General features: G+C 57.4%; 59 protein-coding genes and 2 tRNA genes (1 of these 61 running past the window's edge). 39 read left to right on the forward strand and 22 right to left on the reverse strand.

From position 1 onward, the window contains the following. Nucleotides 1-139: 139 nt before the first annotated feature. Nucleotides 140-229, reverse strand: a tRNA-Ser gene (locus HWW83_RS19385). 364 nt (nucleotides 230-593) lie between these two features. Next, nucleotides 594-683, reverse strand: a tRNA-Ser gene (locus tag HWW83_RS19390). 446 nt (nucleotides 684-1,129) lie between these two features. Here HWW83_RS19390 and HWW83_RS19395 point away from each other — a divergent pair. The 6 genes from HWW83_RS19395 to HWW83_RS19420 all read left to right on the forward strand — a co-directional run bounded on the left by HWW83_RS19395 (nucleotide 1,130) and on the right by HWW83_RS19420 (nucleotide 8,019). Continuing rightward, nucleotides 1,130-2,596 (forward strand): peptide MFS transporter, encoded by a 1,467-nt coding sequence (locus tag HWW83_RS19395; RefSeq protein ID WP_047026284.1) that lies wholly within the window; start codon nucleotides 1,130-1,132, stop codon nucleotides 2,594-2,596. Nucleotides 2,597-2,723: 127 nt separating this feature from the next. Beyond that, nucleotides 2,724-3,665: a glyoxylate/hydroxypyruvate reductase GhrA gene (gene ghrA / locus HWW83_RS19400; protein WP_046686868.1), complete on the forward strand. Its 942-nt coding sequence runs from the start codon at nucleotides 2,724-2,726 to the stop codon at nucleotides 3,663-3,665. Between the two features lie 90 nt (nucleotides 3,666-3,755). Next, nucleotides 3,756-4,493, forward strand: coding sequence for a phosphatase (locus HWW83_RS19405; RefSeq protein WP_033642709.1), 738 nt, complete (start codon nucleotides 3,756-3,758; stop codon nucleotides 4,491-4,493). A 42-nt stretch (nucleotides 4,494-4,535) separates the two neighbouring features. Then, nucleotides 4,536-5,114 carry a TorD/DmsD family molecular chaperone gene (locus HWW83_RS19410; protein ID WP_033642710.1) on the forward strand — a complete coding sequence of 193 codons (579 nt, stop codon included), beginning with the start codon at nucleotides 4,536-4,538 and terminating at the stop codon, nucleotides 5,112-5,114. 149 nt (nucleotides 5,115-5,263) lie between these two features. Next, nucleotides 5,264-5,917 carry a tellurite resistance TerB family protein gene (locus tag HWW83_RS19415; RefSeq protein WP_033642711.1) on the forward strand — a complete coding sequence of 218 codons (654 nt, stop codon included), beginning with the start codon at nucleotides 5,264-5,266 and terminating at the stop codon, nucleotides 5,915-5,917. Nucleotides 5,918-5,985: 68 nt separating this feature from the next. Next, nucleotides 5,986-8,019: a S9 family peptidase gene (locus HWW83_RS19420; protein WP_089191551.1), complete on the forward strand. Its 2,034-nt coding sequence runs from the start codon at nucleotides 5,986-5,988 to the stop codon at nucleotides 8,017-8,019. Nucleotides 8,020-8,054: 35 nt separating this feature from the next. Here the strand turns inward: HWW83_RS19420 and exoX are convergent, their stop codons facing one another. Both exoX and HWW83_RS19430 read right to left on the reverse strand, forming a co-directional pair. Further along, on the reverse strand, nucleotides 8,055-8,723 hold the full coding sequence (gene exoX / locus HWW83_RS19425; protein ID WP_033644251.1) for an exodeoxyribonuclease X: 669 nt from the start codon (nucleotides 8,721-8,723) through the stop codon (nucleotides 8,055-8,057). A gap of 26 nt (nucleotides 8,724-8,749) precedes the next feature. Further along, complete coding sequence (locus HWW83_RS19430; RefSeq protein ID WP_164120296.1) at nucleotides 8,750-9,496, reverse strand: carbon-nitrogen hydrolase family protein; 747 nt, start codon at nucleotides 9,494-9,496, stop codon at nucleotides 8,750-8,752. A gap of 369 nt (nucleotides 9,497-9,865) precedes the next feature. Here HWW83_RS19430 and dksA point away from each other — a divergent pair, with 369 nt between their 5' ends. Together dksA and pip are read left to right on the forward strand one after the other, a co-directional pair. Next, a complete protein-coding gene (gene dksA / locus HWW83_RS19435; protein WP_049203468.1) occupies nucleotides 9,866-10,291 on the forward strand; it encodes an RNA polymerase-binding protein DksA in 426 nt (141 codons plus the stop codon). A 194-nt stretch (nucleotides 10,292-10,485) separates the two neighbouring features. After that, nucleotides 10,486-11,439 (forward strand): prolyl aminopeptidase, encoded by a 954-nt coding sequence (pip, locus tag HWW83_RS19440; protein ID WP_033644252.1) that lies wholly within the window; start codon nucleotides 10,486-10,488, stop codon nucleotides 11,437-11,439. Nucleotides 11,440-11,469: 30 nt separating this feature from the next. On the opposite strand, the gene HWW83_RS19445 is transcribed toward pip, so the two are convergent. Beyond that, nucleotides 11,470-11,700, reverse strand: a complete 231-nt coding sequence (locus HWW83_RS19445; RefSeq protein WP_033642715.1) for a DNA polymerase III subunit theta — start codon at nucleotides 11,698-11,700, stop codon at nucleotides 11,470-11,472. Nucleotides 11,701-12,040: 340 nt separating this feature from the next. Here HWW83_RS19445 and ftnA point away from each other — a divergent pair, with 340 nt between their 5' ends. The 5 genes from ftnA to HWW83_RS19470 all read left to right on the forward strand — a co-directional run bounded on the left by ftnA (nucleotide 12,041) and on the right by HWW83_RS19470 (nucleotide 15,459). Beyond that, entirely contained in the window at nucleotides 12,041-12,559 is a 519-nt protein-coding gene (gene ftnA / locus HWW83_RS19450) for a non-heme ferritin (protein ID WP_033642716.1), read from the forward strand. Between the two features lie 293 nt (nucleotides 12,560-12,852). Beyond that, entirely contained in the window at nucleotides 12,853-13,269 is a 417-nt protein-coding gene (yobA, locus tag HWW83_RS19455; protein WP_046686875.1) for a CopC domain-containing protein YobA, read from the forward strand. A gap of 2 nt (nucleotides 13,270-13,271) precedes the next feature. Next, nucleotides 13,272-14,153, forward strand: a complete 882-nt coding sequence (gene copD / locus HWW83_RS19460) for a copper homeostasis membrane protein CopD (protein ID WP_164120395.1) — start codon at nucleotides 13,272-13,274, stop codon at nucleotides 14,151-14,153. A gap of 69 nt (nucleotides 14,154-14,222) precedes the next feature. Further along, nucleotides 14,223-14,564, forward strand: a complete 342-nt coding sequence (locus HWW83_RS19465) for a YebY family protein (protein ID WP_016928154.1) — start codon at nucleotides 14,223-14,225, stop codon at nucleotides 14,562-14,564. Between the two features lie 490 nt (nucleotides 14,565-15,054). Continuing rightward, the gene (locus tag HWW83_RS19470; protein ID WP_046686877.1) at nucleotides 15,055-15,459 is read left to right on the forward strand and encodes a hypothetical protein; all 405 of its coding nucleotides are present in this window, start codon (nucleotides 15,055-15,057) and stop codon (nucleotides 15,457-15,459) included. Here HWW83_RS19470 and HWW83_RS19475 read toward each other — a convergent pair. Both HWW83_RS19475 and HWW83_RS19480 read right to left on the reverse strand, forming a co-directional pair. Continuing rightward, nucleotides 15,456-15,674, reverse strand: coding sequence for a hypothetical protein (locus tag HWW83_RS19475; protein WP_004940942.1), 219 nt, complete (start codon nucleotides 15,672-15,674; stop codon nucleotides 15,456-15,458). The genes HWW83_RS19470 and HWW83_RS19475 overlap by 4 nt on opposite strands. Before the next feature lie 74 nt (nucleotides 15,675-15,748). Then, nucleotides 15,749-16,093, reverse strand: a complete 345-nt coding sequence (locus tag HWW83_RS19480; RefSeq protein WP_033642719.1) for a hypothetical protein — start codon at nucleotides 16,091-16,093, stop codon at nucleotides 15,749-15,751. A gap of 248 nt (nucleotides 16,094-16,341) precedes the next feature. On the opposite strand from HWW83_RS19480, the gene HWW83_RS19485 reads away from it, so the two are divergent. Further along, on the forward strand, nucleotides 16,342-16,692 hold the full coding sequence (locus HWW83_RS19485; protein WP_004940949.1) for a DUF4377 domain-containing protein: 351 nt from the start codon (nucleotides 16,342-16,344) through the stop codon (nucleotides 16,690-16,692). 50 nt (nucleotides 16,693-16,742) lie between these two features. On the opposite strand, the gene HWW83_RS19490 is transcribed toward HWW83_RS19485, so the two are convergent. Together HWW83_RS19490 and HWW83_RS19495 are read right to left on the reverse strand one after the other, a co-directional pair. Then, entirely contained in the window at nucleotides 16,743-17,045 is a 303-nt protein-coding gene (locus tag HWW83_RS19490; protein ID WP_016928136.1) for a hypothetical protein, read from the reverse strand. After that, complete coding sequence (locus tag HWW83_RS19495) at nucleotides 17,045-17,821, reverse strand: DUF4225 domain-containing protein (protein WP_157993238.1); 777 nt, start codon at nucleotides 17,819-17,821, stop codon at nucleotides 17,045-17,047. Before HWW83_RS19495 ends, HWW83_RS19490 begins: the two co-directional genes overlap by 1 nt. Before the next feature lie 276 nt (nucleotides 17,822-18,097). Between HWW83_RS19495 and fabV the strand changes: the two genes are divergently transcribed. The 6 genes from fabV to HWW83_RS19525 all read left to right on the forward strand — a co-directional run bounded on the left by fabV (nucleotide 18,098) and on the right by HWW83_RS19525 (nucleotide 22,034). Further along, complete coding sequence (fabV, locus tag HWW83_RS19500; protein ID WP_033642722.1) at nucleotides 18,098-19,297, forward strand: enoyl-ACP reductase FabV; 1,200 nt, start codon at nucleotides 18,098-18,100, stop codon at nucleotides 19,295-19,297. A 157-nt stretch (nucleotides 19,298-19,454) separates the two neighbouring features. Then, on the forward strand, nucleotides 19,455-20,018 hold the full coding sequence (locus HWW83_RS19505; protein ID WP_033642723.1) for a DUF2975 domain-containing protein: 564 nt from the start codon (nucleotides 19,455-19,457) through the stop codon (nucleotides 20,016-20,018). A 7-nt stretch (nucleotides 20,019-20,025) separates the two neighbouring features. Beyond that, nucleotides 20,026-20,241 (forward strand): helix-turn-helix domain-containing protein, encoded by a 216-nt coding sequence (locus HWW83_RS19510; RefSeq protein WP_025302459.1) that lies wholly within the window; start codon nucleotides 20,026-20,028, stop codon nucleotides 20,239-20,241. Between the two features lie 637 nt (nucleotides 20,242-20,878). Further along, entirely contained in the window at nucleotides 20,879-21,178 is a 300-nt protein-coding gene (locus tag HWW83_RS19515; RefSeq protein ID WP_033642724.1) for a hypothetical protein, read from the forward strand. A gap of 61 nt (nucleotides 21,179-21,239) precedes the next feature. Continuing rightward, nucleotides 21,240-21,665 (forward strand): hypothetical protein, encoded by a 426-nt coding sequence (locus HWW83_RS19520; RefSeq protein WP_176589486.1) that lies wholly within the window; start codon nucleotides 21,240-21,242, stop codon nucleotides 21,663-21,665. Between the two features lie 33 nt (nucleotides 21,666-21,698). After that, entirely contained in the window at nucleotides 21,699-22,034 is a 336-nt protein-coding gene (locus HWW83_RS19525) for a hypothetical protein (protein ID WP_033652020.1), read from the forward strand. 37 nt (nucleotides 22,035-22,071) lie between these two features. Here the strand turns inward: HWW83_RS19525 and dcuR are convergent, their stop codons facing one another. The 3 genes from dcuR to HWW83_RS19540 all read right to left on the reverse strand — a co-directional run bounded on the left by dcuR (nucleotide 22,072) and on the right by HWW83_RS19540 (nucleotide 25,365). Further along, a complete protein-coding gene (gene dcuR, locus HWW83_RS19530) occupies nucleotides 22,072-22,791 on the reverse strand; it encodes a two-component system response regulator DcuR (RefSeq protein WP_176589487.1) in 720 nt (239 codons plus the stop codon). Then, nucleotides 22,784-24,397 (reverse strand): sensor histidine kinase, encoded by a 1,614-nt coding sequence (locus tag HWW83_RS19535; protein ID WP_033652021.1) that lies wholly within the window; start codon nucleotides 24,395-24,397, stop codon nucleotides 22,784-22,786. Before HWW83_RS19535 ends, dcuR begins: the two co-directional genes overlap by 8 nt. 125 nt (nucleotides 24,398-24,522) lie before the next feature. Then, nucleotides 24,523-25,365, reverse strand: a complete 843-nt coding sequence (locus HWW83_RS19540) for a class I fructose-bisphosphate aldolase (protein ID WP_033642729.1) — start codon at nucleotides 25,363-25,365, stop codon at nucleotides 24,523-24,525. Nucleotides 25,366-25,861: 496 nt separating this feature from the next. On the opposite strand from HWW83_RS19540, the gene HWW83_RS19545 reads away from it, so the two are divergent. From HWW83_RS19545 to HWW83_RS19565, 5 genes are all read left to right on the forward strand, one after another. Continuing rightward, the gene (locus HWW83_RS19545; protein ID WP_033652022.1) at nucleotides 25,862-26,791 is read left to right on the forward strand and encodes a sugar ABC transporter substrate-binding protein; all 930 of its coding nucleotides are present in this window, start codon (nucleotides 25,862-25,864) and stop codon (nucleotides 26,789-26,791) included. Between the two features lie 75 nt (nucleotides 26,792-26,866). Continuing rightward, a complete protein-coding gene (locus HWW83_RS19550; RefSeq protein WP_033642731.1) occupies nucleotides 26,867-28,351 on the forward strand; it encodes a sugar ABC transporter ATP-binding protein in 1,485 nt (494 codons plus the stop codon). 15 nt (nucleotides 28,352-28,366) lie between these two features. After that, complete coding sequence (locus HWW83_RS19555; protein WP_176589488.1) at nucleotides 28,367-29,407, forward strand: ABC transporter permease; 1,041 nt, start codon at nucleotides 28,367-28,369, stop codon at nucleotides 29,405-29,407. A gap of 65 nt (nucleotides 29,408-29,472) precedes the next feature. Beyond that, entirely contained in the window at nucleotides 29,473-30,393 is a 921-nt protein-coding gene (locus HWW83_RS19560; protein WP_176589489.1) for a sugar ABC transporter substrate-binding protein, read from the forward strand. 137 nt (nucleotides 30,394-30,530) lie between these two features. Further along, entirely contained in the window at nucleotides 30,531-31,295 is a 765-nt protein-coding gene (locus tag HWW83_RS19565) for an SDR family oxidoreductase (RefSeq protein WP_123061610.1), read from the forward strand. 46 nt (nucleotides 31,296-31,341) lie between these two features. Here the strand turns inward: HWW83_RS19565 and metQ are convergent, their stop codons facing one another. Then, nucleotides 31,342-32,157 (reverse strand): methionine ABC transporter substrate-binding lipoprotein MetQ, encoded by an 816-nt coding sequence (gene metQ, locus HWW83_RS19570; RefSeq protein ID WP_015377546.1) that lies wholly within the window; start codon nucleotides 32,155-32,157, stop codon nucleotides 31,342-31,344. A 236-nt stretch (nucleotides 32,158-32,393) separates the two neighbouring features. Here metQ and HWW83_RS19575 point away from each other — a divergent pair, with 236 nt between their 5' ends. From HWW83_RS19575 to HWW83_RS19595, 5 genes are all read left to right on the forward strand, one after another. Then, complete coding sequence (locus tag HWW83_RS19575; RefSeq protein WP_033642734.1) at nucleotides 32,394-32,912, forward strand: hypothetical protein; 519 nt, start codon at nucleotides 32,394-32,396, stop codon at nucleotides 32,910-32,912. Between the two features lie 147 nt (nucleotides 32,913-33,059). Next, nucleotides 33,060-33,485: a universal stress protein gene (locus HWW83_RS19580; RefSeq protein WP_176589490.1), complete on the forward strand. Its 426-nt coding sequence runs from the start codon at nucleotides 33,060-33,062 to the stop codon at nucleotides 33,483-33,485. Between the two features lie 110 nt (nucleotides 33,486-33,595). Next, nucleotides 33,596-33,910, forward strand: coding sequence for an ArsR/SmtB family transcription factor (locus tag HWW83_RS19585; RefSeq protein WP_033642736.1), 315 nt, complete (start codon nucleotides 33,596-33,598; stop codon nucleotides 33,908-33,910). After that, nucleotides 33,907-34,236, forward strand: a complete 330-nt coding sequence (locus HWW83_RS19590) for an SRPBCC family protein (protein ID WP_033652026.1) — start codon at nucleotides 33,907-33,909, stop codon at nucleotides 34,234-34,236. Before HWW83_RS19585 ends, HWW83_RS19590 begins: the two co-directional genes overlap by 4 nt. 45 nt (nucleotides 34,237-34,281) lie before the next feature. Continuing rightward, nucleotides 34,282-34,875: an ATP-dependent Clp protease proteolytic subunit gene (locus tag HWW83_RS19595; RefSeq protein WP_046686880.1), complete on the forward strand. Its 594-nt coding sequence runs from the start codon at nucleotides 34,282-34,284 to the stop codon at nucleotides 34,873-34,875. Nucleotides 34,876-34,918: 43 nt separating this feature from the next. Here the strand turns inward: HWW83_RS19595 and HWW83_RS19600 are convergent, their stop codons facing one another. Then, complete coding sequence (locus tag HWW83_RS19600) at nucleotides 34,919-35,335, reverse strand: hypothetical protein (protein ID WP_046686881.1); 417 nt, start codon at nucleotides 35,333-35,335, stop codon at nucleotides 34,919-34,921. 621 nt (nucleotides 35,336-35,956) lie between these two features. Here HWW83_RS19600 and HWW83_RS19605 point away from each other — a divergent pair. From HWW83_RS19605 to hutU, 7 genes are all read left to right on the forward strand, one after another. Beyond that, entirely contained in the window at nucleotides 35,957-37,033 is a 1,077-nt protein-coding gene (locus tag HWW83_RS19605; RefSeq protein WP_046686882.1) for an LLM class flavin-dependent oxidoreductase, read from the forward strand. A 45-nt stretch (nucleotides 37,034-37,078) separates the two neighbouring features. Continuing rightward, nucleotides 37,079-37,693, forward strand: a complete 615-nt coding sequence (locus HWW83_RS19610) for a cysteine hydrolase family protein (protein WP_046686883.1) — start codon at nucleotides 37,079-37,081, stop codon at nucleotides 37,691-37,693. Then, nucleotides 37,690-38,778, forward strand: a complete 1,089-nt coding sequence (trpD, locus tag HWW83_RS19615; protein ID WP_176589491.1) for an anthranilate phosphoribosyltransferase — start codon at nucleotides 37,690-37,692, stop codon at nucleotides 38,776-38,778. Before HWW83_RS19610 ends, trpD begins: the two co-directional genes overlap by 4 nt. Next, on the forward strand, nucleotides 38,738-39,958 hold the full coding sequence (trpF, locus tag HWW83_RS19620; protein ID WP_060659648.1) for a phosphoribosylanthranilate isomerase: 1,221 nt from the start codon (nucleotides 38,738-38,740) through the stop codon (nucleotides 39,956-39,958). Before trpD ends, trpF begins: the two co-directional genes overlap by 41 nt. Before the next feature lie 17 nt (nucleotides 39,959-39,975). Beyond that, the gene (locus HWW83_RS19625) at nucleotides 39,976-41,208 is read left to right on the forward strand and encodes an MFS transporter (protein ID WP_046686884.1); all 1,233 of its coding nucleotides are present in this window, start codon (nucleotides 39,976-39,978) and stop codon (nucleotides 41,206-41,208) included. A gap of 12 nt (nucleotides 41,209-41,220) precedes the next feature. Further along, the gene (locus tag HWW83_RS19630; RefSeq protein WP_089196943.1) at nucleotides 41,221-42,633 is read left to right on the forward strand and encodes a UbiD family decarboxylase; all 1,413 of its coding nucleotides are present in this window, start codon (nucleotides 41,221-41,223) and stop codon (nucleotides 42,631-42,633) included. A gap of 79 nt (nucleotides 42,634-42,712) precedes the next feature. Beyond that, complete coding sequence (hutU, locus tag HWW83_RS19635) at nucleotides 42,713-44,407, forward strand: urocanate hydratase (protein WP_176589492.1); 1,695 nt, start codon at nucleotides 42,713-42,715, stop codon at nucleotides 44,405-44,407. Between the two features lie 140 nt (nucleotides 44,408-44,547). Here hutU and HWW83_RS19640 read toward each other — a convergent pair whose 3' ends face one another. From HWW83_RS19640 to HWW83_RS19665, 6 genes are all read right to left on the reverse strand, one after another. After that, entirely contained in the window at nucleotides 44,548-45,420 is an 873-nt protein-coding gene (locus HWW83_RS19640) for a hypothetical protein (protein ID WP_176589493.1), read from the reverse strand. Between the two features lie 44 nt (nucleotides 45,421-45,464). Next, complete coding sequence (locus HWW83_RS19645) at nucleotides 45,465-46,217, reverse strand: fimbrial biogenesis chaperone (RefSeq protein WP_232096982.1); 753 nt, start codon at nucleotides 46,215-46,217, stop codon at nucleotides 45,465-45,467. Then, nucleotides 46,214-47,554: a fimbrial protein gene (locus HWW83_RS19650; protein ID WP_176589494.1), complete on the reverse strand. Its 1,341-nt coding sequence runs from the start codon at nucleotides 47,552-47,554 to the stop codon at nucleotides 46,214-46,216. Before HWW83_RS19650 ends, HWW83_RS19645 begins: the two co-directional genes overlap by 4 nt. A gap of 27 nt (nucleotides 47,555-47,581) precedes the next feature. Continuing rightward, nucleotides 47,582-50,113: a fimbria/pilus outer membrane usher protein gene (locus HWW83_RS19655; RefSeq protein ID WP_176589495.1), complete on the reverse strand. Its 2,532-nt coding sequence runs from the start codon at nucleotides 50,111-50,113 to the stop codon at nucleotides 47,582-47,584. 20 nt (nucleotides 50,114-50,133) lie between these two features. Then, nucleotides 50,134-50,856, reverse strand: coding sequence for a fimbrial biogenesis chaperone (locus tag HWW83_RS19660; protein ID WP_033642746.1), 723 nt, complete (start codon nucleotides 50,854-50,856; stop codon nucleotides 50,134-50,136). An 89-nt stretch (nucleotides 50,857-50,945) separates the two neighbouring features. After that, a complete protein-coding gene (locus HWW83_RS19665) occupies nucleotides 50,946-51,479 on the reverse strand; it encodes a fimbrial protein (protein ID WP_042784243.1) in 534 nt (177 codons plus the stop codon). 375 nt (nucleotides 51,480-51,854) lie between these two features. Between HWW83_RS19665 and HWW83_RS19670 the strand changes: the two genes are divergently transcribed. Continuing rightward, a complete protein-coding gene (locus tag HWW83_RS19670) occupies nucleotides 51,855-52,538 on the forward strand; it encodes a helix-turn-helix transcriptional regulator (RefSeq protein ID WP_226773005.1) in 684 nt (227 codons plus the stop codon). Between the two features lies 1 nt (nucleotide 52,539). Here the strand turns inward: HWW83_RS19670 and HWW83_RS19675 are convergent, their stop codons facing one another. Beyond that, nucleotides 52,540-53,040: a winged helix-turn-helix transcriptional regulator gene (locus HWW83_RS19675; RefSeq protein ID WP_069100075.1), complete on the reverse strand. Its 501-nt coding sequence runs from the start codon at nucleotides 53,038-53,040 to the stop codon at nucleotides 52,540-52,542. 155 nt (nucleotides 53,041-53,195) lie between these two features. On the opposite strand from HWW83_RS19675, the gene HWW83_RS19680 reads away from it, so the two are divergent. Continuing rightward, the gene (locus HWW83_RS19680; protein WP_176589496.1) at nucleotides 53,196-53,630 is read left to right on the forward strand and encodes a tautomerase family protein; all 435 of its coding nucleotides are present in this window, start codon (nucleotides 53,196-53,198) and stop codon (nucleotides 53,628-53,630) included. Nucleotides 53,631-53,825: 195 nt separating this feature from the next. Here the strand turns inward: HWW83_RS19680 and HWW83_RS19685 are convergent, their stop codons facing one another. Beyond that, nucleotides 53,826-55,490 carry the 3' portion of a DUF262 domain-containing protein gene (locus HWW83_RS19685; protein ID WP_176589497.1) on the reverse strand. 21 nt of this gene lie beyond the right edge of the window, so the window shows 1,665 of its 1,686 coding nt (coding positions 22-1,686); its start codon lies off the right edge, out of view; it ends in the stop codon at nucleotides 53,826-53,828.

Raw genomic sequence — 55,490 nt, forward strand, 5'->3', positions numbered from 1 at the left:
CGCTCACCCTGCGGGCCGCCGTTGGCGGTCCAAAACGCGAGCGTTTTGTCGAACCCTGTCGAGGATTCTCACCCTCCCGGTCGATGCGCTATGCAAACAAAAAAGCCTGAACTTTCGCTCAGGCTTTCTCGTTAGAATATGGCGGTGAGGGAGGGATTCGAACCCTCGATACACTTTCGCGTATACACACTTTCCAGGCGTGCTCCTTCAGCCACTCGGACACCTCACCATATTTTTTTGTTGCGAAATCATCGCTGCAACGGGGCGCTACTATAGGGAGTGGGGCCGATCCGGTCAAGAATAATTTCTGTGTTTTTGCTTGTCCGCTCAAGCCGTGTTCACTTTGTTGAAAACTGCGGCGAACTACACGTCAGAAGTCATGAAAGGGCGAGAAAATCAGAGAGACGGTTCGAGGAGAACCGAGAAAAAGGGGAACCTCGGCAGCGTAAGGCGGGAGGCGTTCGCGGCGGGCCGCCGTTGGCGGTCCAAAACGCGGGCGTTTTGTCGAACCCTGTCGAGGCTTCTCACCCCTCTCGGCGGTGCACCATGCAAAAAAAAAGCCTGGACGCGAATCCAGGCTTTCTCTTTGAAGTTGGCGGTGAGAGAGGGGTTCGAACCCTCGATACACTTTCGCGTATACACACTTTCCAGGCGTGCTCCTTCAGCCACTCAGACACCTCACCGTTTTGTTGCCGATAACGCCTTGCGCTGTCGACGGGCGCTAATGTAGGAGAATCTGATCTCAGCGTCAACCCTCTTATTTCATTCTCATGACTGTTTAGCCAAACTTGCAGCAATTTGCTGATTTACCGAACGATATCCTGACTCTCGGCCGCCGGCAGACAGGGCGGCAGCGAGCAAAATGCGTGAAAGCCGATTGTTTGACTTTTTTCTGTACAAATAGCTCAATATCTCGTCATTGAGGTTGGGTTGTTTGCTGTTATATGCATTAATACTGGATTATTAGTCAGATGTGTCGCTAAATGGAATCATGTCGGCGCGGCGTTTTTGGCAAGGAACATCACGTCGCCGCGCAGATTGCCGGGTGACAGGCCGGCGATACCGCAGACAGGGACAGACTCATTACATAATAATGCAGTAGAGGTTCGTTTTGACTCCTTCAGATGCCATGCCGGCGCCGCAAGCGCGCCATGCCATTCCCCCCGGCGCGGGGGCGCTGTTCTTCATCCAGATCTTCGCCACGCTGGGTTTCGCCGTGCTCTATTCCACGCTGGTGCTGTACGCCACCAAGCGATTGGGTTTCAACGAAAGCAGCGCCAATGCCATGATGGGCGTGTTCGGCGCCTTCAACTATGGCCTGCACATGTTCGGCGGCTATCTCGGCGGCCGTTTCCTCAGCAACCGCAACCTGTTCGTGCTCGGTATGGTGCTGCAGGTGTTCGGCTGCGCGCTGATTGCCGTCGCGGGCGTGTGGGGGTTGTACTGGGGGCTGGCGATGTTCCTGACCGGCAGCGGCCTCAACGTGACCTGCATCAATATGATGCTCACCCAGCGTTTCAAACCGGACGATGATCGGCGCGAATCGGCGTTCCTGTGGAATTACGCCGGCATGAACCTCGGATTCTTCGTTGGCTTTACCGTGGCCGGGTATTTCCAACTGACGGAAAATTATCGCGCGCTGTTCCTGTTCGCCACGCTGGGCAACGCGGCGGCGATCATCGTCGCCGTCTGTCGCTGGCGCATTCTGGCCGATCTCAATACGCCGCTCCACGACGCCAGCCGCAGCCAATACCGCTGGCGCATGCTGGTCGGGTTGGCGGTGCTGGTGGCGCTGGTGCCGATTATCCGCGTGATGCTGACCCATGCCGAGTTCAGCGGCCATTTCGTGATCGTGCTCGGCGCGCTGATCTTCCTGATGCTGTGCCTCGTGACGCTGCGCCACCATCCGCGCGATGAGCGCCGCAGAATGGCGGCCTATCTGATCCTGGCGCTGGGGTCGCTGGTGTTCTGGGCACTGTATCAGCTGGCGCCGATGGGGCTGATGCTGTTCTCCGAGCACAACATCAATCTGAACGTTTACGGCATTCAGGTGGCACCGCAGTGGATCCAGAACATCAACACGCTGGTGATCGTGGTGGGCGGCCCGCTGCTGGCCTGGTGGTTCAACCGCCTGCGCGCCCGCGGCTGCAACATCGACATTCCGCTGCAGTTCTCCGGATCGCTGTTCTGCATCGGGCTCGGCATGCTGGTGCTGCCGCTGGGCATCAGCATGGCGGGCGGCGACGGGCTGGTGGCATTCAAATGGATCGTCATCAGCTATGTGCTGCAAAGCGTCGGTGAATTGATGATCTCGCCGATCGGTTACGCGATGATCGGCAAGCTGGCGCCGCCGCGCTATCAGGGCGTGATGATGGGCTGCTGGATGATGGTGACCGGCGTCGCTTCGGTGTTGGCGGGCTACGTATCCGGCCTGATGCCGGAAAACAGCGGCAGCACGCCGCTGCAAACCAATCCCGGCTACAGCGAAATCTTCAGCGCGCTGGGTTGGGGGGCGACGGGCGTCGGCGTGGCGATGCTGATTTTAATTCCGCTGTTGCGGCGTCTTATCCGGCGCGACGGCGCGTCTGCCGCCTGATTTTGCGCACATGCACAACAGCCCCACTGGTCGGGGCTGTTTTTATTTTGGGCTTTAACGCTTGCATCCGGCGATGAATCGCGGAAGGCTGAAGGAAAACCAATAAAAACAAACGGGAGCCCGCAGTATGAACATCATCTATTACCATCCCTTATTTAACGCCCAGGAATGGCTGACCGGCATCAAGCAACGCCTGCCGCAGGCCGAGATCCGCGAATGGCAGCGCGGCGACGAGCGGCCGGCGGATTACGCGCTGGTATGGCGCCCGCCGCACGAGATGTTAGCCAACCGCCGCGATCTGAAAGCGGTGTTCGCCCTCGGCGCTGGCGTCGACGCCATTCTCGATCAGGAGCGCAAACACCCCGGCACGCTGCCCGCCGGCGTGCCGCTGCTGCGGCTGGAGGATACCGGCATGGCGCAGCAGATGCAGGAATATGCGCTGAGCTATGTGCTGCGCTATTTCCGCCGTTTCGACGAGTATCAGGCGTTGCAGCAGCGGCAGGAATGGCAGCCGCTCGATCCGCACTCGCTGGATGATTTCACCATCGGCATCCTAGGCGCCGGCGTGCTGGGGCAGAGCGTGGCGCGTAAGCTGACCGAGTTTGGCTTTAGCGTGCGCTGCTGGAGCCGCAGCGCCAAACAGATTGACGGCGTGCAAAGCTTCGCCGGGGAGGCGCAGCGCGCGGCCTTCCTCGACGGCGTCAAACTGCTGATCAACCTGCTGCCCAATACGCCGGAGACCGTTGGCATCCTCAACCGCGAGCTGTTCGCACAGTTGAGCGCGGGCGCCTACCTCATCAACATCGCGCGCGGCGCGCACCTGGTGGAAGCCGATCTGCTGGCGGCGTTGGAACAGGGGCAACTGGCCGCCGCCACGCTGGACGTGTTCGCCCGCGAGCCGCTGCCGCAGGATCACCCGTTCTGGCGTCATCCGCGTGTCACCATTACCCCGCATATTGCTGCCATCACGTTGCCGCAGCAGGCGATGGATCAGATCGCCGCCAACATTCGCGCGCTGGAGGCGGGGCATACCCCTGCCGGCGTGGTCGACAGGCAACGGGGGTACTGATCCTTCAGCCGCCGTTCGGTAACTGATAAGCTGACACCGTCATCGCGCCCGCCCGCACCGCTGCGGGCAGGCCCTCTGGAAGGAGAAACAATGTATCCCGTTGATTTGCATATGCACACCGTCGCCAGCACGCACGCTTACAGCACGCTGCACGATTACATCGCCGAAGCCCGGCAGAAGGGCATCCAGCTGTTCGCCATCACCGATCACGGCCCGGACATGGCCGATGCGCCGCACTACTGGCACTTTATGAACATGCACGTTTGGCCGCGCCGGGTGAACGGCGTGGGCATTTTGCGCGGTATCGAAGCCAACATCAAAAACCTGCAGGGCGATATCGACTGCACCGGCCCGATGCTGACGGCCACCGACGTGATCATCGCCGGTTTCCATGAGCCGGTGTTTGCGCCGCAGGATAAAGCGTCCAATACTGAAGCGATGATCGCCGCGATGGCGCAGGGGGATGTGCATATCATCAGCCATCCCGGCAACCCGCGTTATCCGATCGACATTCCCGCCGTCGCGGCGGCGGCGGCCAAATACGAGGTGGCGCTGGAGCTGAATAATTCGTCGTTCACCCACTCCCGCAAGGGCAGCGAGGCCAACTGTCGGGCGATCGCCGCCGCGGTGCGCGACGCCGGCGGCTGGCTGGCGCTGGGCTCGGATTCGCACGTCGCCTTTTCGCTGGGTAACTTTGAGCACTGCGAGCGCATTATCGAAGAGGTGGGCTTCCCGCAGGAGCGCATTCTCAACGTCAGCCCGCGCCGGCTGCTGGATTTTCTCGAGCGGCGCGGCAAGCCGGCGATTGCGGAATTGGCCGATTTGTGACATCGTCCCGGCAAAATTTTCCGTATTGAATAAGGCTTTATCATGAATGAGTTTTCGATTGTCTGCCGCGTGCTGGGTACGCTGTTCTACCGCCAGCCGCAGGATCCGCTGTTGGTGCCGCTGTTCGCGCTGATTAAAGAGGGCAAGCTGCAGCAGCACTGGCCGCTGGAGCAGGATGACCTGCTCAAGCGCCTGCAGCAGGGCGGCGACGTCAACCAACTGGCGACCGACTTCAATGCGATGTTCGTCGGCAGCGAATGCAGCGTGCCGCCGTTCCGCTCCGACTACGTTGAAGGCGCCAGCGAGGCTGAAGTGCGCGCCTTCCTACAGCAGCGCGGCATGCCGCTGGCTGAGGCGCCGGCCGACCATTTCGGCCAGCTGCTGCTGGCGGCGTCCTGGCTGGAAGATCAGTCGCAGGAAGATGAAGCGCAGGCGCAGATCGCGCTGTTCGACGAGTTCCTGCTGCCGTGGTGCGGCCGCTTCCTCGGCAAAGTGGAAGCGCACGCCACCACCGGTTTCTACCGCACGCTGGCGCTGATGACCCGCGATGCCCTCCAGGCGATGCGCGACGAGCTGGCCGAGTACGAGCAGGACGATGAAGCGGGCGACGAAGACGCGTAACGCCGCAGCCATCCAGGCGGGCCGCCCGGCCCGCTAAACACAGGTTTGCATCCCCCAGACGTAAATTGACAAAAGATCCCCTAATCTGGCGGTTTACCGTCGGTTCGGCCGCGCCTGCGCGCCGCGTTTTCTCACGCAAGGGGTAGATGATGAAAAGTAACTGGATGCAGCAGATTCAAACGTTGATCGGGCAGAAGGCCGGCGCGATGGGCGGGGCAGAAGGCATCGGCAAACTGCTGGCGCCCACGGCGCTGGGCGGCCTGGTCGGCGTGCTGTTGGCCAACAAATCTTCGCGCAAGCTGGTGGGTAAGTTCGGCAAGAATGCGCTGATTATCGGCGGCAGCGCGGCGGTGGGCGCGGTGCTGTGGAATAAGTACAAGCAGCGGGTGAAAGAGACCCATCAGGACGAACCGCAGTTCGGTTTGCAAACCACGCCGGTGGATCTGCGCGCCAAGCGTTTGGTGCAGGCGCTGGTGTTCGCCGCCAAGAGTGACGGCCATATCGATGCCGACGAGCAGCGCGCCATCGATCACAGCCTGGCGCAACTGCAGGTGGGGGAAGAGGCGCAGGGCTGGGTGCAGGAAGCGCTCGACCAGCCGCTCAACCCGGCGTTAATCGCCCGCAGCGTGCAAAACGAAGACGAGGCGCTGGAGGTTTATTACCTGAGTTGCCTGGTAATCGACGTCGATCACTTTATGGAGCGCGGCTATCTTGATGCGCTGGCGCAGGCGCTGAAGATCCCGGCGGACGTCAAACAGGGCATCGAGAGCGACGTCAACGAGAAAAAGCGCGAGCTGGCATAGCGCCGCTTGGCAAGCCGGGGGGAATCGTGTCACTCTTGCCGCAATCTATGTAAGCGGATGATTTAGCAATGATGACCCCACCGAAAGCGGAAAAACGGCCTTATCCCATCACTATCCACGGCGATACGCGCGTGGATGACTACTACTGGCTGCGCGACGATGAGCGCGCAGATCGTCAGGTGCTGGACTACCTGCAGGCGGAGAATGCCTACACCGATGCGATGTTGAAGCCGCAGCAGGCGCTGCGCGAAGCCCTGTACGAAGAGATGGTGGCGCGCATCCCGCAGCAGGAACATTCGGTGCCTTACGTGCGCCACGGCTATCGCTATCAGACGCGCTACGAGCCGGGCAACGAATACGCGATTTATGTGCGCCAGCCGCAGGCCGAGAGCGAGCAGTGGGATGTGCTTATCGACGGCAACCAACGCGCCGAGAACCACGAGTTTTACACCCTGGGCGGGCTGGACGTCAGCCCCGACAATCAGCGTCTGGGGGTGGCGGAGGATTTCCTGTCGCGCCGCCAGTATGACATTCGTTTCAAGAACCTGGCCGACGGTAGCTGGGCCGACGAAGTGCTGGAAAACACCTCCGGCAGCTTCGAGTGGGCCAACGATTCCTCGACGGTGTACTACGTGCGCAAGCACGCCAAGACGCTGTTGCCGTATCAGGTTTATCGCCACGTAGTCGGCAGCGATCCGCAGCAGGACGAGCTGATTTACGAAGAGCAGGACGATACCTTCTACGTCGGGCTGGAGAAGACCACCTCCGAGCGCTTTATTCTGATCCACCTGAGCAGCACCACCACCTCGGAGATCCTGTTGCTGGATGCCGATCGTGCGGACGCCAAACCGCAGCTGTTCGTGCCGCGCCGCAAGGATCACGAGTACGCCATCGATCACTATCACCAGCATTTCTATATCCGCTCCAATAAGGACGGCAAGAACTTCGGCCTGTACCAAAGCGAGCAGGCGGACGAAGCGCAGTGGCAGACGCTGATCGCCCCGCGCGCCGACGTGATGCTGGAGGGCTTCAGCCTGTTCCGCGATTGGCTGGTGGTGGAAGAGCGCAATGCCGGCCTGACGCTGCTGCGCCAAATCCACTGGCAAAGCGGCGAAGAGAAGCGCATCGCCTTCGACGATCCGACCTACACCACCTGGCTGGCGTATAACCCGGATCCGGAAACCGCGCTGCTGCGCTACGGCTATTCGTCGATGACCACCCCGACCACGCTGTACGAGCTGAACATGGACAGCGGCGAGCGGACGATGCTCAAACAGCAGGAAGTGAAGAATTTCACGCCGGAAAACTACCGCAGCGAGCGGGTGTGGGTGAAGGCGCGCGACGGCGTCGAGGTGCCGGTTTCGCTGGTGTATCGCCAGGACAGCTTCCAGCGCGGCGCCAACCCGCTGATGGTGTATGGCTACGGCTCTTACGGCAGCAGCATGGATCCAGCGTTCAGCGCCAGCCGCCTGAGCCTGCTGGATCGCGGTGTCGTGTTCGCGTTGGCGCACATTCGCGGCGGCGGCGAGCTGGGGCAACTGTGGTATGAAGACGGCAAGTTGTTCAACAAGCAGAACACCTTCAACGACTTTATCGACGTGACCGAAACGCTGGTCGCCCAGGGGTACGGTGATGGCAAGCGAGTGTTCGCGATGGGCGGCAGCGCGGGCGGCCTGCTGATGGGCGCGGTGATCAACCAGGCGCCGCAGCTGTTCCACGGCGTGGTGGCGCAGGTGCCGTTCGTCGACGTGGTGACCACCATGCTGGATGAGTCCATTCCGCTGACCACCGGCGAATACGACGAGTGGGGCAACCCGAACGAGCAGGCCTATTACGACTACATCAAGCAGTACAGCCCGTACGATCAGGTGAAAGCGCAGGAGTACCCGCATCTGCTGGTGACCACCGGCCTGCACGATTCGCAGGTGCAGTATTGGGAGCCGGCCAAGTGGGTGGCCAAGCTGCGCGAGCTGAAAACCGACGATCGGCAGCTGCTGCTGTATACCGACATGGATGCCGGCCACGGCGGCAAATCCGGCCGCTTCAAGGCCTATGAGGATATTGCGTTGGAGTACGCCTTCATTCTGGCGCTGGCGGAATAACGGCGTGCGGCGGGCGGCCTGAGCCGCCCGCTGTGTTAGCCAATCAGATAGTATTTCAGCGTGTGTTTCATGTCCGGGCTCAGATCGTCGATGGATTTCAGCATCCAGCGCAGATAGCCGGGGTCTTCCTGGGCGATGCGGTCGATCTCCTGCCCGCGATACTTGCCGAACTTGAACTTCTTCAGCAGCACCGGCTGTTCGGTGATCTGCACCATTTGCTCCGGCGTCCAGCCCGAATCCTTGATGATGCGTTGCAGCAGCGCGGCGGTGACGTAGCAGTCATACAGCGCGCGGTGCGGGTACAGCGTGGCGTCTGCCGGCAGCTGCACGTCCAGATTCAGCGCGTAGCGCAGATACTGGTTGCCGTACTTGATGTCCGGATACAGCGTGCGCGCCAGCTTGAGGGTGCAGATCCAGGCGCCGTTCATCTCCGGCAACACCCCGCGATCAAAGGCGGCGTTGTGCGCCACATAGTAGGGGCTGCCCTGATAGCGGCCGATCGCCACCGCAATGCGCGGTTTGCCTTCCACCATCTGTTCGGTGATGTGATGAATCGCCATCGCGTCGAGGCTGATGGGGCGGTCCGGGCTGATCAGGTCGCTCATCGGGTTGGTCAATTGGCCGTCGAGCAGATCGAGGGAGGCCACTTCCACCACGCCGCCGTCCAGCCCGCAGGTCTCGGTATCTATTACGCGTAACGTCATGCTTTCCTCCGCGTTGCCGTCAGGCTTCAGCTTAACCGGCACAGGCGGCCGTGCCAACCGTCGCGGGTCTTGCCGGCGATGACAAGACCAGGGGCGTCATCCGGTGCGGCAATCAAAAGCGCTCCCGTTTCATCCCAGATGGCGCTGCGGCCTGCCGGGATCCAGCCTCCGGTCAGCGCCGCATGGTTGGCCATCAGCGTGACCATGCCATAACGACGGGCATAGCCTGCCAGCGCGTCGCTGTCTTTCGCGTAACCGGCTTCAGATACCAGCACGCCGGCGGCATAAATCTGCGCACCCGCCAGCGCGGCGGCGCTTGCGTGGCCGGGTTGCGAGGTGTCGGCGCAGATAGCCAGCGCGATGCGTTGCCGATGTATTTCCAGCAGCGTGCCGCCATTACCGGGCAAGAACCGTTGTTGTTCCGCGCCGTGCAGATGTTGCTTGGTATAGGCGGCCACCGCGCCGTTGGGGTGAAAGATCAAGGCGGCGATATGCAGCGCCTGGCCGCTGCGCAAGGGCGCGCCGACGATGATCGTCATCTGATGCGATTGCGCCGCCGCAGCGAGCGGTTGCAGACGCGGATCGTCCAGCGTCAGCGCCAGTTCGGCGGCATCGGCCAGCTCATAGCCGCTTAGCGACAGTTCGGGAAACACCAACAGTTGCACCTGCTGTTCGGCTGCCTGCGCGATAAATTCAAGGTGGCGGTCAAGGTTGCAGGTGATATCGGCCGCAGCGGCGGGGTATTGGGCGGCGGCAAGGGTGAGGCAGGACATCGGCCATCTCTCCTGTGAGGCAATAAAAAACCCGCCTTGGCGGGTTTAATGACGGATGGAAGGGCGCTTACTCACCAGACGGATGCGCTTTTTTGGCGCGTTTCTCCGCACGTTTCTCGGCTGGGGTTTTCAACGGCTTCTTCTTCGCATTTTTTTTGCTATCCATTCCCTTACTCATGATGGCCTCTCGTTACCTATGATTGGGTGGCTTGCTCAGCCATTAACCGCCTAAAGCCGACAGGATGCAAGCGACAAAGTGCAAGTAGTATGTAACAGGCTGTTTGCACGTGAAATTTTGTTTTTGGATGACCGGGTGCTTAAAATATTTATTATGTTATAATATTACACCTTTAGGGTTCGGAGAACGCAATGACAGTGATGACATTACCGGATGCGCAGCAACTGCTGGCCATGCCGGATTCTGATTACATGAACTCGGTTCAACGGGCTTTTTTCCGCCAGCTGCTGCAGGATGAGCGGCAAAAACTGCTGCTGCACATCGATGAGCTGAAGAAGGCGATCGACAGCGGCGAAGCGACGGGCGATGAAGCCGACAAGGCGGCGCGCGAAGAAGAACTGCGCCTGTTGTTCCGCCAGTTGGATCGCGAAAGCCGCCTGCTGCCGAAAATCGATGCGGCGCTGGCGCGGTTGCAGAACGGCGAATACGGCTACTGCCGGGAAACCGGCGAACCCATCGGCTTGGCACGCCTGATGTTGCGCCCGACGGCGGAACTGAGCATCGAGGCGAAAACCGCACAGGAGATGCGCGAGCCGCATATGCGTAAAGGTGGGTGACAGAGCTTGCCAGGGAGGCGATCGCGCACCTTAACTGATCGGGCCTGTGGCCGTTTTGCAGGCAGGTCGTTGCGATTTTGAGCAAACGCGCGCCGAGTTCTCGGTGCGCGTTCGAGTTTTCGGGTTTTACCGTTGACCTGCCGGGCGGCTTCCGCTTTGATGAAAGCATGACTCACAGAGAGACGGAAAGCGCCATGGAACAATTACGAGGTTTGTACCCGCCGTTAGCGGCATACGACAGCGGTTGGCTGGACACTGGGGATGGCCACCGGATCTACTGGGAGCTGAGCGGCAACCCGAACGGTAAACCGGCGGTCTTCATTCATGGCGGGCCGGGCGGCGGCATCTCTGCGCATCATCGCCAGCTGTTCGATCCCGAGCGCTACAAGGTATTGCTGTTCGATCAGCGCGGCTGTGGCCGCTCCCGTCCGCACGCCAGTCTGGACAACAACACCACCTGGCATTTGGTGGCCGATATCGAGCGGCTGCGCGAAATGGCCGGCGTCGAGCAGTGGCTGGTGTTCGGCGGCTCCTGGGGATCTACGCTGGCGCTCGCCTATGCGCAGACCCACCCGGAGCGCGTCAGTGAAATGGTGCTGCGCGGCATCTTTACCCTGCGCAAGCAGGAGCTGCATTGGTATTACCAGGACGGCGCTTCGCGCTTCTTCCCGGACAAGTGGGAGCGCGTGCTGTCCATTCTGTCGGATGACGAGCGCAAAGACGTGATTGCCGCCTATCGGCAGCGGCTGACTTCAGCCGATCCGCAGGTGCAGCTCGAAGCGGCCAAACTGTGGAGCGTGTGGGAAGGGGAAACGGTGACGCTGTTGCCAAGCCGTGAATCCGCTTCGTTCGGCGAGGATGATTTCGCGCTGGCGTTCGCCCGCATTGAAAACCACTACTTTACGCATTTGGGGTTCCTGGAGAGCGATGACCAACTGCTGCGCAACGTGCCGCTGATCCGCCATATCCCGGCGGTAATCGTCCACGGCCGCTATGACATGGCCTGCCAGGTGCAGAACGCCTGGGATCTGGCCAAGGCCTGGCCGGAGGCGGAGCTGCATATCGTGGAAGGGGCGGGGCATTCGTTTGATGAACCGGGCATTTTGCACCAGCTGATGATCGCCACCGACCGGTTTGCCGGCAAGTGACACGAAAACCCGCCGTAACGGCGGGTTTTGTTATTTGGCCTTCGGTTCGTAAGGCAGACGCGAAAACTTGTGGGATTCCGCGCGGTAGTGCGCCACGCGCTCGCGAAAATAGTCGCGCAGCGGCTCCGGCTGCTCGCGCTCCACCACTTCCGGGATCACCGGCATGTTGTAACGCTCTTTGTACGCCACGCCTGAGGCAGCGAGATCCACATTCACCCTGTCCATTTCTTCTTTGGACAACTCGGCCAGATTGTAACCCACCTTATACTCCTTACTTTGCCGCATTGAATCTGCGCAGAAGGTAATCCACCCGGCGGCGCTTGGCAAGCCCGTTGCGCCGCGGCGGCGGGCGATATTTATCCAAGAGTAATGCAATCTATTTATTCTTTTAAATAAGAATGATTCGCTTTATGATTAAAATAAAAGATCTAAATAATTCTCATGTTAATTACCAATAACTCCATGATATTTTAACTTATTGATATAATTTGTTTTTGTAATTGATTTGGTTTGAATGTAAATAAGGTGTTTTTATTTTTACGGCGACAGGGCATAATGCGCGGAAATTAAATTCATGACCTGCAAAATAAAAGGAATGATTATGCTGACGCAAGAAATGACTCAAAAGCTGAATGAGCAACTGAATCTGGAGTTCTACTCCGCCAACCTGTATCTGCAGATGAGCGCATGGTGCAGCGACAAAGGCTTTGAAGGCGCCGCCGCATTTCTTAAAGAGCACTCTCAGGAAGAGATGCAGCATATGCAACGTCTGTTCGACTACCTGAGCGACACCGGCTCTCTGCCGCTGCTGGGCACCATCGCGGCCCCGCCGGTGGCGTTTGAGTCGCTGGCGGACGTGTTCGAACAGACCTACGAACACGAGAAGCTGATCACCCGTCAGATCAACGAGCTGGCGCACGCGGCAATGTCCTCGCACGATTACTCCACCTTCAACTTCCTGCAATGGTACGTGGCGGAGCAGCACGAAGAAGAGAAACTGTTCAAATCCGTGCTGGATAAGCTGGCGCTGGTGGGCACCAGCGGCAAAGGCCTGTTCTTCATCGACAAAGACCTGAAGAAAATGGGCGCGATGGGCCAGGGCGGCAACGGCCAGGCCTGATCCCTGACTGAACATTGAAAAATCGCGCGCGGGGCAAACCCGACGCGCGGTTTTTTTTACCCTGCGTTTATCGCGGTTATGCGGCGATACGTGCTGCCGGATCGCAAAATGCCAGTGATGCGCTCGACTTGCTGAGGCGTGCTCGTTATGATTTACCGCGATACGCTACAGGGATGGTAGAGTCAAAACAGAGGGTTAGCCGATACAACCCGTTTTTCTGTTTACCCGTGGCGCAATCATTTGCGGTGGGTTGGGGCCGCTGATACATCGCCTTGGCTGTGGCCTTAACCCTTATGACCCTCTTTATATTGTTAAGGGATACCACTGTGATCGGTAAAATTCGTTCCTCCTGTCGCCTGCTTTCCACCGTTTTCGTCCTGTTCGTTGGCTTGTCTTCACAGCAAGCGTTGGCGCACGCTCACCTGAAAGTGGAAACGCCGAAGGCCGACGCCAGCGTCAGCCCGGCGCCGAAGGCGCTGACTCTCAGCTTCTCCGAAGGCATCGAGCCGAACTTCAGCGGCGTGAAAATCACCGGCCCGGATAACGCCGTGGTGAAAACCGGCAAGCTGCAGCTCGATCCGAACAACAACACCCAGGTCAACGTGCCGATCGAAGGTGAGCTGAGCGCGGGCAAATACAACGTCAGCTGGCATGTGGTGTCGGTCGACGGGCATAAAACCAAAGGCCAGTACAGCTTCACCGTAAACTGATCGTGAGTCTGGCGACTCTGTTCGTTCTGTGTCGCTTGGTGCACTTTGCGGCGGTGATGCTGATGTTTGGCATCAGTCTGTTCACCGCCTTATTGGCACCGCAGCGCCTTTCCCCGATCCTCTCCCGCGATGTGCGTCCGCTGCTGCTTGCCGGCACCTGGATTGCCGGGCTTTCCGCCGTGGCGCTGCTGGCCATTCAGGCCGGGCAGATGGGTGACGGTTGGCAAGACGCCTGGCGGCTGGAGGTTTGGTGGGCGGTGCTCGGCACCACCTTCGGCGAAGTGTGGCGCTGGCATCTGGGCCTGTCGCTGCTGGCGATCCTGAGCCTGCTGCTACCGGAACGGCCGCGCGCGCAGGCGTTGGCGCTGTGCTCAGCGCTGCTGCTGGTGAGCCTGGCGTTCATCGGCCACGCGGCGATGCACGAAGGCGCGCTGGGCGCGCTGCACCGCGCCAACCATGCGGCGCACCTGCTGGCCGCCGGTTACTGGTTCGGCAGCCTGGCGCCGCTGCTGGTTTGCCTGCGCTACCTGCAGCCGCCGCAATGGCGCAGCGATGCCATCACCACGCTAATCCGTTTCTCGCGCTGGGGGCACCTGGCGGTGGCGGCGGTGATCGTCACCGGCATCGTCAACAGCCTGATCATACTCGGCGGTTGGCCGCTTAATCTCAGTTCGCCTTATCAGCGCCTGCTGCTGATCAAAACCGCGCTGGTGGCGCTGATGGTGATGGTGGCGCTGGCCAATCGCTACGCCATCGTGCCGGCGATGAGCCGCGTACCGGCGCTGGCGCAGCGCGGGGTGGTGCTGGCGTGCTGGCTCGAAGTCGGGCTGGGCATAGCGGTGCTGCTGCTGGTCAGTTTATTTGCAACCTATGCGCCGGTTTGACATTTCAGCTTGCCGCAGGCCGGCAAGCTGCGGGAAAATCGACGCGAATAGCAACCTTAAGGCCATCACATGAAATCGGTATTACTCGGCATTACGCTGCTGGCAACCGCGACCGGCGCGCTGGCGGCAGACAAACTGGTTAACATCACCAAACTGGAGTACGGCAAACAGTGGGCGTTCACCAAGGAAGAGGTGACGCTGCAGTGCCGCAGCGGCGGCGCGCTGTTCGTGCTGAATAACAGCACCCTGATGCAATACCCGCTCAACGACGCGGCGGAGCAGCAGGTGAAGAAGGGCCATCAGCGCGCGCAACCGCTGGACGTGATCCTGCTGGACGATCCCGCTGAACCGGGGAAAAAAATGAGCATGGCGCCGTTTATCGAACGCGCCGAGAAGCTGTGCGCTGACTAACCGCTTGTTTGCCAACGCCTTGCCCAGCGCGCGCAGATTGATGCGCATTTGCCGCATAGTTATTTCGTCACGGAACTATCACGCGGCCGCCGGGCGGCTGGCAAAACTGGCGCGGTAGGCTACTCTTAAAGTGCACGGCTGAACAAGCCCTGCATTAAATGCCAACTTTTAGCGCACGGCTCTCTCCCAAGAGCCATTTCCCTAGACCGAATATAGGAATCGTATTCGGTCTTTTTTTGTGTGATTGATTTATAAGTAAATTTCACCTAAGACGCCAGCAACAATCCCCGTTTCTCTTTTCGCGTCACAGCCATCAGCCCGAGCTCCCGTCTCACCCCCCAACCGCACCTATCGCTAATTTGGCCGCACCAAAAGTCATTACGTCATCTATGGCGCTGATAAGCTTCTGCCATTGCTCCCATCAACGGTTTAACGAGAGTGTCATTATGGGAAATATCCCGGCATCAGGCGCTATAAAAGGTAACCCGCAGTGAACGAGCAACTGAGTCAATTAAAGATGATGTTGCCCGGCTATCTCGAGGCGTGGCGTGAGGGGGCCTTACCCTCTGACTGGGAGCAGGTGGCTAATCCTGAAGTGATCGCCGCCCTGTTGGCGGAGTGGGAGGCGCTCAGCGAGTTGGCGTCTCGGTTCGACACCGCCACTGAAACACGCGCCGACGCCACCGCGTTTTGGCATGCGCGCGCCGAGCTGATGGCGCAGCGCAATCGTGATCTTATGGCCCAACTGGCGACGCCAATCCGTTTGCCCGGCGCACGGGTGGCCTTTTTTGGCTATGTGAAAACGGCCGTGATGGACGCCAGGCAGGTTAAGGCGGCGATTCGCGATGCCGGTTTTATCGTTGCGGGCGGCGCTCCCAATAAGAACACGGCTTAACGCGGTTTCTTCTCAAATTTCTCGGCAAAAAAGAACCGCAGCAATTTATGGGTCCACAGCAGGATGGCGCCGACCACCACCAGCGAGACGACGAAATGCGACAGATTTTTAGGCGCGGCGTAGCCGTGGGTAAAGGAGACCCCCGCGCCGCTGAGCAGCAGGGTGGCGATCCAGAAGCCGAGCAGCAGGCATAAGGTACGAAACAGTTTAAACATGGTTATCACCAAAAATACGGAAAGCACCGACCGAACGGAGAGGCTCAGCCGGGGCTTTGATTAATTAAAACCGCTTAGCGCGAACAGGTATTGCCGCCTTTATTGCTATTGCAGTTGCTGCCGCTGTTTTTGTTGCCGCCTTTCCCCATACCGACGTTGCCGCCGCCTTTGCTGCCTTCCTTGAAGCAGCCGCCGTTGAGCGCGCCCACCGCCAGGCCGCCAAGGCCGCCCAGAGAACCGGTGATCACGCCGTTAACGCAATCCGGCGAGGTGTGCTTGCCGTAGAATCCCTGATTGGATGACCCGCCCCCGTTCTTGTTGCCGCCGTTGTTGTTGACGCGGCCATTGCTGCCGCGGTTGTCGGCAAAGTTACCGGCGCCGGCGATCAGGTGAAAGTGTTTGGCATCGATCTCTTGCATAAAATTCCCTCTTTATCGATTCAGTTAAATTCAGTAAAGCTTGCGCAAGCCAGCTGTTTTTAACAGAAAAAATAGCGGGGGTAATTACCGGTTCGGATAAGAACAGGGGGTTTATTTTGCGATATTTTCCAGACTGATAGAGCACCGAGGAATGATATTCTGGGGGTGTGGATCCGTATCGCTATCCGTTCTCTTGAGCCGGTTAATTTGTTAGCATGGCGCCCCTGGATGACTATTGGTGCAGTACATTGAAAATTAAAGCGTTGTTATTTGTTGCGTTGGCCGCGCTGGCCGGCTGCAGCCAGGAGGGAACCTCGATGAATCAGCCCGCAAACGAGAAAGGCGGCCAAACGGAAGTGTTGTTGGTCAACAGCGCGCTGGTGGACTGCGTGGGCGTCGGCCCGATGAAGTGCATGCAGGTGCGCCGCTCCGCGCAGCAGCCGTGGGAGTTGTTCTATACCGGCATCGAGGGTTTCACCTTCGAACCAGGCTATCAGTATCGGCTGAAAGTGCGCGTCACCCCGGTGGAGAACGTACCGGCCGACGCCTCATCGCTGCGTTACACGCTGATCGAGCAGTTGGAAAAGAACAAGGCGTAATGGATCTACCTTGTCACCACCAAATGGCGTTTCATTTGGTGGTGACGACTTCAGGAAAGTTTGTCTTTTTTCTTTCTTCTGGAGGATTCGAAAGTGGCGAAGGCATGTGCAAGAGCAAACCCCAACGCACAGTAGCGTAGAGGCCAATTTTCTTTGGTCCATGTTTCAGAGTCAGCAATAAACATCGCGTTGCCGTTGGCAAAAAGGGTAAATTGCCAGCAAAGGATTAAAAAACATATCGTAACCAGAACGACATAACCCTTGGAACCCAGAGGCGGTCTGAAGCCGTATTTCACGGCCAGACAGGCCGCGGCAGCGAGAGTAGAAAGAATATAATATAAAGTTGGTTCCATCACTGTTCCTGGCTGCCTTTATAAATGGAATTAAGGGTTGAGACATCTGCGCCACCTTCAAGCATCAAGCTGGTTCTTCCCATGTTTCTCCAACCGCGAATATAGTCTGTATTGATGTAGCGAAATAATCGCCAGGCTTCTGGTTTCAGCGACAGTTTTAGTAAACCATAGCCTGATAACAGTAAGTCTACGCCACCTAACGCCATGTCTGCTGCTGAATGGGAATAGCCTAGCGTTGAAGCCGCAGAACGGTACATCATTCGGCCTGGACCAATAGTATTCTTGCCAAATAACAGCGTATAACCGTTTTCGTAGACATTATTGATGCCATTGATTAAAAGTAACGTTCCTGGAATGGCTCCGACGCCAGTCCAATCCAAGCCCACGCCGAGTAAAATTTGTGCTATTCCCGAGAGGAAGCCAACGCCGGCTAACACGTAGGTCACTACGGCGTCATGACTGACTTTCTTTCTCATTACGGCATAAGGTGTCACGGCGTCAGTTCGCAATAAGCGCTCTTGCTCAGAAAGCGATTGATATTCTTGCTTCATTTCTCTCATTGCAACATTCGCCGCTTCACCTACTTGTTGGCATTTTTGCAATTTATCATTCACAAAGCAGTGCATCTCATGTCTGAAGGCATTACCGACTGTCCGATCTTTTAAAAAGTCCCTATTAACGCGCTCTGAGAGTTCTAAAAGCATACGTCCTTGTTGACGAGCCATCGTTTGCGAGTAGGTATTTAAACGTTCCTTTAGTAACAGTGGATTATCCATTTTTCTTTGTTCCTCCCTGGATTTCGACCGAAAAACAGCCACACCATAACGCAACGCCAGAAGCATGATCAACTTTTGCTGATTTTAAGAGGGAAGGCTTGAACGCGCTGAGGGTGCGAAGCGTGGCGCGTGGAGGCATCACGATGCGGAGTTGGGCAACCCTGATCCCTCGACTAAACTGGTCTGTTCACTGCGCTTGTTTTCGCACTTTCTTAAGTATATCGAGAAAATCAGGTATATTGTCCTTCGGTTTTTAGCTACCAAGAAAAAATTACTATGATTATCAAACCTAAAATTCGTGGTTTTATCTGCACCACCGCTCACCCGGCAGGCTGTGAAGCCAACGTCCGTGAGCAAATCGCCTACGTTAAGTCGCGCGGCGAACTGAAAAACGGGCCTAAAAAGGTGCTGGTCATTGGTGCATCCACCGGTTACGGTCTGGCCTCGCGCATCAATGCCGCTTTCGGCAGCGGTGCGGCCACCATCGGCGTATTTTTCGAGAAGCCTGGCAGCGAAGGCAAAACCGGTTCCGCCGGTTGGTACAACTCCGCCGGTTTCGACAAGGCAGCTAAAGAAGAAGGCCTGTACGCGAAAAGCATCAACGGCGACGCATTTTCCAACGAGTGCCGTCAGACCGTTATCGATCTGATCAAGAAAGACCTGGGTCAGGTTGACCTGGTGGTTTACTCGCTGGCTTCGCCGGTGCGTAAGATGCCGGAAACCGGCGAAGTGGTGCGTTCCGCACTGAAGCCGATCGGCGAGCCGTACAAATCCGTCGCGCTGGACACCAACAAAGACGTGCTGGTTGAGGCCGTGGTCGAGCCGGCCAACGAGCAAGAAATCGCCGACACCGTGAAGGTGATGGGCGGCCAGGACTGGCAGCTGTGGATGGACGCGCTGGACGAAGCGGGCGTGCTGGCGGATAACGCGCAGTCTGTCGCTTACTCCTACATTGGTACCGATCTGACCTGGCCAATCTATTGGCACGGTACGCTGGGCAAGGCGAAAGAAGATCTGGATCGCGCGGCGCACGCCATCAACCAGAAGCTGCAGGCCAAAGGCGGCGCGGCTTACGTTGCGGTGCTCAAGTCGGTGGTGACGCAGGCTTCTTCCGCCATTCCGGTGATGCCGCTGTATATCTCCATCGTGTTCAAGATCATGAAGGAGCAGGGCATTCACGAAGGCTGCATCGAGCAGATCCAGCGTCTGTTCGCCACCAAGCTGTACAGCGGTGCGGCGCCGGATACCGACGAGAAACACCGTCTGCGCCTGGATGACTGGGAACTGCGTGACGAAGTGCAGGAAACCTGCCGTGAAATCTGGAAGCAGCTGAACGACAGCAACATCAACGAACTGACCGATTACCAGGGCTACAAGGCGGAATTCCTGCGCCTGTTCGGCTTCGGTCTGCAGGGCGTTGATTACGATGCCGATCTGAGCGGCGAAGCCAACTTCGATGTGATCGAACTGGTCTAAGCGCGTCGAGCGGTCAAACAAGGTCGGGTTAGCCCGGCCTTTTTTATTGTCCGCGCGTTGGCGACCACCGCCTGACTCATCAGTCCACTTGATCATTGACAGCAATAAATTATCGTTTTACGATAATTTATTGCTGTTGATTAAGGGATAGAAAATTATGGGCGCTGCGCCAAGGATCCATCTGCCGCTGTATGTGCGTTGTCTGTGTTTACTCATTATGGCGATGCTGATCGTCAGCACCGGCGTTGAGATGTTCATCATCGTGCGGGACTGGCTGCAGGGCGTAGCCTATCGCGATATCGTCGCCTCTTACCGGGAATATTACCCGGAGCTGCTCGCCTACGCGATCCCGCAGCAACGCTGGGCGCTGTTCGCCACGCTGGTTATCGACATGCTCGGTTATTTGCCCTATTACAGCGCGCTGCTGTGCGGCGCCGGGCTATTTTATCAATTCTTCCGCGGCAACGTGTGGCATCGCAACAATATGGTGCTGTTGCAGATCATTGGCATCTTGCTGATCGTCGATGTGTTGTTCCCGTCGTTAGCCGGTCTGCTGCAGGTGATGGTATTGACCGCCGATGAAAAAATGCTGTTTATCCTTTATTATGGCGTCAATAGCGAGTCGGTGCGCTCGCTGATCGTAGGCTGCGCAATCCTGGTATTTAGCCGGGTATTTCTGGAAGCGTTGCGGCTGAATGAAGAACAGCTTTCTTTCGTGTGAGAATAGAGTGGCAATAATCGTAAGTCTTGATGTCATGTTGGCCAAAAGGAAGATGCGTTCAAAGGAGCTGGCGGAGCAGGTGGGGATCACCGAGCAAAACCTGTCTCTGTTGAAAAACGGCAAGGTCAAGGGAGTCAGGCTGGAAACGCTGGACAAGATCTGCCGCATTCTCGACTGCCAGCCTGGCGATCTGCTGGCCTGGCAGCCGGACGGCGAAGAGTAAGATCCCAGCGCACTCGGAAGTGCGCTGAGCCTGCTGGCCCATTTCTGCGATTAGCGTTGTCTTATTGAACGATATTTTTTTGATTCAGGTTAATTAAAATAACGGGTGATTAACACTTGCGTATTCTTTTTGTCGCAGGCGATTGCATGCGGCGAAAGTTATTAAACTAAATAAACTCGTTTTTCATTTACCGTCACTACCAATAGCGTTATTTTAAGGGAAATAGTATGACATGGCGTAATTCTCTTCTGGCATTGTGTCTTGTATTAAACGGATGCAGTGCCATTCACCCCACTGTTTCATCCTCATCCTCCTCCACTCACTGGGGGAATTGGGGAACACCGCAGCCCGCAACGCGAGAACAGAAACAGCGCATTATCGCCGGCGAATCCGCCGCTGCCGTGCTGAATGAAGGCCGGGTCGGTATCGGCGGTACGCTGGACTGGTCGAAAATAGGGGGGCGCTAACCGCCGCTCTTTATTCGGCGGGGCGGCAGACGTTATCTCAAAGATATTGTGGAACGGTTTATTATTAATTCGCTACTCTGTTTTTCCGATGCGTTATTTATCTTTAAACGATGAATCTCTGCTTGTTGAATATATATCAACATACCCAGACATCCTTACAGGAGTTTTCAATGGCAAAGCGTATTGTCGCCATGTTGATAATGTCGTTGTTGAGTCTGCAAGCAAATGCGGCCCGTTACGATCGGCAATGCGAGGGAATTTCTCCCGTGCTGTTTCAGAAGAAATTGAAAGAGCTGGCGCATGGCCTGCGACAAGAGATGGCTGAGCCGACCCCGCCCACGGAGAATGAGGCCGAAACCTTGGCGCGTCTGGCGGAATGCGATGCCGAAAACGCGAAAGCGCCGGCGACGGGAGGGCAACATGCGCCCGATCCCGCGGAGCCTCAGGTGTCTTCACTCAACGGCTGTTGAACGGTTCTCTGCGTCGTTTTTCGCGGCGCGCCCCAGTCGGCTTATTCATGGAGCTTGTGTATTGAAACTACCTTCGTTAATCGCTGCGGCGCTGGCGCTGCTGGCCTCATTTTGCAGTCAGGCGTTCATCGATCGCCATTCCTCGCCCGGCGCCTCGACGGAAAGTCCCTCTGCGGCGGGGTGTCCGGCGCGGCTGGATGGCTTGTTGCAGCATATTTGGTTGGCTGAACAGATTCAGGCGGAGCGCATGCAGCTGGCGCTGCTGCGTGCGGAGCGGGAAGCGTTGGAAATCCGGTTGCAAACGCAGGAAGCGGCGAAACCTTCCGCGCAGGGGCATCAGAGCGCCCGAACGGCCTGTGAGCAGGGTGCCGATATCGTCCGTTGCCTGTCGCTGCGTCTGCGGCGGACGTCTCTGACGGGGCCGCATCGGCCGTTTGTCGGCGTTTATTGCCGCGCCTGGCTGAATGGCCGGCCGCTGAATTGCTAAAGATGAGAACAGGGATTTGTCAGGAGTTTATCGATGAAAAGGCTAGTGTTGGTCGGCGTGGCCCTGTGTTGCGCCTGCTTTGCGCAGGCGCGGGTGGATTTGGAATACCACGCGGCGCCGCCGAAGGACAATAAAGTCCCCGAGGAGTACCAGAAAAAACGCAGCGCGCTGCGCCACAAGGTGTGGAATGTCGACAGCCTGACGCAGGCCAATGAGCAGGCGATTGCACGCGAACAGCAGCGCGAGGCCGCAGAAGCCGCCAAGCGGCAGCAGCGTCACCTGGAGCAACAGCAGAAAAAGCGGCGCTGCCTGCGGATACACTCGAAAGATCCTCACCGCGAGGCGAGGTGTTACATGTACAACTTCTAGCTTTCAACGTCCGGGCGCTTTCTGCGCCCGGCGTCGTTTATGCCGGGCGGCAATGCTCTTTCAGCATGGCGATCGCGTCCGGCTTCAGCTGATACAGATAGACTGGGCGGCCCGTCGCGCCGTACAGAATGCGGGTGCCGAGAATGCCGCTTTCCGCCAGATAGATGAGGTACTTGCGGCAGGACACCCGCGAAATGCCGATGGCGTTGGCCAGGTTGTCGGTGGAGAATTCGCTGTCGTGCTGCTGTTCTATCCACTCGCAGACCGTGCTCAGGGTGATGCTGGTCAGGCCCTTCGGCAGCTTTTTGCTCTCCTGGCCGCCGGGCTGGCGGCGCAGCAGGCTGTCGACGTCGGCCTGCGAAAACTCGCGCTGCGCCAGCAGCTGCGACTGTTGTCGATAGCGGCTGAGCGCCTCTTTGAAGCGACTAAACTGGAACGGCTTGATCAGGTAATCCACCACGCCGTAGTGCAGCGCCTTTTGCACCGTGTTCACATCGCTGGCGGAAGAGATGATGATCACATCGGTCTTCTCGCCGAGCTCGCGCAGGCCGGGCAGCAGATCCAGCCCGTTCTCCTGCTGCATGTAGATATCCAGCAGCACCAGATCGATGCTGACGCTGGCGTCGGCCAGCAGGGCGCGCGCCTGGCCCAGGGTGGCGACCGTCGCCTGGCAGTGAAAACCGCCGATCTGGCTCAGGTAATATTTGTTCAGCTCCGCCACCATCGGGTCGTCGTCGACAATCAGTACGTTAATCATGGGTTTCGCTCTTGGCCTGATAGGGAAGGTGCACGAAAAATTGGGTCAGCTCGCCCGGTTCGGACTCGACATCGATGCCGCCGCCCAGTTTCTCCAGATGGCTGCGGATCAGCGCCAGGCCGATGCCGCGTCCCGTTCCCTTGGTGGAAAATCCGTGTTCAAAGATGTGCGCGGCGATCGCCGGATCGATGCCGGGGCCGTCGTCGCTGACGATACAGTGTAATTGATCGTCGTGGTGATGGAAGCTCAGGCCGATCTCGTGGCCTTCAACGCCGTCGATGGCGTCGATGGCGTTTTCGATCAGGTTACCGAGCACGCTGATCAGCACGTGCGTGGTTTCCGCGTCGTCGGTTTCCGGCAGCAGGCTGGTTTCCTCGATGGTCAGTTCGATGCCGGCTTCGTGAGCGCGGCTGATCTTGCCGATGAAGAAGCCCGCCACTTCCGGCGAGTGGATCTTGCGCAGCAGTGCGCCGATCTCTTCCTGGTAGTTGCTGGCGGTATTGATGATGTAGTTTTCCAACTGCTGATAAGCCTTCATGTGCAGCATGCCGAGTATCACGTGCAGCTTGTTCATAAATTCGTGCGACTGCACCCGTAGGGCATCGGCGTAGTGCGCCATGCCGCTCAGGCGCTGCAGCAGCCGGCTGACCTCGGTCTTGTCGCGGAAGGTGGCGATGGCGCCGGTCACCTGGCCATTGACGATCACCGGCACGGTATTGGTCAGCAGTTCGCTGCCGTTGAAGCTGATCTGTCGATCGCGCAGCGGCTTGCCGCTGGCCAGCACTTCCGCCAGATGCAGCTGCGCCGGCCAATGCTTGCTGGCGGCGTCCAGCAGCAGGTTTTCCACCGGGCCGCTCTGGCGCAGCAGGCGCTTGGCCTCGTCGTTGACGATGGTGATGCGGGAATCATTATCGACCGCGATCACGCCTTCTTTAATCGACTGCAGCATGGCGTTGCGCTGCTCGAACAGGTTGGATATTTCGTAAGGCTCGAAACCCAGCATGATGCGTTTGAGCGCGGAGACCAGGAAAAAAGTGCCCAGGCTGCCGACCAGCGCGGCGAAGGCGATGGTCCAATAGATGATCCAGCGGCTTTCCGCCACCACCCGCTGCACGGTGTCCAGCGCGATGCCGAGCGCCACCACGCCGATTTGCCGCCGCTGCTCGTCATACACCGGCACGAACACCCGCAGCGCCGGGGCCAGCGTGCCGCGGTTGATGGCGCTGTTGACGTTGCCCTGCAGCGCTGGCGCCAGATCTTCGCCGATGAAATGTTTGCCGATCAGCCAGGGTTTGGGATGCGAATAGCGGATGCCCTGCATATCCACCACCACCACGAACAGCAGCTCGTTTTGATGGCGCACCTGCTCGGCGAAGCGCTGCACGGCGCCGCTTTGATCGCGTCGCTGCAGGCCGTCTATCACGGTGCTCGAGAGCGCCAGCGTGTTGGCGATAGCGATGGCTTTTTGCTGCAGCTGATCTTGCCCTTCGCGGCTCATCTGCACGAAAAACAGCGCGAACACCACCAGCAGCACCGAAGCGATGATGGCGGACACCATCAGCGTGATGGAGGTGCTCAGCTTGAGCGGCACCCGTTGTTTTGGCATGGCGGTTCTCCGAATGGCGATATCACGGCGTATTCTAGCGAGGAATGAGGCAAGCTGCAGTTACCGGCAGCAGGTTATAGCATGCTGCCGGGTCGCGAAGGGGTTATTTTAGTTACAAAAGCGGGTCACTGCTGGTGGTAGATCTCCAGCGCCTGTTGGCCGCTGGCGCCTTGATGGATGATCGCCATCAGGGCGCGCACCACCTGCGACGGATTGCTGTGTTGATACACGTTGCGGCCATAGACCATGCCGGACGCGCCCTGGGCCATCAGCGCCGCAGATTTCTCCAGCACCGGGCCCAGCTCCCCCTTGCCGCCGCCGCGCACCAGCGTCGGGCAGCGCGCCGCTTCCACCACGCGGTGGAAATCTTCCACCCGTTCGGTCGGGTCGGCCTTGATGATGTCGGCGCCCAGTTCGCGCGCCAGCCGCACCAGCGGCACGATCTTTTCCACGTCGCCGAGCGACCCGTAGGCGGCGCCCTGGCCGGCCGGGGCCATCACCAGCGGTTCGATCATCAGCGGCATGGCGTAGCGATCGCAGGCGTGGCGCAGGCGGCCGATGTTCTCTACGCACTGGCGGAAAATGCCGGGTTCATCCGGGATCATATACAGATTGACCACCACCGCGGCGGCGTCCATTTGCAGCGCGGCGAGGATCGGCGCTTCCGGGTTGTGCAACACCGCCCACATCTCACGGTGGCGTGCTGCGTTATAGGCGTTGCCGACGTCGGTGCGCATCACCAGCGCCGGCTTTTCGCGCTGCGGCGCGCGCTGCAGCAGCTCCGCCTGGCCGTAGTTGACCTGAATGGCGTCGGGGCGCGCGGCGATCAGGTTGCCCATCACCCGTTCGATATCTTCCAGACCGATTAAGAAATCCGGTTCGTTGGCGATGCCGTGATCGATCGCCACATCCAGGCACTTGCCGTTATTGAACAGGCGGTTCATCCGCACCTTACTGCTGAGCTGCATGTCAGGTCCTCCTGAGATAGGGATATGTCCATTATTGCCGAGTAAGGATGGTCGGGAAACGCGGAAACCGCAAACTGCGCGCCCGCTCGCAGTTTTTGCCGACGCCCGGCGTGGCGCACGCGCGGGGCGCGTTACCCGATGGCTTTCACTGCATTTGTTAGATCCGTGTCATGTTTTTGTTAATAAGCCATTCCAAAACGCATGTTTCGCTTGTTTGGGTTAAAAAGTTTCAATAATCTCAATTATGAAATAAATATTTAAAAAAGCGGCGAAGACGCGGCTTGCTCTACCAGGGGTTTATTTCAATTGATTGTTTTTAATCTGTTTTGAGATATCGATCACCATTTTGTTCACGGCCTTAATACGGTGATAACGCGGTAATTTCGCCGTATCAAAGGGATAACACCGACCGTAATGTTGTTTGAATGTAAAAAATATCTTTCATTAGCTGTCAATCAACAGACCACTTCATTCTAACGATTAAAGGGTAACGAACATGAAGCTGAAGAAACTGATCGCCGCCTCCGTACTGATGTGCATGCTGCCGGCCAGCGTGTTGGCGAAAGACATCAAGATCGGCGTTTCCATGGCTTACTTCGATGACAACTTCCTCACCATTCTGCGCCAGTCGATGCAAAACAAAATGAAAGCCGACGGCAACGTCAGCGGCCAGTTCGAAGACGCCAAGGGCGACATCGCGCAGCAAATTCAACAAATCGAAAACTTCGTCAGCCAGGGCGTCGACGCCATCATCCTCAACCCGGTGGATACTCAGGGCGTCAAGCCGATGATCAAATTGGCCGAGAACGCCAAAATCCCGCTGGTGTTCGTCAACCGCAAGCCGGAAGTGACGCTCCCGGCCGGCATGGCCTACGTCGGCTCCGATTCCAAGCTGGCCGGCAAACTGCAGATGGAAGCGTTGGCCAAGCTGATGAACGGCAAGGGCAACGTGATGATCCTGATGGGGGAATTGTCGAATGAATCGACCCGCGACCGCACCCGCGGCGTGGAAGAGGTGGCGGCCAACTATCCCGGCATCAAGATTGTCGATAAGCAAACCGCCAAGTGGACGCGTAAAGATGCGGTGGATATCACCACTGACTGGGTGCTGACCGGCCAGCAGATCGACGCCATCGCCTCCAACAACGATGAAATGGCCATCGGCGCCATCCTGGCGCTCAAGCAGGCTAAAAAGTCCGGCGTGCGGGTGGCCGGCGTGGATGGCACGCCCGATGCGCTGGAATTCATCAGAAAAGGCGATCTGGCGCTGAGCGTGTTCCAGGACGCCAAAGGCCAGGGCGAAGGCGCGGTGCAAACCGCCGTTCAGTTGGTGAAAGGCGAGAAGGTGGAGAGCAACGTGCTGATCCCTTATCAGTTGATCACCCAGGCCAATTACCAGCAATTCGCCGATAAAAACAAAAAATAAGCCTTGAAGCCTGCCGCAGGCGCTCCACCTGAGCGCCCGCCGCAGAAAACGTGGGTCAGTGCGGAGGTAAGCGGTATGTACCCTTATGTTCTTGAGGCCGAAGGCATCAGCAAGCAGTTCCCCGGCGTCAAAGCGCTGGATAAGGTCTCGATTAAAATCAAACCCGGCAGCGTGCATGCGCTGATGGGCGAAAACGGCGCGGGCAAGTCGACGCTGATGAAATGCCTGATCGGCATCTATCACCCGGATGAGGGCTCGATCAAAATCAAAGGCCGGCCGGTGACCTTCAGCGACACGCTGCAGGCGCTGCATTCGGGCATTTCCATGATTCACCAGGAGCTGAACCTGGTGCCCTACATGACGGTGGCGGAAAACATCTGGCTGGGGCGTGAGCCGGCGCGGCTGGGGTTCGTCAACCACGAACAGCTGAATGAACAAACCCGCGAGCTGCTGGCGCGGCTGAACATCAAACTGCGGCCGGAAACGCTGGTGGGCGAACTGAGCATCGCCAGCCAGCAGATGGTGGAGATCGCCAAGGCCGTATCCTACAACGCCGACGTGCTGATCATGGATGAGCCGACCTCGGCGCTGACCGAAGGTGAAGTGGTGCACCTGTTCGCCATCATTCGCGAGCTGCGCGAGCAGGGCAAGGGCATCATTTACATCAGCCACAAGATGGACGAAATCTTCGCCATCACCGACGAAGTGAGCATTTTCCGCGACGGCACCTTCATCGCCTGCGACAAAACCGAAAATCTGACCAAACAGTCGCTGATCACCATGATGGTGGGGCGCGAGCTGACGCAGATGTTCCCCAAATTCAACAACAACATCGGCGAGGAAGTGCTGCGGGTGGCCGGGTTGCGCCGCAGCGGCTGGTTCCACGACGTCTCGTTCAGCGTCAAACGCGGCGAGATCCTCGGCGTCGCCGGGCTGGTGGGCGCCGGACGCAGCGAAGTGATGGAAAGCCTGTTCGGCATGCACCCGGCGGACGGCGGCGAGATCTTTATCGAAGGCCAGGCGGTGAAGGTGGATTCCCCGGCGAAGGCGATCGAGAGCGGGCTGGCGTTTCTCACCGAAGATCGCAAGAAGTCCGGCCTGTTTCTGGTGCTGTCGGTGGTCGAAAACATGAGCATCGTCAACCTGTCGGAATACATCGGCAAGAACGGCTTCGTCAGCCATGTGCAGATGGCCAAAGACTGCATGGCGCAGATCAAGAAGCTCAACATCAAAACGCCGACCATGGATCAGATCATCAATAACCTCAGCGGCGGCAACCAGCAGAAGGTGCTGATCGCGCGCTGGCTGCTGGCGCAGCCGAAAATCCTGATCCTCGACGAACCGACGCGCGGCATCGACGTGGGAGCCAAAGCGGAAATCTACCGCCTGATCAGCGAGCTGGCCAACCGCGGCGTCGCCATCATTCTGGTGTCTTCGGAGCTGCCGGAGATCCTCGGCATGAGCGATCGGGTGATGGTGATGCACGGCGGCCGCATCACCGGCATTTTGGACAAAGACGACGCGGACCAGGAAAAGATCCTGGCGCTGGCCTCAGAATAACGAAGGGTGAACATCATGAGTAACGTAAAGATTGAGAAGCCGCTCTCCGCCGATTCAACGGGCAAGGGATCGCTGTTCTCCGGGCTGAGCGGCAAAATGCCGAAAGACACCGGTATTTTCATCGTGATGCTCGGCATTGCGCTGATCTTCGAAATCCTCGGCTGGTACATGCGCGATCAGTCGTTCCTGCTTAACCCGAACCGCCTGCTGCTGATCGTGCTGCAGGTGGCGATCATCGGCATCATCGCGGTGGGCGTCACCCAGGTCATCATCACCACCGGCATCGATCTCTCATCCGGTTCGCTGATTGCGTTGACCGCGGTGGTGGCGGCCAGCCTGGCGCAGACCTCGGACAGCATTTCGCCGATGTATCCGGGGCTGCTCGATCTGCCGGCGGCGATCCCGATCGGTGCGGGGATCGGGGTTGGCATCGTCTGCGGCTTTATCAACGGCTTCCTGATCACCCGCACCGGCATTCCGCCGTTCATCGCCACGCTGGGGATGATGGTGTCGGCGCGCGGCCTGGCGCAGTACTACACCAAGGGCAACCCGGTCAGCTTCCTGTCGGACGGCTTCACGTCAATCGGCCAGGGCGCGATGCCGGTGATCATCTTCCTGGTGATTGCGGTGATCTTCCATATCGCACTCAAGCACACCCGCTACGGCAAATACATCTACGCCATCGGCGGCAACATGACCTCGGCGCGGGTTTCCGGCATCAACGTCAATAAGTACCTGGTGACGGTTTACACCATCGCCGGCGGGTTGGCGGGGCTGGCGGGCGTGGTGCTGGCGGCGCGCGTCAGCAGCGGCCAGTCGAGCATGGGCATGTCCTATGAGCTGGACGCCATCGCCGCGGCGGTGATCGGCGGCAGCAGCCTGATGGGCGGCGTCGGGCGCATTACCGGCACGCTGATCGGCGCGGTGATCCTCGGCCTTATCAAAAGCGGCTTCACCTTTATCGGCGTCGATTCTTACATTCAGGACATCATCAAAGGCGTGATTATCGTCGCCGCCGTGTCGATCGACATGCGTCGCAACCGCAAAAAACACTGATTGCCGTGAATTGCCGCCGGCGCCAAGGTTGGCCGGCGGCGTTTTTTTACCCGGGGGGACACATCATGAACTTTCTGAAAGGGCTGTGGCTGGCGGCGGCGCTGTGCGCTTCCGCGCCGGCATGGGCGCAAACCATCGGCGTATCGATGGCCTATTTCGACCAGAACTTCCTCACCATTATCCGGCAGGCGATCGACAAGGAGGCCAAAGCGCGCGGCATTACCGTGCAGTTTGAGGACGCGCGCGGCGACGTCGGCCGCCAGACCGATCAGGTGCAGAGCTTTATCAGCGCCGGGGTGGACGCGATTATCGTCGATCCGGTCAACTCGGCCAGCACGCCGGTGATGACCAAAATGGTGCAGGCCGCCGGCGTGCCGCTGGTATACGTGAACCGCACGCCGGGCGACGCCAGGCTGCCGCAGGGGGTGGTGTTCGTCGGCTCCGACGAGCGGGAGTCCGGCACGCTGCAGATGGAAGAACTGGCGCGGCTGGCTAACTATCAGGGCAATGTGGCGGTGATGATCGGCAACCTGACCGACGCCGGCGCGCTGCAGCGCACCAAAGACGTGGAGCAGGTGGTGGCCAAATACCCGAAGATGAAGGTGGTGCAGAAACAGAGCGCCAACTATTCACGCAGTGAAGGTATGGACCTGATGATGAACTGGCTGACCAACGGCGAAACGATCGACATCGTCGCCGCCAACAATGACGAGATGGCGATCGGCGCGATCATGGCGCTGCAGCAGGCCGGCAAAGCGGACAAGAACGTGCTGATCGGCGGCATCGACGCCACGCCCGACGGCCTCAAGGCGCTGGCCTCCGGCAAGATGCAGGTCACGGTGTTCCAGGATGCGGTCGGCCAGGGCAAGGCGTCGGTCGATGTGGCGCAGCGCATGATCAACGGCGAAAAGCTTGAGCCGTATTACTGGATCCCGTTCGAGTTGGTGACGCCGGCCAATCAGGAGAAATACGAGGCCAAACCGTGAGTTCGCCGTCGGATCCGCGTTGCCGGGGCGCTGCTTGCAGCGCCTTTTTCATGGCGCCAATTGCATGTCCGCTTGCGGCCAGCGCTGCGCCGGATGTTGCGTCACACTGAGGCTCTTTTACGGTGTGAGGATAAGAGATGAACGCATTGAACGGTAAGGTGGCGGTGATTGGCGGCGCCAGTTCGGGGATCGGGCGGGCGGCGGCGCTGTTGTTCGCCCGGCAGGGGGCGACGCTGGTGCTGGGCGCCCGGCGCGAGCGGCTACTGGCTGAACTGGTGGGGGACATTCGGCGCGAGGGCGGCCGGGCGTTGGCGGTAGCCGGTGACGTGCGCGATGAAGCCTTCGCCGAACGGTTGACCGCGACGGCCATCGATGAATTCGGCGGGCTGGATATCGCCTTCAACAACGCCGGCACGTTGGGGCCGCTGGGGCCGTCGCTGGCGCTCAGCGCGTCAGAATGGCGCGACGTGCTGGAAACCAACCTGTCCAGCGCTTACTACAGCGCCAAATATCAAATCCCCGCCATGCAGGCGCGCGGCGCGGGCTCGGTGATCTTCACCTCTACGTTCGTCGGCCACACCGCGGCGTTTCCCGGTACGGCGGCCTATGCGGCCAGCAAATCGGGGCTGATCGGCCTGACGCAGGCGCTGGCGGTGGAATTTGGCGGACACGGCATTCGGGTGAACGCGCTGCTGCCGGGGGGCACCGACACGGCGATGGGGCGGCAGATGAGCAATACCCCGGAAGCATTGGCGCAGGTGGCCCAGCTGCACGCGCTGAAGCGGTTGGCGATGCCGGAGGAGATCGCGCAGGCGGCGCTGTATTTGGCGTCTGACGCTTCCTCGTTCGTCACCGGCACCGCAATGCTGGTGGACGGCGGCGTTTCCATCCAGCGCGGCTGAGGCTGTCATCGCCCGTGGCCAGGCGCCACGGGCCCTACGCGCGGCGTTACCAGCCTTTGACGGCGTCGCCCTTGTAGATTTCGGCGGCGCTGGCCGCCACTTCATCGGTCTGATAGGCCTTGACCAGATCCTTCACTTTCTCGCTGTCTTTGTTGTCGATGCGGCTGGCGAAGATGTTGACGTAAGGCGAGTTTTTGTCCTCGACAAACAGCCCGTCCTTCGCCGGCGACAGACCGATCTGGCTGGAATAGTTGGTGTTGATGATCGCCAGCGTCACCTGCTGGTCGTCCAGCGCGCGCGGCAGCTGCGGCGCTTCAATCTCGACGATTTTCAGCTTTTTCGGGTTGCTGACGATGTCCAACGCGGTCGGCAGCAGGCCGACGCCGTCTTTCAGCGTAATCAGCCCCTGTTTTTGCAACAGCAGCAGCGAGCGGCCCAGGTTGGTCGGATCGTTCGGCACCGCCACCTGCGCGCCGTCCGGCAGTTGGCTGAGCGCGGTGATTTTCTTCGAATAGCCGGCGATCGGGTAGACGAAGGTGTTGCCTACCGCCGCCAGTTTGTAGCCGCGCTCCTGCATCTGTTTGTCCAGATACGGCTTGTGTTGGAAGGCGTTGACGTCCAGATCGCCGTTGTTCAGCGCTTCGTTCGGCAGCACGTAATCGTTGAAGGTCACCACCTCCACGTCCAGATCGTATTTCTGCTTGGCCACTTTCTGCACCACCGCCCACAGCGACTGATCGATGCCGGCGCTGATGCCGACCTTGATGTGGTGATCGTCCTGTGCGGTCGGGCCGCAGGCGGTCAGCAACAGCGTGCCGGCGGCGGCCAGCGCCAGCGTGAGGTTTTTCAGCGTAAATGTCATTTTCCCAGGGTCCTTGTCAACATTGCCTGCTAATTTAGGCGGGCAGAATAGTGGCAGTGACTGTAGGTAATCGCTGAGCTAAAACAAAATACTGATTCACTATGACTAATAGCGATTGGCTATGAGTAGCCGCCGCCCGGCGCGATGCGGATTGCTTTGACGGCGAATCGGCGGGCTTATTATGATAGCCGCTGGCCCGCGAGGGCAGACTGGGTACTGAAACGAAGGAAAAGACAATGCGATTGAACACTTGGAGCAAGGCGCTGCTGCCGCTGGTGGTGTTGGCCTGCGTCTCGGCGACTCAGGTTCGGGCGGCGGAGAGCGATACCGGGCCGATCCCTAAACAGCTGCTGGGCAACTGGCGCGTCAGCAAAATCGTGCCGACCCAAACCACCGGCTGCTGGGATCAGCAGCAGGCGCAGAGCCTGATCGGCGGCAAGATCAGCTATAAAGCGGATGCGTTCAGCTGGAACGGCACGGCGCTGAAAAGCGAGGGGGCTACCGTCAGCACCGTAGAGGCGCAGGAGTTTGTCGAGGACAACGCCGGCAGCAGTTCCTACATCGATTTCCCGATGCTGGGCATCAGCACGCCGTCGGTCGAGCGCGTGGCCATTCAGCATGCCGATATCGCTATCAAAGGCATCACCGATCAAGGCACCGAAGGGGTGCCCGGCGACAACGTGCTGGTGAAAGACGCCAACACGCTGATCCTGTCGTTGTGCAACGTCTGGTTTGAGGCGCAGCGCGAGAAGTAATTTCTGCCTTCAGCCCCGGCAACGGGGCTTTCCCACCGCATCACCTCCCGCCACGAGTGCCATTTCTGAACTAAAATTAACCATAACGATATGACCCCGGCGTGATATCGGAGCCTCGGCTCTACCGAGTCCATGACAGGAGGCGCTATGTGTTACCACCATATTGTCATCGCCACCGATCTGAGCGATGACGGCAAACGGCTGGTCGAAAAGGGGGCGCTGCTGGCGGAAGCGCTGAAGGCCAAACTCTCGCTGATCTATGTGGACGTTCACTACGACACCTACCACGCGGCGATCGGCTTTTCGGAGCGCAGCGACGACGGCGTGCCGTTCGAAGAGAAGATCCGCAAAGAGCTGGAACCCACCACGCAAAACGTCAATTACCCGATCGCGGAAGTGATTATCGGGCGCGGCGGCTTCGTTGACGAACTGCGCACGGCGATCGTGGATAAAGACATCGATCTGCTGGTGTTCGGCCATCACCACGATCTGTGGAGCAATCTGTTTTCTTCCACCCGCAGCGCCATCAACCAGTTGAATATCGACGTGCTGGTGATCCCGATCCGTTCATAAGCGCGATCATGCCTCGTCCATTCACTCCGCGCTGCGGCGCGGAGTTTCTTTTGCAGCAAAAAATGCCTTGCTCGGTTGCATAATACATAAGTGAATACTAATGTGTTTGTATGAACGAAAATGACATCTTCAAGGCGTTGGCCGATCCGACCCGCCGCTGCATCTTCGACAAACTCGCCGCCGGCAGCATGAACGCCAGCGCGCTGCGCGAAGGCCTGACCATCAGCCAGTCGGCGATGTCGCAACACCTGGCGGTGCTGCGCAATGCCGGACTGGTGCGCGAGGCGAAACAGGGGCGCTTCGTCAATTACCAGGTCGACCCGGAGGGGCTGGCGCAGATCGCGCAGTGGCTGGCGAAGTACCGTGCTTACTGGCCGGCGCGCATCGACGCGCTGCAAACCTTGCTGAAGGACATGGATCAATGAACAAACAGGCCGAGCCGCCGCCGCATGAACGGCTGGTGTTGGAATATTCGCTTGATGCGCCGCCGGAAAAAGTGTGGCGAGCGCTCAGCGTGCCCGAATTGCGCGAGCAGTGGCTGCCGACGGGAGATCTGGCGCAGGCAGAACCGTTGGCCGCCACGCCGGGCGAAGCGGTGAGCTATCGCCTGCGCGACGACCAACCGCCGTTTCTCGAAAGCGTCGTCACCCTGCAGATCGTGCCGGACGCCGGCGGCGGCAGCCTGCTGCGGATTATCCACCAGCTCGACGCCGCCAACGATGGCCCGACGACGGTAATGCGCGCCGCCTGACGCGTTAAACACCTTTCTCTTTGTTGCCAACCCAGGAGTTCACCGATGCGTGAGAAGATGATGCTCGTCCCGATGGTGGTGGAGCAGACCAGCCGGGGAGAACGTTCCTTTGACATTTACTCGCGCCTGCTGCGCGATCGGATCGTGTTCCTCAACGGCGAAGTCAACGATGACGTGGCCGAAATGCTGTGCGCCCAGCTGCTGTTTCTGGAAGCGGAAAACCCGGAAAAACCGGTCCACCTGTACATCAACTCGCCGGGCGGGGCGATCACCAGCGGGCTGGCGATTTACGACACCATGCAGTATATCCGTGCCCCGGTGCATACGCTGTGCATGGGCACCGCGCGCTCGATGGGGTCGTTCCTGCTGATGGCCGGTGAGCCGGGGCACCGCATGGCGCTGCCCAACGCCAGTCTGCATGTGCACCAACCGCTGGGCGGCTTTCAGGGGCAGGCGTCCGACATTCTGATCCAGGCAGAGGAAATGAAACGCACCAAAGACCGGGTGATCCGGCTGTATGCCCAACATTGTGGCCTGAGCGAAGAGGAAGTGGAGCGGGTGTTGGATCGCGATCGCTTTATGACCGCCGACGAAGCGGCGGCCTGGGGATTGATCGATCGGGTATTGCGGGCGCGGTGAGTGTCGGCTCCGATAGCGGAATGAAGGGGGCAATATCACTCGATTATTGGTAGGTGAGCGCCGTTGAGGTGATCCAGCCACGCTGACCGGCACATTCGCCGGTAATGATGGAGATTTCTTTCCATTCCGCATTGCCGATGTCCATTGCAGCGCTTTTACCTGTCAATGCGACCTGTGTGCCGGCGATGAGCTGGCAAATATGTTTGGTGGGTTCCAACAAGTTACCCATATTGGGTTGAGCAATTAAAGGCATCGGCCGCTTCAGCACTAGCTGAGGCGCCTTTTCACCCGGTGTGTTAGTGATGGTGATATTTCCGCTATTACTACCAATCGTCGTATTCGCGCTGCCATTAACGAACTGACTGCGTGTTTCCGTTGAAGATGAAAAGGCAGAATAACCAGCGAAGAGGGTGCCGATAATGGTGGCTATGCCCGCGAGGATGGTGAGTTTATTTTGCAAGATATTTCTCCAGAGATATTTATTATATTGATGTTTGGTAAATATACCTTTCTCAATAAAATGGGTAAAGCGTAAATGAAACTATAATCCATCATATTTAAAAATGCATTTATGTTTAATTATTCACTTGGAATATAACTACAAATGCGTGTCATTCTAATTATTGTATTTGGTTGTTTCCTTATGTTAATAAACCAAGTTGGGAGAAATGTTTCATCTTTCTCACAATCATTCACGCGGGGATGTTTGTTTTTTCTTTATTTAACAGTAAAGTTAGCCATTTTTTGTCTCACTTTTGCACACTTCACGTTGCCTCTTTTTTTGAACCAGTAATGTCTTTTTTTCTTCATGGCTAATTGTTATGAATTTGTTATTGATCACAAATTAAGCAATTTCGTGTTGCCATTGCCTTGTCTATACAACTATATACTTAAGGGGAAAGTAATGTTCAATAATCATCTTAACTTTTCGTGGTTAACTTTTTCAGGTGTTTGATTTTACGACTTAATAATGTCTAAGCATTAATTCATTTTTAATTTGAATGAAATTGATGGGTTGAATGTCAATTTGCCGTATATCACGTGCTAATCGGGATTTTACGCTTCAAGGAGATAATCGAACATGAAACTTGGCGCATTTTTAATGCCGGCACATCCGCGTTATCGCTCGTTGCACGATGGGCATTACCACGATCTTGATACCTTGAGGTTTTTGGACAAAATCGGTTTTGATGAGGCTTGGATTGGCGAGCATTATACGATGCCGGCTGAACCGTGCCCTTCTCCAGATTTGCTCATCGCTCAAGCCATTTTGCAGACTGAGCGCATAAAATTGGCGCCGGGCGCCTTTATGCTGCCGTTTCATCATCCAGCCGAGTTGGCTCATCGCATTTGTTGGCTGGATCATATATCGAAGGGGCGATTAATGGTGGGAATTGGCGCCAGCGGTACCACGTTGGATCTCGACATGTTCGACATAGATCATAAGTCGGGTGTGCATCGGGAGATGACGGCAGAATCGATAGCGATCATGATGCGATTTTGGAATAGCGATGGGCCATTCGAATTTAAAGGTAAGTATTGGACAGCGCGTCGGCCGGCGGATCAGTGGGATAAAACCTCCGGTTATCACCTCAAGCCCTATCAATCACCCCATCCGCCAGTAGGCGTGACCGGCCTTTCACCTTCATCCTCGACGTTAAAGATTGCCGGTCGTAATGGCTGGATCCCTATCAGCTTTTGTTTTACGCCGCAGTATCTCCATACCCATTGGCAAGTTGTTGAAGAGGGCGCCGCATTGAATGGAAGGGTTCCTCCGGCCAGGGATACATGGCGTGTCAGTCGTCCTATTCTGATCGCCGACACAGATGCGCAAGCATGGCGGCTTGCTGTCGAAGGCGAAATGGGACGTTACTTTCGTGAGGATTACTTGCCGATGATCGCCGGCAACAAGGCGCTTGGTTTGTTCAAACATCACCCGGATGTCCCCGACAGTGAAGTCACCGTCGAGTATTGCGCCAAGCATTGCTGGCTCCTTGGATCGCCGGAGACGGTACGTGAACGCATAGAAGAAATGCAATCGCTGTCTGGCGGATTCGGTGTGTTGCATGTCATGGGGTTCGATCATTTGGATGAATTGAAACCCGTACGTGAAAGCCATCGCGCATTGCAAGAGCTCGTCACGACGTATTTCGCCTGACCCAGACCGAATATCGGCACCGTGCGGTCATTCATGGAGAGAAAGATGCAACGTCAAAAAGCAACTCAGCCCCCCAATCGGACACGTCGATTTGCCGTTTTGGTGATCGACATGCAATACGACTTTCTGGATGAAGATGGTCCTGTTCCTTGCGAAGGAGGGCGGGAGATTATCGCGTCGCTTCAAGTTTTGTTGAGCTTTGCGCGCGGTGCGGGCATCCCGGTGATCTATACCCAGGAAAGTCACCGCGTCAACCGTGTGGACTTCGGCCGGGAGCTTGACTACGGCGAGACACTTCATTGCCTCGAAGGGAGTCGTGGCGTTGAGATCATCGCAGATTTATCTCCACAGGTTGGCGATCAGGTATTAATCAAACGCCGTTACAGTGCGTTCTTCGCCACCGACCTGGATCTTCTGCTGCGTGGGATGGGAGTAGATACCGTCGTTCTGACCGGTGTTGCCACGGATGTTTGTGTTCGTGCGACTGCTCAGGACGCCATGCAATTAGATTATCGCGTCATAGTGCCGCGCGAGTGCGTCGCGGGGACGCGTCAAGTGCGACATGAGGCGGCGCTTGAGAACATCGGTTATGTATTTGGCAGTATTCAGAGTTTGACTGAGGTTATGAATCTCTTGCGGGTGGGATTGGAGGAAACATGAACGCAACGCTGTCGATAAAACCGCTGGAAGAGCGATTCAGAAACGTCTTGCAAATCTTGGTTGAAAAACGGCTTAGCTTGAGCCGGGAACAGACCCGAGATCTGGTCCAGGCCATGCTGGGACAGCAATTGGATGATATGCAGATCGGCGCGTTGCTCGTCGCTATGGCACAAAAGGGCGAGTCCGCTGACGAGATAGCCGGTGCGGTTGACGCAATAGCGGCACGTTGCCGGCCATTGGTAAGCGGTTTGCCGCTTACGTTGAATATTGGTGGTACTGGAGGAGACCGGAGCGGGACCTTCAATATTTCCACCACGGCAGCCTTGGTTGTGGCCGCAGCTGGCGTGCCAGTGATCAAGCATGGCAATAGTCGCGTGACCAGCGTCAGCGGCAGCAGCGACATGATGTCGGCGTTGGGCATTGATGTTTCGCGCAAGGGTGATGAAGCGTGGCTGCGGCGATCGTTGGCAACGAGCAACTTCGCGTTTCTCTCTACTTCGTCTTGGTATGCGTTTCCTGAACGGCTGACTGCTGTACGGCGCGCTTTGGGTGTTCGTAGCCTGTTTAATCTGAGTGGGTCGTTGGTTCATCCTGCTAACGTGACGCACCAACTGATAGGCGTTGCGCATGCTTCGCTTTTGTATCCCATGGCTGAGGCGCTGGTGAGGTTGGGCAAGGTGACGGCTTTTATCGTACATGGTGCCGGAGATTTGGATGAAGTCAGTTGCCTGGGAGAAACCCAGGTCCTGTGTGTAAGTGATGGCTGTATAGGTCGGTTTTCCGTGCAGCCGGATGATTTTGAAGTTCCAGCCTGTGAATTACGGGCGCTGCGAGGGGGTTCTGCGGAGCGTAACGCGAAAATCTGCCTGGCAGTGCTTAACGGCGAGCGGGGTGCCCATCGCAACGCGACTATAGTGAGCGCCGCGACGGCGCTGGTGTTGGCCGGCAAGACGCGCTCCTTTGGCGAGGCGGCGAAACTCGTACGGCAAGTATTGGATAACGGGCGGGCGTATCAGGTTCTTAAACGATTCAAGGAGACGATGAATGAGAACGAGAGTAAAAGTCTGCGGCATCACGCACCTTGAGGATGCTCTGGCGGCATTAAACGCGGGGGCCAATGCATTGGGGTTCATTTTTTCACAAAGTCCACGTCAGGTTTCGCCCGACGAAGCCCGTTCGATCATTGAACGATTGCCGCCTTTTACTCAGGTGGTCGGCGTGTTTGTCAATGAACCCAGGGAATGGGTGCAAAACATTATATGTTATTGCGGCCTGGCAGCGATTCAGCTTCAGGGTGACGAAACGAATGAGTATTGCCAGGCATTTGATGTCCCGGTCATTAAAAGTTTCCATCTCGAAAGCACTTTGTCTCTGGACAGGATAAACGACTATCAGGTTAGTGCATACCTATTGGACACACAGGTCGAGGGGCTGAGCGGCGGTTCTGGAAAGCCATTCGATTGGAGTTTGTTGAAAAACAAAACATTTGCGCGGCCGGTAATTGTTGCGGGCGGACTGCATGCCGGCAATGTCAGCCATCTGATTCAGCATTGTTTCCCCACGGCCATTGATGTCTGTTCTGGCGTCTCTCGGTCCGCGCGCCGTAAGGACCCTGTGCGACTCCAAACCTTTTTTGACGCTGTCGCCTATGCCGATCGCCTTCGCGTACAGGCGCCGGCTGAGAGTGGGCAAGAGGACATCCTCAAGGCGTCTTTTGATCGGCAGCCTTTGGTGGAGATTCAAGGGCGGCGATTTCTGCTGAATGCTCTGACGGAACAGATCCCGGCAACCCCGGCTGAACTCTTGCGTGAAGCAGCCAGGCGAGTCTGCGATGCGGCGAAATTTCCGCCGGGAACCAAGCTGGTGGGGGAGGAAGACAAAGGAGGCGGTTTATTGGCCGCCGTTTCGCTGCTTTCAGGCCTGCCATACGGCATTGCCCGCTGGTACCCATCCGGTCTTGAAGGACAGGTTCAGGTTGATTTCGATTGCGAATATACCGGCGGCAGCCTCTTTTTGAACGGCGTGGAGCCCGGCGATAACGTTTATATCGTGGACGATCTCATCAGCACTGGCGGAACATTGGTGGGGTTGGTTTGTGCAGTGCGGAAAGCAGGGGCTGATGTATCAGGCATCTTATGCGTGGTGGAAAAACGCAATTATGGTGGAGCCAGGCGCGTGTTCGAGGCGACGGGGATCTCGGTGCAATCGCTTATTGAAGTGGATGTGAGCGGCGAGCATTCGGTCGTTGTCGGCGTTAATTATTAAATAAAAAGGAGGCTGTGATGGTCAAGGAAAGAAAATTCCGCGGTTGGTACATGGTCGGTGCCGTTCATCTTTTACTGGCGGTTATTTTTGGCGCTGCTTACTCATTCGGGGCATTTTTTACTGCATTACAGACGAACTTTGACGCAGGGCGTTTTTCTACCGCCTCAATCTTCTCGCTGACGGCGTTAATTTACTATGCCGTTGGGGTATTTTCCGGTGCCTGGAGCGATCGTACTTCGGTAAGGACGGTAACCGGCATTGGTATTTTACTGCTTTCGCTGGGATTCTTCGGCAGTAGCCTGCTGGCGTCGTCACTGACGGCGTTTTTGCTCACGTTTTGCCTGTTGGTAGGGGTTGGCGTCGGATTGGTTTACGTGCCGGCTGTTTCAACCATCCAACGTTGGTTCGTCGTTCATCGCAGCTCGGCTTCCGGCCTGGCGCTGGCTGGCACCGGCTTGGGAACGCTGGTGGGGCCGATGGTGGCCGGTGGGCTGATGCGACATTTGTCCTGGCAAAGCACTCTGCAAGTGTATGCCGTCGCTATCGCCGTGTTGGGGTTGGCTGCCGCCTTCATTTTACGAGGCCGGCCAGAGGACGTGGGCGAATATCCCGATGGGCTTCGTCCCGTTGAGGTGACCTCAATGCAGCGTCCAGGCTTCAGCGGTAGCGTCACGCTGCGAGAGGCCGCTGGCCGAGCTCAATTTTGGTGGTTTTTTATCGCGATATTTTTCGGCTCTATCGGACTGTTCCTGGCGTTGGTTCATATCAATCCTTATGCGCAGCAACAGGGGCTGCATGTAACACAAGCCAATCTGCTCATCGGTTTGATCGGCGTGGGCAATATCGGCGGCCGTCTGGTTTTGGGACGAATAGGCGACCGTCTGGGCGCGCGGCGTTTTTTGGTTATCGTCACGTTGAGTTTGGCCCTGTTATGCGGTTTTTGGAGTGTGGCGCACAGCTTTACCGCGCTGGCGATTTTCGCGCTGTTGTTCGGCGCGGCCAACGGCGGCTGTATTGCGCTGTACCCGGCAGTGGCCAGTACATGGTTCGGCACCGCCAATCTGGGCGCCATTCTGGGGGCATTGTATATCGCCGTGGGGATCGCCGCCGTTGGCGGGGGCAGCGCCGCCGGTTGGCTGTATGACCTGTATCAGAGTTACACGTTGTCTATTGCGTTGGCCGGCATGGCGGCGCTGCTGTCTGCGTTGGGGATCGTCTTGGCTTCTCGCTGTACTTCCCGGATGGGATGAGGGAGGAGTCAAATGCTATTGCCTAATGACTTGCGCTCTGCCTTGGCGTTGTTGCGGCAAGCAGGGGATGAGATTACCCCGGTGGAGAGATCGATTTCTCCCGAGGTGGAGATGATTGAAGATTTTCTCGATGCCTATCGCCAGCCTGGCGGTTCCTGGTTTGCCGATGAGCAACCGTTACGGCTTTATCGACGACCAACGCGGGGCGAGTTTCCCGTTTTGATGGGGATGTTTGGTAATCGCCGTCGTTGCAGGCTGTTTTTGGATCCCTTCGGACGTTACTCCGCAGACATATCAAATGCTCAGTTGTTGTTGCAGGCGGCGAATAGGCCGATAGCGCCCAGATTACTGGGCGGGGAGGAACGCAACTTTCACAACGTGCGTAAGCCTGCTGAAATCCTGGCTTTGCTGCCGATCCTACGTTATCTGCAAGATGATCCTGGGCCGACGGTGACGTTGGGGTTGATCTATGCGCACGATAATCGAACCGGAGCCGCGAATTGTTCTTACCACCGAATTACCTTCAAAGAGGATTCGGCGGTGGTGGCGATTGACTCTCGTGGTCACTTGCAACACATGCTTTCGACACATCTGGCGCGCGGAGAGCTACTGCCGATTTCCGTCAATATCGGGCTTGATCCGGCCATTTATCTGGCTTCGACATTGACTCGGCCTTGTCTTTCTTACGGTAGCGACGAGTTAGGCGTTGCGGGGGCCCTGCGCGGCAATGCGATGGAGATTGCGCCATGTCACGCCAATACGGGGCGATATATCGCCCATGCCGAGATCGTTATAGAAGGGATGTTGGGGGCGGAAAAAGAACCGGAGACAGCGGAGGTGGCCGGTTTTTCCTTACCTGAGTATCTCGGTTATCGCTCGCCATGTGGTATGGCCACAACACTGCAGGTTCAGGCGGTAAGCCACCGCGCCGGGGCGATATATCAGACGCTGTCGGGTCCTGGTGTGGAGCAATCCATTCTGCTTGGTTTAGGCCAAGAGTGTTCGCTGCTCGCCCGACTAAAAACAGAGGGGCTTGAGAGGCTGTTTTGTCGCGTCGCGGCTCTGCCTTCCGGCGGCGGTCACTTGCTTACCGTATTGCAAGTCGTTAAACGCGCTTGCAGTGATGACCTGCGCGTTATCGACGCAGCCAAGAGATTGCTCGGTGAGGTGCCGTCACTCAAAAATGTGTTACTGGTGGATGAGGATGTTGACCCTTATTCGGAGCGTGATGTCCTCTGGGCTATGAGTACGCGCGCCCGACTTGAACGCGATATTCATGTCAGCGCTTTGCTGCCCGGCACTTCCCTTGATCCCTCGCAATTGCCGCTCTATGGCGGGAGTGATGCGAATGGGCTCGTCAATAAATGCGTCGTTGATTGTACGGTTCCTTTTAGCTCTCGGCGGCGTTTTCAACGGGCGTTTTAATGTGAGCGGTACGCCTTTCTGCAGCCTGCCTGACCAGGCTGGCGAACCATGATGTCTGTCATGTTGAAGGAGACAAGCCATGACGAATACTCTCGATTCTCGTTTCGATTCCACCCGGACTATTTGTGCCCCCAGGGGCAACGAATTGACCTGCAAAAATTGGCTGACCGAGGCGGCCTATCGCATGATTCAAAATAATCTGGATCCCGACGTCGCCGAAAACCCGCAAGGGCTGGTTGTGTATGGCGGTATCGGTCGCGCTGCTCGCAATTGGCAATGTTACGATCAGATTTTGGCCTCACTTAAAGCGCTCAATGAAGACGAAACTCTGTTGGTTCAATCCGGAAAACCGGTTGGAGTATTCCGCACCCATACTGATGCTCCCCGAGTGTTAATCGCCAATTCTAATTTGGTTCCACAGTGGGCCAATTGGGAACACTTCAGCGAGCTTGATCGCAAGGGATTGTTCATGTACGGGCAAATGACTGCCGGTAGTTGGATCTACATCGGCAGTCAGGGCATTGTGCAGGGCACGTTTGAAACGTTTGCCGAAGCGGGCCGCCAGCACTATGGCGGGGATCTGACCGGACGCTGGATCCTCACCGCCGGGCTGGGGGGGATGGGCGGGGCGCAGCCGTTAGCGGCGACATTGGCCGGCGCGGTTTCGTTGAATATAGAGTGTCAGCAGAGTAGCCTGGATTTTCGTTTGCGTACGCGCTATCTCGATAAACAGGCAAAAGATCTGGATGAAGCTATCGCCTTGATCAAGGAGCACACGGCGGCCGGACAGGCGGTTTCTATAGGCCTGCTGGGCAATGCCGCAGAGGTGTTGCCTGAACTGGTTAAACGCGCGCATGCAGGCGGTATCCGACCCGATCTGGTTACCGATCAGACTTCCGCGCACGACCTGATCCACGGTTATTTGCCGGTGGGATGGAGCGTGGCGCAGTGGAAAGCAGCGCAACGCGATCCGGGGCAGCATGCCAGGTTGGCTGACGCCGCAGCCGCTAGCTGCGCCATTCATGTGCAGGCAATGCTTGATTTCGTTGACATGGGTGTGCCGGCTGTTGATTACGGTAACAATATTCGCCAGGTCGCACGCGATATGGGCGTGGAAAATGCTTTCGATTTTCCTGGCTTCGTACCGGCTTATATTCGCCCCCTGTTTTGCGAGGGCAAAGGGCCGTTTCGCTGGGTGGCGTTATCTGGCGATCCGGAAGATATCTACAAAACGGATGCCAAGGTTAAAGCGCTGTTTCCTGAAAACCAGCATATCCATCGTTGGCTGGATATGGCGCGTGAGCGCATTGCTTTCCAGGGATTGCCAGCGCGCATCTGTTGGTTGGGGTTGGGCGAGCGTCATCTGGCAGGCCTGGCTTTCAACGAGATGGTGCGTAGAGGGGAGCTTAGCGCGCCGGTTGTTATCGGCCGAGATCATCTGGATACTGGCTCCGTCGCCAGCCCCAATCGTGAAACCGAAAGCATGAAGGATGGAACCGATGCCGTTTCCGATTGGCCGTTGCTGAATGCATTGCTCAATACTGCGGGCGGCGCTACCTGGGTGAGTTTGCATCATGGTGGCGGTGTGGGGATGGGATATTCGCAGCATTCGGGAATGGTGATCGTGTGCGATGGCAGTGATGAGGCTGACCGGCGGATTGCTCGGGTGTTGGTCAACGACTGCGGTTCCGGCGTGATGCGCCATGCCGATGCTGGCTATGAGCAAGCCGTTGCTGCCGCGAAAAGGTTTGGATTGAAACTGCCGATGCTTTGAGAATAAGAGCATATTGAGGCTTTATAGCGGTTCTTATCGGGTAGAACCGCTATTTCTCTATAGGATGATTTTTACACCGTATTGCCTGTCTTGTGAGTATTTCACCTCTGGGCATGTGACGATTTAGTCTTGGCGTCAACTTACGGTTTTGCTGTCTGGCCTTCTTGCCAGTTTTGCCAAACGTGTTCAAGCCCGAATTCGACCATCGCGAAATAGAGACTGAAATAACGCTCCGCCATGATGAAAAACGAACTGTTGAGTTCGATCACCACATTATTGGTGGTGGTCAGCAGGCCGGATTTTTCCGCCGCCTGCAGAATGCGGTTCACGTGAGCGCGAGAGACGGAACACGACTTGGCGATTTTCGCCGAGGAGAGCAGCAGAAAGGGGGAGTCCTGTTGGATGCTTTCGATAAACAGCATCAACAACACCATGTGGCCGGCGTCTTTGCTGATAAACAGCCCGGACTGTGGCACCAGATCGATCAGGTAGATCTCCTTGAGCATCAGTTGCCCGTAGGCGGCGAAAAAGGTGGGCAGAAAGTTGGGCGCCGCCAGCAGCGCCGCGATGGGCATCTGTGGCGCCAGCGCCTGATAAGGCCGCGCCATTGAGGCGATCAGCGCCTGGGTTTCCGCCAGCGCGTGCGGCGTAGGCTTATAGCGCAACTGGCGTTTGTCATGCTCGCAGGGTTTGACCTCCAGCCGGCGCCCGACCCGTAAAAAGAACAGAAAGGAATCCAGGGAGTTCTCGCTGATCATATTCTTCCCTTTGAAAAAGGCTTTGATGTCTTTCAGCGCGGCGGCGGGCTGGTGGTAATAAATGGACAGGATGGTGGAGCAGATGATGAACCGGCTGTTCCTGAAAATGATTTTGTAAAACAGCGGATGCTTCTTGTAGGTCTCTCTCAATAATTCCCCGTGTTTGACGATAGCGGTGTGAAACGCCGCTGACTGCCTGATGTTGTTGGCCTGTTTCTCCAGATGAAACTGTAGCTGGAATCTGCTTAGACTCATTTTCCCTATTTCCTGTACTTAAAAAAATGCGCTGCTTTTTATCGTTATGGGTTTGCTGTGTATGGCTTGACGATCTGCTGGCCCTGGTCGTTGATGAGGGTGGCCTGAACGGTGACCTGAGAGGGGAGCCCCGACGCGGTAACGCCGTCGAGGTGATAATCCCGCGTGCTGAATGGCGCGGTCATCATGTCGCTTTCTTGCCGCACCGGGGCATCGCGCTTGTCGGTTTGCACGGCGATGCGAGCGAAGGAGAGATAAAACGCCGACCGGTTGTGGCAGCGCAGCAGATAGCCGCCCGGTGATTTTTGCAGCGTGAACGAAACGGTCTCGGCCGCGTTGTCGGCGTTCCCCTTCAGCGCTTTGGGGCGGTAGAAGATTTTCATCTGCGTGTTCATCGCCAGCGTCACGCGCGACGCCAGCGGCGGCGTGGCCGGCTGACTGGGCGGGATCTCATACAGGTTAAGCCAGAACACCGACTCTCTGTCGGCGGGCAGGTTCGTACCGGCAAACAGGATCCGCAGCCCTTTCAGCGCCGAAGGCTGCAGGGCGAATACGCTGGGCAGGGTGACAAACGGCGCGCGGGACAGTTCGGGGGCGGCGTTGACATCGCCGTTATCGACCCAGGTTTGCGCTACGATCGGATAGCCGTTGGTGTTGAGCAACATCAGGGTTTTTTCCGTGTCTCCCTCGCGGAAAATCACCCGGGTGGCGGAGGCGATGATGCCCGCCTGCGCGCCCATGGTCGCCAGCGTCAGCAGCAGGGCGCATCCCATAATCAGGTATTTCTTTCTCATCATTGCACCTTAACCCAGACGTAGGCCCTGGCATCCACCTTGCCGGCGGTGACGGTCTGGCCAGGCAGCCGGGCGAGCGTGGCGGTGAGCTGGGTGGTGTAGTGGGTGAATCCCGCTGCGGTGCTGCCGCCGCCGCTGGCGCCGTTGAGCACCGGATACCAGCCGGCGTCGCTGCCCTGCGGGCATTGCCCGGCGCTGCAGCGCGCCCAGCCGACAAAGTTCATCGGCGCGCCGTTGCCGGCGTTGGCGAGCGCGATGCCCACGCCGGTGGCGACGCTGCTGTCGGTGCCGTAACCGCTGGAGAGCAGGTAACTTACGCCGCCGTTGGCGCTGACCAGCCCGAGCTGCTGCGCCGCGACATAGCTTTCATACGGCACCTGCAGGCCGAGGGCGGTATTGTTGCTGCTGACGCCGGACACGGCGGCGTTGTCGCATTCGATATTGAGGGTGAACTGCGCCTGTGAGGTTTGCCCGGCGGTCAACTGGCTGACGGAGAGGGTCGGCAGGATCACCAGCGGCGTGACGTTGCGCGCCACGCAGGTGGCGGTATAGGTCAAGGAGGAGATCGGTGCGGTGCCCATGCCCATCGCGTTCCAGCGCCCAGTGCCCCAGGTGGCGTAGTTGGTGGCGGAGTCGCTGCCGATAGGATCCGAGGCGATGCCGGGCCCCTGAAAGGTGACATAGCCGTTCGGCTGCGTGCAGGTATAGTTCGAATTGCCGGTGGTCGAGGCCATACCCACCAGCGGGTTGCCGGCGCTGTAGCCACAGTAGTTGCTGGCGCCCGCGCCCGGCAGCGAACTGATGCGGATCAGGTCGGCACGGATGGCGCTGAAATCTTTCACCCGGATCTGAATTTTGCTGCCGACGGTGGCGTAGCGGGTAATCGGCGCCGACTGCCAGTAACGGGTAAAAACCTTGCCGGAATCCAGATGGGTCAAACGAATGCCGACGTAAGGGAAGTAGGTGGCGTAATAGTTGGGGTTGCCGTCCCTGGCGCCCAGATCGTAATAGCCGCCGACGCGATCGTCGCCGTTGGTGGCGAAGACTTCATAAATTTGCCCAACATCGCCGGCATCGCATTCATACAGCACCTTGTTTGGGTCGGGATAGCGGGTGCCGGAGGTCAGATCGAACACGCTGGTGCCCAGCGGCGTGCCGACTGGCTGCAGATAGGTGCTGGTCAGGTTGACCCGACCCAGCGCCGTGCCCACCCCGCAAGGATCGCAGCCAGAGTCGATCCAGGGGGCGACGCGCGTGCATTGCGCCAGCGCCGCGGGCGCGCCGAACAGCGACAGGGCGAACAGCGCCGGGGCGGCGACCAGATAAGAAATGCGTTTCATCGTCTCTCCTGAGATAAGTTAAACGGGTTAGCGGCACGGAGCGCTGAGCCGCTGAATCGGGCTGTCTTCCGCGGGGGGCAGGCGATAGTGCAGCGTGCACTGCTGGCCGGGCGCGTCGCCCCAGTTCAGCATCAGCGTGCCGGCATTCCGGTCGCTGCGCAGATACACCTGATTGGCCTGGCCAACCATGCCTACGCTGTTGCCCGCGTTGTCCAACACGTTGGCGCCCATCGGGATCGGCGCGTTGTCGGGACGCTGTGCGGTAATCAGCAGCGCCTGGCCGCGCACGGTGTTGAAGCGCAGGCGCACCGTGGCGCCGGCGTACGGGGCGACGCGTTGCTGGCCGTCCTCCAGTTCCGCTTTATCATTCATGCCCTCGGGGTTCAGCGCGACGGTGTTGTAGTGATAGGGCACCAGCGCCGGCGCCAGCGCATAGCCGAAGCGATCGACGCGCGCGCCTTGGCCGCCCATCACCTGCGCGCCGTTGGCGCCGGGCGCCTCTATCAGGGCGAAGGTATCACCGACATACGGCCCTAATGTCACGCCGCCGCGGTGCGCCACCACCGCGCCCTGCAGCGACAGTGAGCCTTGTCGATACTGGCGCGCGGTGGAGAACGAGCCGGTGACGTTGGCGTAAGGCAGGCGGGTTTGCAGGTTGCCGCCCCAGATGCTTTGTTGGCGATCGTCGTCGGTGGTGAAGTTCAGGCCGTAGCTGACCGGCTGTTCGTCGCCGACGCTGCCCGACAGCGCAGCCTGATAGTTGCCACCCTGGCCCTGGCTGTGGTTGGCCAGCAGCGAGACGCTGGGGGCGGATGACGAACGCCCGAGCGGGAAGCTGAGCGACAGGGCGGTGACGGTTTGCGTGTTCTGCGCCAGCGGCGCGCTGTAGACGTTATCCAACGGCCCGTAGCCGCGATAGGCGCCGTTGCTGTAGCCCAGGCTGCGGGTGCGGGTGACGGAGAGGTTAAGCGCCACGCCGTTGCCGAAGGTTTTCCCCCAGCCCAGCTGGAGCTGATTGTCGCGGCCGCGCTGATCGCGGTAGTCCTGGGTCGAGCCGGACATCGTCAGGCTGCCGAACGCGCCCATGCCCTGATTGACGGCCACCTCGAAACGCGAACGCTGGCGGTAGGAATCGGACTGCCAGCGTTGGCCGGTGACGGCGGCGCGCCGCACGCCGAGCACGTCGCTGAGATCGCGGAAGCCTTCGGTGGAGTAACGGTAGCCGGCGATGGATAAGGTGGTGTCCGTCGGGCTGAAGGTTCGGCTGTAAGAGAGATGCAGCATCCAGCCTGAGGCGCCGCCGTCCGGCAGGCTGGCGTGGGAATAGGTGGTGTCCATGCCGAAGGCGCCCAGTTCGCTGCTGTACACGCCGCCCAGCATCATCGCCTGATAGCCGTCCGCCAGCTGGTTGCCGACGTTGAAGGTCAGGGCGTTGGTCAGGCCGTGTTGCCAGGTCAGTTCGCTGAACAGATCGTTATCGCCGACGTAGCGGGAACGGCCGACGATGGCGGAGTAGCGCGACTGGCCGGGGCGGATGGATTCCGGCACCGCGGCGAACGGCACGGTGAAGGTGCTGACGCTGCCGTCGGCCTCGGTCACCACCACGGTCAGATCGCCGGCGTAGTTGGTGGCGTACAGATCGTTGATGGCGAACGGCCCCGGCGCCACGGTGGTTTCGTACAGCGTGCTTTTACCCTGCAGCACCGTCACGCGCGCGTTGCTTTTCGCCACGCCGCGCACCACCGGCGCATAGCCGCGCTGTGAATCCGGCAGCATGCGATCGTCCGAGCTGAGCTGAATGCCGCGAAATCCCAGGCCGGAGAAGAAGTGCCCGTCGGTAAAGCCTTCGCCCAGCAGCATTTCGCTGCGCCAGGGCAAGATCGCGCGCTGCACGTAGCGGCGGCTGGTGTCCAGGTGGCCGCCGAACTCCCGATCGTAGCGGTAGCTGGATTGCTGGCGGTAGCGCCAGAGCCCGAGGTTGAACCCGCCGTTCAGGTTGGCGTAGGTCGAGTCGAGGTCGCGGGTTTGCCCCTGTCGGTAGCTGACGTGGTACTGGTTGAGGTTGTAATTGACGAAGACCATCGATTCGCCGCCGTCCAGGCTGGCGGGATTGACGCTGCCGCGCGGCTGGCCGTTCAACAGCGCCTGCGGAATGCTCAGATCCAGGCGCAGCCGCGAGATATCGGCGTTCACCGTGATGTCCTTCAGAGCCCGGCCGGGCAGCAGGCATGCCGTTTCGGCCGCCGGCGGATTTTTCAGCCCGAAGCGCGTCAGCTGCGCGCGATCGAAAGAGGGCAGTACCTGCTTGCCATCGCGCACGAAACGAATTTGATCGCGTTCGAGAAACTGGCCGTTGAGGTACAGATCGATCTGATAGCTGCCGGGGGCGACGGCGTCCTGTTGGTTGAATTGACTCAGGGCGCTGTTGCTCAGCACGCTGCCGCGCAGCAGCGCGGGATCGAAGGTGTAGCCATCGGCGGCGGCGCAGCCCAGCGGCAGCGCCAGCAGCGCGCAACACCAGCGTGCGGGAAGCGGCGTCGCCTTGCGAGCATCGAACATGAAAACCTCCCTGTCTGGTTTCAGCGCGCGACGTTCAGGGTGCGTGTGATTTCCACCCCATAGTCATTGATGACGCGCAGCGCGATCTGCCGCACCTCACCGTTCACCGGCCAGCTGGCCTGCGAAAACGGCGGGATCAGGTCCGCCTGCGGGATCGCGGTGCGTTTCGCGCCGCTGAGGATCGCGGCCTGGCTGACGTTGGCGTAGTAGCCGGTCGGGTTGTCGACGCGCAGCGCGTTGCCGACCTGGCGCAGGCTGAGCTTATCGATGACGTGGTTGGCGTCGCCGGCCAGCCCGGCCGGGCGATAGAACACTTTCAGGCGATTGGTGACCACCAGCAGCAGTTTGTTCTTGTCGCTGTCCGTCTGACGCACGGCGGGCACCTGCAGGAAGTTGAGGTAGAACAGCGATTCGCGATCGCGCGGCAGCGGCTGGCCGACGAACGACAGCCGCACCATCTGCCCGCTGTGCGGATTCATGCGGAAGATTTGCGGCGAGGCGACAAAAGGCGCGTCGGCGTTTTCCGGCGTGGACTTGGGGTTATTGATATCGAGCCAGATCTGCATCAGCGCCGGGGCGCCGTCGTCATTGGTGAATTGCAGCGTTTTTTCCCGCGCCTCGGCGGGGTAGATCACGCGATTGCCGAGCAGCGTGACGCTGGCCGACGCGTAGCTGGCGGCAAAACTCATCAGGCAAAACGATAGGGCGGCCCAACGGCGGGCGTAACGGGTTATCTGCTGCATAAACGTGAACCGATAAAGGGAGCGAGTCATTCAGCGCCGTCCGCTAAGGAACGGCGCTGTCATCAACAGGTATGGCGCCTGACGCCGGCTTATCTGTAGGTAATGGCGAACTGTGCGGTGGCGATCACCGAACCGGCCGCTACGCCGGTATCTTCCGCGTAGTAGCGAGCCACTAGGTTCTGCGAGGTGGACGTGGCGTCTTTCGCCAGCGTCATCGCCGACGTGGTGACGGTAGAGCCGCTGGCGAATGACAACGGCGTAGTGGCGTCGCTGTCCAGCAGTTGAATGGAAACCTTGGCCGCATCGCCCGCGTTGCCCAGGTTGCCGTTAACTGTCGGGTTGTTGCCCGCCAGCACGGTTTTGATCGCCGTATCGCTGGTTGCCGCCGCACAGCCCGTGACGTTAACGGTAAAGGTGGTGTCGCCGGCGGTGGCGCCTTTGGTGGCGAGCTGGCTGGCGGCGACGGTCGGCAGCAGAACAACCGGGTTGGATTGGTTGCCGTTAATATTCACCGAACAGGTTTGCGTGCTGACTTCGCCTTTAAATTGCACCGTATTGGACGAGGCGGCCGCACAGGCGCCGGAGAGAGCCAGCATGGATAATGCGACTAATTTAACATTCATGTGAAATGCCCTTTAATTTACTTTAGAGAAAAGCTTTCCTGACAGTAATAATTTACTGACGTGCGGTTGTTGATTAATCATGTTGCGCAATTGTTTTTTAAACGCGTCGGCAAACATGGATTTTCATCCTAACAAACTAAGAATTTTCCCTATAGATATTTTGAATAAGGCAATAAGGTGATGGCTCCTGTTGTTACATTTGCTTTCATTTTCGCTTATATCATACAAAATAGAAAATAGATCTATATCATTGCGTTGCATTTTTATTGAATTGTCAGTTTTTGCGAATGAAATAATTTGAAACATTCATGCCTTTTTTGCGTATTAATCAAAGCGCTGGCTGTTGCGTGATTATTTGAAAAACATGTTATCAAGATGTTTTATATCGGTGTGCTTTGCAGGCGAATTACCCCAAAAAAGAGCAGCGACAAGCCGCCTGAGGTGTGGAAGCATACTTTTACGCTGATAAGGAGAATTAAAGTGAGAGTGATTTATATCGACGGTTCGCCGCTGTGCCGTTTGGGGATGAAAACATTATTGGGAGAAGGAGTGATAACCTTATCCTCGCCCAATATTAATATTATTAAAAATATAAGCCCTGCGCCTGATTTAATTATCATGGATTTTCCCCATGAAATTTATCGGTTCGAAGCGTATTTGCGATTTATTCACGCCTCACGTGCTGAATATGAAGGCGTCCGGATACTGTTCTTCGTCGATAAGACTTCGCCGCTGATCCTGGCGTTTATCGCGGCGGCGCAGCCGGATGCGATTTTGCACAAACGGGAAGCGTTGCAGGTGGTGCGGGAGACCTGCGCGGCGCTGAGCCGCCGGGAAAAGGCGGGCGAACGGCGTGCGCTGAACAGGCATCGGGCGGCGGCGATCACGCCCGGCGAGGCGGCGGTGCTGTGTGAAACGGCCCGTACGGAAGATATCCGCCTGACCGCGCGGCGGCTGAATTTGCACCCGAAAACCGTTTATTCGCACCTCAACAATGCAGGCAAGAAGTTCGGCATCCGCAATCGGGTGGAATTGCTGAAGATGATTGCGCTGCTGTAGATCACAACGAACGGGCTTGGCCGACGGCCAGCCGCCATTGCGTCATTTCGTCGGCGCCCGGCCCGGCCGCCAGCGCGAGGTTTTGCGCCGGCAGCGATTCGCCGGTCACGGCATCCACCGCGCGCAGGGTGGCAGGGTGGCCGGTTACGCGGTCAACCACGCGCAGCGGCGGCCCGGCCAGCTCGGACAGATTCCATTTGTCGCCAATCTGAATCATCGCCATCACCAGCAGCCCGAGATCTTTTCCTTTCTCCGTCGGCAGATACTCATAACGAGCGGGGCGCGTTTGGTATTGCCGCTTTTCGATAAGGCCGTGGCTTTCCAGGGCCTTGAGCCGGTCGGCCAGCGTATTGTTGGTGATGCCGGTCGAGTGGCGCAGATCGTCATAGCGCGAGAGCCCCAGCAGCAGATCGCGCATGAGAATAGCGCCCCAGCGATCGCCCAATGCCGACAGCACGTGCGCCACCGAGCACGTCATGCCTTCAAACCCTTTTGCTTTCACGTTGCTTTACCTCCGCTTGCCGCCTGATTGCCGAGAATGTTATCGCCTCGGCTTGATAACTTCAATAATTGGAGTTATTACTCTTATTATTGGAGTTTATCATTAACCGCGGCTGATGGCCTGAACGCCGGCCGGAAACCCTAGGAGACAACGCGATGCCACTGTGGCAGATTTACCACCCTGAGCCGGCCTTCAGCGCCGCCGATAAACGCGCGATTGCGCAGAAGGTCACCGTCCTGTACCAGGACTTTTTGCCGCGCTTTTACGTCAACGTGTTCTTCCACGCGCTGCCGCCAGGTTCGGCCTATCTCGGCGGCGAACCGGCCGATGATTTCGTGCGGGTGACCATCGACCATATCGCGCGCGCCATGGACAACGACGCAGAGCAGCAGCAATTCCTGGCGGCCTGCACCCGCATCCTGCAACCCTACCTTGCCGCGCGCGGGTTGCGCTGGGAGCTGCACGTGGACGAAACGCCGTTCTCACTGTGGACTATCGAAGGTTTGAAACCCCCGTTGCCGGGGACGGCAGCGGGGGAGAAATGGCGCAGCGAGAATCGGCCTTCGGTGTGGGAGGGGGAAATAGGGTGAGACTGGGGATACTCAGGACAAAAAAATCCACGCCGAAGCGTGGATTTTTGGATAGTGGAGAACAGGGGGATTATGATGCAAGCTTGGATGTCTTTGCGAGTCATGCCAATGCATTACTGAGGGCATTTAGCTTATAATTCAGGCCCTGTTCTCTTCAAACTAGTATACACCTGTTTGTTTGGAAATAGATGATGCTCATGGGTTTACTATAATCTGTTCAGCTAACTGGTCACGATTGGATTTTATTTTAGCAATAGTCCAATTTGATTCGTGAGTTATCTTTAAGCTTCGCGGGTAATCTGACATACGATCCTTGAGATATCTTTCCTTTTTAACCTCGAAGTCATGATTGCTGGCTGATGAGTTCTTCGATTTGCTAAGAAGTACCAAGTTACCAATACAATCAACTACATCAATATGTTCTGAATAATCTTCGTCTTTAATCCAATCGGAGGTGCCCGACGGATTTCTAGGGAAAACATGTTCGATAGATTTGGCGTTTATTTCTTTGTATACATCATGTTCACTTGCTGTAATCTCAAGGCGTAGTAAAAAGTATTTTGCAAACCTTGATCTGTACATGTCTTTTAATTTTGCAGCTTCAACTATCGTGGCTGGATTGTATTTTATTTCGTCCAAGATTTCTGAAGGTTTACTTTTTGAGTCTATAAGCTTTAGTATTCTTGAGTATATGCTAAAGCGTTCATCTTTTCTTATTCCTGAGACCCATTGCTCTAAGTAAACTTTTTCTATTTCTAGCATGAACTCGTAGAATAAATCCCCAGCGAATTTTTTTGCGAAGAACATAAGGCAAGCGCGCCACTCTGACGCTTCGAACTCACTGTCCATAATATGGATCATAGCCCTGAATTTTAAAGCGTTAGGGTCTGTTTTCGTTAAATAGTCTTTATCTGCAAATATACGCCTATAAAGATCGCAATATACCTTTAGTTCGTCTACGAATTTTTCACCTTTGGATAAAAGACCTCTTTTGAATATTTTATTTTCAAATTCTGCAAATAAGTCTTCTTGTGGTTTCTCTTTAATTAATATCATTCGCATAGCGAATAATACAGATTCAAATTCCTTTTCACCAATATCATTCTCCAAATCTTCCCATTGTCTTGCTACACGTTCTCTTATCCCTGAGTTGGCTATTGCATCAGGAGATATATTTTGCGCTTTGAGGATATCAATTCTTCTTAACTGTCTTCCTCTATCATTCACAATAGTGAAAAGTCGGAAAGCATCATCAAATGTTGATGTTGCTAAATATATAATATTGCAATGCTGATTTATGAAACGAGTGAAGTTTTGTAACTCATCTTGGGTGTATTTATTCAATGCTGATTTAAATATAGTTATTGCTTTTACGTATCTAGTCTGAGGCTCAGCGAGTTCATCGGCTTTATAAATTTTTTCTGTCCCTCCCTCAGCTAACACTATTTCTCGGAAAGTTTGTCGGTCTTTAACAGAGATTCGAGGTAACTCAGGAATACCATCAACCTGGTTCTCCTCTTGGACTATTTTTCCCTGCAGGTGTTTTTTGAAGTTTGGATCGTCTATTAAATCTCGTAGACAGGCAAATAGGATAAGTAATGACGTGATTCTTTGCTGTCCATCGACTACATCATATAGATTCTTTTCCTCTTTTTTATGAAGGACTAGCGTCCCTAGGAAATATTGATGTCCACTCCTGGCTAATTCCAAATCGTCAATTAGATCTTGAAAGTTAGATTCATCCCAAGCAAATGGTCTTTGATAGTCTGGGATAGCGAAAAAAAAGTCTGATGAAAAAATCTTACCAACCGATTCTATTTTTCCCTCTAAATTGTTCATTGTTTCTCCATGGTCTTTTGA

Source organism: Serratia ureilytica, from assembly GCF_013375155.1.
Classification (GTDB): domain Bacteria; phylum Pseudomonadota; class Gammaproteobacteria; order Enterobacterales; family Enterobacteriaceae; genus Serratia; species Serratia ureilytica.

Coding starts and splice junctions, on each gene's coding strand:
- HWW83_RS19575 (WP_033642734.1), top strand. CDS start 32,394: ATGCGATTGAACACTTGGAGCAAGGCGCTGCTGCCGCTGGTGGTGTTG.
- pip (WP_033644252.1), top strand. CDS start 10,486: ATGGAACAATTACGAGGTTTGTACCCGCCGTTAGCGGCATACGACAGC.
- HWW83_RS19395 (WP_047026284.1), top strand. CDS start 1,130: ATGCCGGCGCCGCAAGCGCGCCATGCCATTCCCCCCGGCGCGGGGGCG.
- HWW83_RS19405 (WP_033642709.1), top strand. CDS start 3,756: ATGTATCCCGTTGATTTGCATATGCACACCGTCGCCAGCACGCACGCT.
- yobA (WP_046686875.1), top strand. CDS start 12,853: ATGACCCTCTTTATATTGTTAAGGGATACCACTGTGATCGGTAAAATT.
- HWW83_RS19535 (WP_033652021.1), bottom strand. CDS start 24,397: ATGCCAAAACAACGGGTGCCGCTCAAGCTGAGCACCTCCATCACGCTG.
- HWW83_RS19610 (WP_046686883.1), top strand. CDS start 37,079: ATGCAACGTCAAAAAGCAACTCAGCCCCCCAATCGGACACGTCGATTT.
- HWW83_RS19410 (WP_033642710.1), top strand. CDS start 4,536: ATGAATGAGTTTTCGATTGTCTGCCGCGTGCTGGGTACGCTGTTCTAC.
- HWW83_RS19625 (WP_046686884.1), top strand. CDS start 39,976: ATGGTCAAGGAAAGAAAATTCCGCGGTTGGTACATGGTCGGTGCCGTT.
- trpF (WP_060659648.1), top strand. CDS start 38,738: ATGAGAACGAGAGTAAAAGTCTGCGGCATCACGCACCTTGAGGATGCT.
- HWW83_RS19630 (WP_089196943.1), top strand. CDS start 41,221: ATGCTATTGCCTAATGACTTGCGCTCTGCCTTGGCGTTGTTGCGGCAA.
- HWW83_RS19565 (WP_123061610.1), top strand. CDS start 30,531: ATGAACGCATTGAACGGTAAGGTGGCGGTGATTGGCGGCGCCAGTTCG.
- HWW83_RS19560 (WP_176589489.1), top strand. CDS start 29,473: ATGAACTTTCTGAAAGGGCTGTGGCTGGCGGCGGCGCTGTGCGCTTCC.
- HWW83_RS19495 (WP_157993238.1), bottom strand. CDS start 17,821: ATGGATAATCCACTGTTACTAAAGGAACGTTTAAATACCTACTCGCAA.
- ghrA (WP_046686868.1), top strand. CDS start 2,724: ATGAACATCATCTATTACCATCCCTTATTTAACGCCCAGGAATGGCTG.
- HWW83_RS19580 (WP_176589490.1), top strand. CDS start 33,060: ATGTGTTACCACCATATTGTCATCGCCACCGATCTGAGCGATGACGGC.
- HWW83_RS19645 (WP_232096982.1), bottom strand. CDS start 46,217: ATGATGAGAAAGAAATACCTGATTATGGGATGCGCCCTGCTGCTGACG.
- HWW83_RS19415 (WP_033642711.1), top strand. CDS start 5,264: ATGAAAAGTAACTGGATGCAGCAGATTCAAACGTTGATCGGGCAGAAG.
- HWW83_RS19650 (WP_176589494.1), bottom strand. CDS start 47,554: ATGAAACGCATTTCTTATCTGGTCGCCGCCCCGGCGCTGTTCGCCCTG.
- HWW83_RS19505 (WP_033642723.1), top strand. CDS start 19,455: ATGGGCGCTGCGCCAAGGATCCATCTGCCGCTGTATGTGCGTTGTCTG.
- HWW83_RS19680 (WP_176589496.1), top strand. CDS start 53,196: ATGCCACTGTGGCAGATTTACCACCCTGAGCCGGCCTTCAGCGCCGCC.
- HWW83_RS19420 (WP_089191551.1), top strand. CDS start 5,986: ATGATGACCCCACCGAAAGCGGAAAAACGGCCTTATCCCATCACTATC.
- HWW83_RS19590 (WP_033652026.1), top strand. CDS start 33,907: ATGAACAAACAGGCCGAGCCGCCGCCGCATGAACGGCTGGTGTTGGAA.
- ftnA (WP_033642716.1), top strand. CDS start 12,041: ATGCTGACGCAAGAAATGACTCAAAAGCTGAATGAGCAACTGAATCTG.
- HWW83_RS19605 (WP_046686882.1), top strand. CDS start 35,957: ATGAAACTTGGCGCATTTTTAATGCCGGCACATCCGCGTTATCGCTCG.
- HWW83_RS19555 (WP_176589488.1), top strand. CDS start 28,367: ATGAGTAACGTAAAGATTGAGAAGCCGCTCTCCGCCGATTCAACGGGC.
- HWW83_RS19545 (WP_033652022.1), top strand. CDS start 25,862: ATGAAGCTGAAGAAACTGATCGCCGCCTCCGTACTGATGTGCATGCTG.
- metQ (WP_015377546.1), bottom strand. CDS start 32,157: ATGACATTTACGCTGAAAAACCTCACGCTGGCGCTGGCCGCCGCCGGC.
- HWW83_RS19655 (WP_176589495.1), bottom strand. CDS start 50,113: ATGTTCGATGCTCGCAAGGCGACGCCGCTTCCCGCACGCTGGTGTTGC.
- hutU (WP_176589492.1), top strand. CDS start 42,713: ATGACGAATACTCTCGATTCTCGTTTCGATTCCACCCGGACTATTTGT.
- HWW83_RS19525 (WP_033652020.1), top strand. CDS start 21,699: ATGAAAAGGCTAGTGTTGGTCGGCGTGGCCCTGTGTTGCGCCTGCTTT.
- HWW83_RS19475 (WP_004940942.1), bottom strand. CDS start 15,674: ATGTTTAAACTGTTTCGTACCTTATGCCTGCTGCTCGGCTTCTGGATC.
- HWW83_RS19660 (WP_033642746.1), bottom strand. CDS start 50,856: ATGCAGCAGATAACCCGTTACGCCCGCCGTTGGGCCGCCCTATCGTTT.
- HWW83_RS19640 (WP_176589493.1), bottom strand. CDS start 45,420: ATGAGTCTAAGCAGATTCCAGCTACAGTTTCATCTGGAGAAACAGGCC.
- HWW83_RS19550 (WP_033642731.1), top strand. CDS start 26,867: ATGTACCCTTATGTTCTTGAGGCCGAAGGCATCAGCAAGCAGTTCCCC.
- HWW83_RS19670 (WP_226773005.1), top strand. CDS start 51,855: ATGTTTTATATCGGTGTGCTTTGCAGGCGAATTACCCCAAAAAAGAGC.
- HWW83_RS19595 (WP_046686880.1), top strand. CDS start 34,282: ATGCGTGAGAAGATGATGCTCGTCCCGATGGTGGTGGAGCAGACCAGC.
- fabV (WP_033642722.1), top strand. CDS start 18,098: ATGATTATCAAACCTAAAATTCGTGGTTTTATCTGCACCACCGCTCAC.
- trpD (WP_176589491.1), top strand. CDS start 37,690: ATGAACGCAACGCTGTCGATAAAACCGCTGGAAGAGCGATTCAGAAAC.
- dksA (WP_049203468.1), top strand. CDS start 9,866: ATGACAGTGATGACATTACCGGATGCGCAGCAACTGCTGGCCATGCCG.
- HWW83_RS19465 (WP_016928154.1), top strand. CDS start 14,223: ATGAAATCGGTATTACTCGGCATTACGCTGCTGGCAACCGCGACCGGC.
- dcuR (WP_176589487.1), bottom strand. CDS start 22,791: ATGATTAACGTACTGATTGTCGACGACGACCCGATGGTGGCGGAGCTG.
- HWW83_RS19665 (WP_042784243.1), bottom strand. CDS start 51,479: ATGAATGTTAAATTAGTCGCATTATCCATGCTGGCTCTCTCCGGCGCC.
- HWW83_RS19430 (WP_164120296.1), bottom strand. CDS start 9,496: ATGTCCTGCCTCACCCTTGCCGCCGCCCAATACCCCGCCGCTGCGGCC.
- HWW83_RS19540 (WP_033642729.1), bottom strand. CDS start 25,365: ATGCAGCTCAGCAGTAAGGTGCGGATGAACCGCCTGTTCAATAACGGC.
- HWW83_RS19480 (WP_033642719.1), bottom strand. CDS start 16,093: ATGCAAGAGATCGATGCCAAACACTTTCACCTGATCGCCGGCGCCGGT.
- exoX (WP_033644251.1), bottom strand. CDS start 8,723: ATGACGTTACGCGTAATAGATACCGAGACCTGCGGGCTGGACGGCGGC.
- HWW83_RS19490 (WP_016928136.1), bottom strand. CDS start 17,045: ATGGAACCAACTTTATATTATATTCTTTCTACTCTCGCTGCCGCGGCC.
- HWW83_RS19515 (WP_033642724.1), top strand. CDS start 20,879: ATGGCAAAGCGTATTGTCGCCATGTTGATAATGTCGTTGTTGAGTCTG.
- HWW83_RS19585 (WP_033642736.1), top strand. CDS start 33,596: ATGAACGAAAATGACATCTTCAAGGCGTTGGCCGATCCGACCCGCCGC.